The organism is Marinobacter sp. (assembly GCF_014859525.1).
Classification (GTDB): Bacteria; Pseudomonadota; Gammaproteobacteria; order Pseudomonadales; family Oleiphilaceae; genus Marinobacter.
The window spans coordinates 1-57,671 of record NZ_JACUUB010000004.1 but is presented as its reverse complement, the minus strand read 5'-3'; the positions used below and the strand labels follow the sequence as shown (position 1 = coordinate 57,671).

The following is a 57,671-nucleotide window of genomic DNA, read 5'->3' as shown; positions in this document are numbered from 1 at the left end:
GCTTCAGCAATCAAGCATTCCACATCGCCCAGGTTCAGACCGTCGTCCTGCTGCCAGCTTCGCACGACGGACACCTTCCGCTCACCTTCAACCGTGATCCCCAGCAGGCCATTATCCAGTTGCTGAAAATCGATAATCCGGACATAAGTACCGACATCGTAGAATGCGGCTTTACTGGCCGTTTCTGCGCCGTCGCGCAATAGCACGACAACAAACCCACGATCCTCCCTCATGCATCGGGACAACATATCGATGTACCGAGGCTCAAACAGCTGGAGGGGAATGCGCCCCCCGGGCAAAACAATGGAATTCAGAGGAAACAGGGGAACATTCATAATGGTTTCATTCACTGGAAGGCCAACTCCGGAACGGGATGTAGGTCATCGGATCGACAGGAGCTTTTGAACCTCATCCACCCGGCTCCGAGCCTCACTTAACAGATTCAGGCTTCGGGATGCGTTAAGATCCAACTCTCCCAGCCGACGCCAGGCAGGAACCTGATCGAAGGCGGGCAAGCCAGCATTCTGGCTGGATCCAATCATGGAATGCAACTGCGCCACGATCACAACATCAACCAATTGAGGTGCCGACTCCCGGCATTCATAGTGCCAGTCTTCGGCATGCCGGGCCGCCTGCACAAACGATGCCGGGAACTCCCAGTTCTCAAGCACGGCGCAACCCACGTCGGCGCGGAGTTCCGCCATGGCATGTTGCAGGTTTTTCTCATCCGCGAACAGGTTGACATGATGCTCTGCCTGCACCAACACCGGGACGATGCCGATATCGTGTAGCAAGCCTGCCAGCAGAGCCTCTTCCGGATCTATGCGAGTGGCATGGTCGGCCAATACCCAACACAGGGCGGCCACCTCTCTGGAATGCCGCCACAATTGCTCCATTTCCGCCTGCAAAGACGCCCGACGGGTTTTGAACACTTCGCGCATCGCAAAGACCGTCACCAGTTGTCGGGTGGTTTTCATACCCAACCTGACCACCGATTCACGCACGTTACGTACGTCGCTAAAACCGCGGTAGAGCGGGCTGTTGCAAGAGCGGACCAGCTTCGCAGCCATCGCAGGGTCGGCGGAAACCGCGTTAGCAACTTCCATGGCGGTGGAATCCTCGCGATCTACTACCCTCCGGACTTTCCAGGCGACGTCAGGCACACTCGGTAATTTGAGCTGATTCGACCGAAGCTCGGCGTAAAACTCCATGAGCAAGTGATGCTCTTCGCTCTCATCCGCACCGCCATCACCAGAGGCCATCTCGACCTGAGCCACAGGGGCTGCCCGGAGCATCTGGTTAAGAACCTCCTGCTCAATCACCAGAAACTCGCAAGCCTTTACGGCGGTCACCTCGTACATTCTGGGCTGTAGCCGAGCGATGGGGTTCACCGCTTTTTCGGTCTCTGCCTCGATGACGGTTTTGCGACCATCTACAGACTCCAGCTCGATTTTTCCGGCGATCAGGAAATAATCCAGGCCATCCCGTACCCCTCGTTCCATCACTCGTTGTCCGGGCCCGTGGGTTCTGCGTTCAGCCCGGCTGGCAAGCAAAACTAGCTGATCGTCGGTCAACCGGCCCAATGGCTGGAAGTCCTTCAGACGACGCAGCGGCAGGCTTTCCTGGCCTCCCATAAACAAACTCCCCTGGTAATCGATTGGAAAATATCTTGCTACTTGTTACGTATTGTAAACACCCACCCGCAAAACAGCCATGCGACCAGCGTTGAATCTGTTATTCTCTGCATTCCCTGCAACCAGATAATCACGGAGATAGCTGCTCACCATGCCCCAGTACCGTTCCCACACGTCAACTGCTGGCCGCAACATGGCCGGTGCCAGGGCGCTCTGGCGCGCCACTGGCATGAAAGATGACGACTTCGGCAAGCCGATCATCGCCGTCGCCAACTCCTTCACCCAGTTTGTACCTGGCCACGTTCACCTGAAAGACCTGGGCCAGCTGGTCTGCCGCGAAATCGAAGCCGCCGGTGGCGTTGCCAAAGAGTTCAACACCATTGCGGTGGATGACGGCATCGCCATGGGCCACGACGGTATGCTCTATTCGCTGCCCTCCCGAGAGATCATCGCCGACTCTGTGGAATACATGGTGAACGCCCACTGCGCCGACGCGCTGGTGTGCATTTCCAACTGCGACAAGATCACTCCGGGCATGCTGATGGCCGCCATGCGCCTGAACATTCCCACCATTTTCGTTTCCGGTGGCCCGATGGAGGCCGGTAAAACCAAGCTGTCTGAGCACAAACTTGACCTGGTGGATGCCATGGTCATCGCTGCAGACCCCAGCGCCAGCGACGAAAAGGTCGCAGAATACGAGCGCAGCGCCTGCCCGACATGCGGCTCCTGCTCCGGCATGTTTACCGCTAACTCGATGAACTGCCTGACAGAAGCCATCGGCCTTGCGCTGCCCGGCAATGGCTCCCTGCTGGCCACCCACGCAGACCGTGAACAACTGTTTCTGGAGGCCGGTCGCCAAATTGTGGCGAATGCCAAACGCTTTTACGAACACGATGACGCCAGCGTGCTGCCCCGCAGCATTGCCTCGCTGCCTGCCTTTGAAAATGCCATGGTCATGGACATCGCCATGGGTGGCTCCACCAATACCATTTTGCACCTGCTGGCGGCAGCTCAGGAAGGCGGGGTTGAGTTCACCCTGGCTGAGATTGACCAATTGTCGAGAAAGATCCCGCAGCTGTGCAAAGTCGCCCCCAACTCCCCCAAATACCACATGGAGGATGTTCATCGGGCTGGCGGCATTATGGGCATCTTGGGCGAGCTGGAGCGCGGTGGCCTGATCAACGCCGACCTGCCAACCGTGCACAGCAAAACCATGAAAGAGGCTCTCGAGCTGTGGGACATCATGCGCTCACCCACCCCCGAAGTGATCGAATTCTATAAAGCCGGCCCAGCCGGCATCCCCACCCAGACCGCTTTCAGCCAGTCCACACGCTGGCCCAGTCTGGACGGCGACCGCGAGGACGGCTGCATCCGTTCGGTTGAAAATGCCTATTCATCCGAAGGCGGCCTGGCCGTGCTGTTCGGCAACATCGCCCGGGATGGCTGCGTGGTGAAAACCGCCGGCGTGGATGAAAGCATTTACGTGTTTGAAGGCAAGGCCCGGGTGTTTGAAAGCCAGGACGCGGCCGTTGCCGGCATTCTGGGCGATGAGGTTAAACCCGGTGACGTCGTGATCATTCGCTACGAGGGCCCCCGGGGCGGCCCTGGCATGCAGGAAATGCTGTACCCGACCAGTTACCTTAAATCGAAGGGGCTGGGCAAGGACTGCGCGCTGCTGACCGACGGCCGCTTTTCCGGTGGCACTTCCGGCCTGTCCATTGGCCACGCTTCACCGGAGGCCGCTGCCGGCGGCGCCATCGGTCTGATCGAAGATGGTGACACCATCCTGATCAACATTCCGGAGCGCTCGATCAACCTGCAGATCAGCCATGACGAGCTCGAGCAGCGGCGCCAGGCCCGGGATGCCAAGGGCTGGAAACCTGAGCTGCCGCGCGACCGGAAAGTATCCGCTGCGCTGAAAGCGTACGCGCTGTTGGCCACCAGCGCCGACAAAGGCGCGGTCAGGGATCTTTCCAAACTGGACTGACCACCGCTGATGAAAACAAAAAGGCCGCCCAGCTTATGCAGGGCGGCCTTTTTGTTATGATCCGGTCTAATCTCGCTGTTCTGAATCTGGTGCAGTTTCCGTGGCGTCAGACTGGGCTTCCTCACTGAACTCCCGAATGAATATCCCCCAGAACGCCATAAACAGTGCGGCCACCAGCGGCCCCATCACAAAGCCGTTGATGCCGAACATGACAAGGCCACCAAAGGTGGATAACAGCACCAGATAATCCGGCATTTTGGTATCACGGCCCACCAAAATCGGGCGCAGCACATTATCTGCCAGGCCAATAATCACCATACCGTAAACCGACAGGATTACGGCAGGCACTACATCGCCAACGGCGGCAAGGTAAACGGCCAACGGCACCCAGACAATGGAGGCACCAACCGCCGGCAACAGAGAGAAAATGGCCATTACCACGCCCCACAGCAGCGCCCCCTTGACACCCAGTATCCAGAAAATCAGGCCACCCAGGGCACCCTGAATGATGGCAATCAGCAAGTTACCTTTTACGGTTGCACGGGTAACTTCAGCAAACTTGGCGAACAGCAGTCGCTCGCGCTCATCCCCCAGCGGCAACGCTTTGATAAGCAGCTCCACTAACTGCTGACCATCTCTGATCAAAAAGAACGCCAGGTAGACCATCAACGCCAAGCCGAGGAAAAACTGAAACGTATTCTGGCCTATGCCAAGCGCCTGCTTGGCAAGAAACTGGCTTCCGCCCAAAAAGGCGTTAACCGCGCGGTCACGAAATTCCGAAAAATTGACATCAAACTGCCCGAGAAATGCCTGAATCGCAGGAAATGACTGATTAATCTGATCGATGTACTCACCCGGGCGAATATCGCCGCTCTGGATCTTCTGGTACAGGCCAACGCCCTCTGTAATGAGAGCCGCGCCCAGACCCAACACAGGAATCACAACGATGATGACGCAAATAAGCAGCGTGATGATGGCATTGAGGTTTCGCCTGGGGCCAAGCGTTCGGGTTAGCCATTGCTGCACCGGATAGAAGATCAGTGCGATCGCGATTGCCCAGAATATTGGCCCAAAAAATGGTTTCATCAACAACGCAAAGGCAATGGAAACGCCCACCAGCATCGCCAGAAAAGTCCTTGTCTCAAGTTTTGCGTACATAATCATTAAATCCCGATGCGATCAGCGTCTATCGACGATGCAATTGTTGCGGAAAAACAGCCTAACACGACAGCGTGGCCACTGTAGCCAACTTCAGGATATAGTGGCAGGCTAACGATCAGCCAATTACAGGTTATGTTGTTGGATTCAGATACATTTACGGTTGAAACCGCCCTTGAGGCAGCAGCAGAACTTCAGAAGGTTCTGGCTGCTCGCACACACCGCCGCAAAGTGATGGGACAAGAGGTTCTCGTTCCGGGCCAGCTCGGCGAAGCCTTGCATTTGCCGCGCATTCTCAATCGCCTGCGCAGCAAACAACAACGGCATCGTGACAAAGGCCTCGAAGACTTCCAGGAACTGTGGCCCACCCTCTCCCGATTCACTCGCCAAAAAGTTCTGGAAAAGCTCGGCTGGTATGACCCCAAAAATCTGGACTGGGAAGACAAACGCTCAAACCGCCGCCCCGTGGTCGATCCTGATGCCTGATACGTATACCCCCTGAACTTAAAATTCAAAAAGCCACGGCAGAGACTTTGAAACGTCACATTTAGCCGCCATATTCGTGGTATCAGGAGGAATTTATGACAGACAACACCCACTACCACGCCATTCTTGCGCAGGGCAGCGCGCTACCCACACTGCTGTGTGGACACTGCCAGTCTACCCTTTCCCGTAACCGGATTTTCGGCAATCAGGGTGACAACTACCTGGATATTCAGTGCAATACCATCGGCCTGTGCTCTGCCGACGACTGCGGTGCCGTAAACTGCTGTGACGACGCCTTGGCCCGGGTTGAAAACCCTGAGCGCGTCTTTGGAATCGCATCCTGATTCAAACTGGCAACGCACTGTTACGCAACTCAAACACACAAATCTTCGATCTGATTTATTCTGACTTCTGAAGATTGTTGTTACGACAGTCACGCAACCAATCAGTCAGGACAGTCGATGGCATGCGTATTCTGAGAACCGACGAAGCCCGCTTCACAGGCCTTCCGGATTACCCCTTCAAAGCAAACTATCAGGACGTCGGGCCCGGCCTGCGGATGCACTTCGTCGATGAAGGCCCCCGCAACGCGGCCCCGGTTATCATGTTGCATGGCGAACCCTCCTGGTCTTACCTGTACCGTCATATGATCCCGACGGTGGCCAGTGCGGGCTACCGGGTGCTGGCGCCGGACCTGATTGGCTTTGGAAAGTCTGACAAACCGGCCGATGTGACCGATTACAGCTACGACAATCATATGACCTGGCTGACTCGCTGGATCGACGCTCTGGAGCTCCAGAATATCACACTGGTTTGCCAGAATTGGGGATCGTTGCTTGGGCTCAGGTTGGCCGCAGAGCATCATCGACGCTTCAGCAGAATCATCGTTGGCAACGGCATGCTACCCACCGGGGATCTGCCCGCGCCTGCGGTGTTCCGGGCCTGGAAAGCCTTCGCCTGCCACAGCCCCTGGTTCCCGGTGGCCCGGATCATTCAGCTGGGCACCGAACGCACCCTGAGCGCCAATGAAATGGCCGCCTACGAGGCGCCCTTCCCGAATGCCGAATTCAAAGCCGGTGCCCGAGCGTTCCCGGCGCTGGTGCCGGTTTCGCCGCACGACCCGGCAAGCGCCGCCAACCGCGAAGCCTGGCGAACGCTGGAAAAGTGGCGCAAACCGTTTATCACTTGTTTCAGCAATGGCGACCCAATCACCCGGGGTGGTGATCGCCACATGCAGCGTCGCATTCCCGGCGCTTTGGGCCAGCCCCACATCACCTTGCGAGGCGGCCACTTCCTCCAGGAAGACTCCCCCCGAGAGTTCGCCCGCGTGATTCTCGACGCCCTGAAAGCTGAAATAGCCGCCTGACAACCTCCATGGGTTAACCAAATACCGTCACGGTTTGACGGCTCAGGGCTACCAGTTCACCTCGTTGGGTCCAGATGCCCGCATGAGTATGGCCGTAGCCCGCGCCAGCCTGATCAATGGTGGCTCGGTATAGAAGCCACTCACCCGGTGCCATCGCAGGCCTTGGATGAACAACCTCAAGCGCCCAACTGAGTGAACTGGCAGGAGCCGGAGCCTTCAAATGCGGCAGTACTGCCGGGGGCCAGGCATCCACAAGCGCGACAATGTGGGCGTCGGTCAGAGCAACCGGGGCTTGCCTGAACTGCATCCACCCCCCCATTTCACGCCCGCCCTTGCCCGAGAACGGCATACCACCGAAGGCCCAGCGCATTTCAATATGTTGAGTAAATTCAGGTGTTACCCGTGGAATGTATTGCAGTTCCTGACACCGATCCACCGGTAAGGCTTCCGGGGCCGGTGTCGGCGCCACCTGTACCGCAGACTCCCGGTCACCGCCAAAGCTGGCCATACACACCAGCCGGGGCTCGCCGTTTTGCAGGATACGACCTTGCACCTGAGATACCGCCTTTCCCTCTCGCAACACATCCGCCTCGAACACAGCAGGCACATCCGCCTCTACAGGCCCCACAAACGACACTTGCAAAGCCCGCATGGGCCGACCATCTGCAACTCTGGACGCCATTACATCAAACGCCAATGCCGCAACCAAACCACCAAAGCTGGCCCGACCCTGCCCCCAACTCGGAGGAATAGTCACCTCACCGTTCTGGCGCACCGCTCCCAAAAGCTCATCAAACGTCATAACTCTTAAATCCTGTTGGTTAGCCTGCAAACGTTACAGATTGCCCCAGTTCCAGAACGCTGGCAACTGCCGAAAATGGCCCCGCCCGGCAACTACCTATCCTTAATATTGGCATTAGGCGTGTTAAAAACTCCCCAAACCGACTACAATGTCTCAAAATCATGCATTACGTTTTGTGATGCTATACCCTTCGAATACCGAGTACATTCATGTCAGAATTGTCTTTTGCCGAATTGGGGCTGGATCCAGCTGTACTGGAAGCCGTTGCCGCTGTTGGCTATGAAACTCCGTCGCCGATCCAGGCACAATCCATTCCAGCCCTGTTGGCCGGCAATCATTTACTGGGCGTTGCTCAAACCGGTACCGGTAAAACCGCTGCTTTTGCGCTGCCGTTGCTGAGCCGCATCGATGCCAATGTCGCAGAGCCCCAGATTCTGGTCCTGACTCCCACCCGGGAGCTGGCGATTCAGGTAGCTGAAGCGTTCACCACTTACGCCAGCAAGTTCAAGAACTTTCACGTGCTACCAATTTATGGCGGTCAGGATTTCTCTCCACAGATCCGCGGCCTCAAGCGCGGCGCCCAGGTTATTGTGGGCACGCCAGGACGACTGCTTGATCACCTGCGCAAAAGCACCTTGAAGCTCGACAATCTCCGCGCCCTGGTGCTGGATGAAGCCGACGAAATGCTGCGCATGGGTTTTATCGACGATGTTGAGGCGATTCTCGCCAAGACGCCACCCAACTGCCAGCGCGCCCTGTTCTCGGCCACCATGCCGGCACAGATCAGGAAGGTCGCCCAGACCTATCTGAAAAATGCCACGGAAGTGCGCATCGAAAGCGAAACCCGCACGGTTGAACGGATTTCCCAGTTTGTGCTGCCGGTTTATGCCGAACGCAAACTCGATGCCCTTACCCGGATTCTGGAAGTGGAGCCGTTCGACGGCGCAATCATTTTCGTGCGCACTAAGGCAGAAACCGCGTTGCTGGCGGAAAAGCTGTCGGCCCGCGGTCATTCGGTGGCTCCCCTGAGCGGCGACCTGAACCAACGTCAGCGTGAACAGACCGTTGAAGATCTGAAGCGCGGCAAGAAAGACATCATCATCGCGACCGACGTCGCTGCCCGCGGCCTCGACGTGTCACGGATCAGTCACGTTATCAACTACGATGTGCCCTACGATACCGAAGCCTATATTCACCGTGTTGGTCGTACCGGTCGTGCTGGCCGCGCTGGCAAGGCAATCCTGCTGGTCACGCCCCGCGAGCGCAGCTGGCTGCGCACGCTGGAGCGAGCCACCAATTCGCCGATGGAGCCTTACCAGTTGCCGTCACCGGCGGAGCTGCAGCAGATGCGGGTTGAGCAGTTCGAATCTCAGCTGTTGAGTTTCGCAGACGATCCCCGTGCCGCCAAGGCGATTGCCTTGCTGGATGACATCGCCGAGCGCAACGATATGGATATCACCATGGTAGCTGGCGCTCTGGCCTGCTGGATGGAGGCGTCACAGCCAGATTCTCTGCCGCTGAAGCAACCAGAGGCGTTGCCGGAAGTGTCTGCATCGGCCCCGCGTCGCGACCGTAAAGGTCCGCCCTCGGGCAAAGGCAATTTCCGCAAGGGTGGCCCCGGCAAAACCTTCCGCAAAGAAGGCGGCAAGCCCGGCTTCCGTAAGGATGGCCCCAAGGGTAAGCCTGCCGGCAAAGGTGGCCCAAAGCGCGCCCCGCGCTGATCGGCCCTGCAGCGTAACCGGTCAGCTAGACCGGTTACGCTGATAAACGACAAAGCTGTAATCGTACGGATTATTATCGGACGCGCAGAAGTCTTCGCGTCCGATTTCGTCCCACTCATCCCAGTTTACTTCCGGAAACCAGGCATCCCCATCCACCTCGGCGTGCACCTGGGTAATGTAGATCCGGTCGACCATTGGCAGTGCTTCAGCGTAGATCTGGCCACCACCAATAATCATCACCTCTTCACCACCTTCCAGTTCCGCCTGAGCTTTGGCTTTAACCAGTGCGGCATCCAAGGATTCAGCAGCAACGGTTCCGGCAGGCGCCTGCCAATTCGGATTGCGGGAAATCACCACGTTCATCCGCCCCGGCAAAGGCCGACCAATGGACTCCCAGGTTTTACGCCCCATAATAATGGGCTTACCCATGGTCGCCTGTTTGAAGTAACGCAGGTCTCCGGGCAGATACCACGGCAGTTTATTATCCCGGCCAATAACCCGGTTCCTGGCCATCGCCACGATCAGTGCTTTTCTCATGATTGCTTGTTGTCCTCAGGATTGGGAGTTAGCGAGCGGTGGGAGTCAGATGGCTATAGGGGCTTTGATGCCAGGATAAGGGTCATACCCCTCAAATTCGAAATCCTCCAGGTCGTACTCGAAGATAGTCGCAGGCTTACGCTTGATCAGCAGCCTGGGCAGCGCCCCGGGCTCGCGCTTCAACTGTTCGAACACGATGTCGTCGGTCAGGTGGTTCTGGTAAAGATGGCAATCACCAAAGGTATGCACAAACTCACCTACCTCCAGATCGCACTGCTGAGCGATCATGTGAGTCAGCAGCGCGTATGACGCAATGTTGAAGGGCACACCCAGGAACAGATCTGCACTGCGCTGATAAAGCTGGCAAGACAGTTTGCCGTCAATCACATAGAACTGGAACAGACAATGGCAAGGCGCCAGCGCCATACGGCCCTCTCGCACATTGTCCTGGGGACCGATGGACTCATCCGGCAACTCTGCCGGATTCCAGGCAGACACAATCAGACGCCGGGAGTTGGGCTTGGCGCGGATCTGCTCAATCACCTCGCTGATCTGGTCGACAACCCGTCCATCGTAGCACTGCCAGCTGCGCCACTGCTTGCCATAGATGGGCCCCAGGTCGCCGTTGTCCAGAGCCCACTCGTTCCAGATCGACACCTTGCGTTCCTTCAGCCAGTTGTTGTCAGTGGAACCGTTCAGAAACCAGAGAAGCTCGCAGATGATGCTGCGCAGATGAACCTTCTTGGTGGTCACCAGCGGAAATCCATCCTGCAGGTTAAAGCGAATCTGGCGGCCGAACACCGAGCGAGTGCCTACGCCGGTGCGATCACCTTTGTTGAACCCATTGTCAACAACGTCACGCATCAGATCGAGGTAGGCTTTCATGCTGCGTTTCTCCGATAAGCAATCGCCAGCAAAGCCGCGCCGGCAATGACCATGGGCAGAGATAACACCTGCCCCATGGTAAGCCAGTCAAAGGCCAGGTAACCCAGTTGTGGGTCAGGCTGTCGCATAAACTCGGTAACGAAGCGGAATGAGCCGTAACACACCAGGAACAGCCCGGAAACCGCCATGCGTGGCCGGGGCTTGGACGAGAACCACCAAAGAATGACAAACAGAACCACGCCTTCCAACGCAAATTGGTAAAGCTGGGATGGGTGCCGGGCAAGACCGTCCTGGGCTTGCGGAAAAACCATGCCCCAGGATACGTCGGTCGGCTTACCCCACAACTCACCATTAATAAAGTTGCCGATCCGGCCAGCCCCGAGACCCACCGGCACCAGGGGCGCGACGAAGTCCGCGACTTTCCAGAAACCGGCACTGCTTTTTCGTCCGAACCACCACATGCCAAGCATTACGCCCAGCAATCCACCATGGAACGACATGCCCCCTTCCCAGACCCGCAGTAACCAGAGCGGGTCTGCCAGAAAACTGTCAAAATTATAGAACAGCACGTAACCAAAACGGCCGCCCAGGATAACCCCCAGCGCCATGTAAAACAGCAGGTCACCTATCTGTTCTTCATTCAAGGGAGACCACGGTTTACGGCTACGTAACCGGCCCAACCACCAACCAGCGGCAAAGCCAAACAGGTAGGTTAAACCGTACCAATGTATCTGCAGGGGGCCGATGGCAATGGCCACCGGGTCAAACTGTGGGTGTTGCAACATGAATTCGCTCTCAACTCAGCAGGAAACGGAGGCCGATGATAATCAGCACAATAGCAAAAATACGTTTCAGCAGGCGACCGTCAAGCCGGTGCGCCAGCTTCGCGCCAATGCGGGCAAAAAAGACGCTGGTGGCCACAATGCCGACAAGAGCGGGTAGATAGATAAAACCGATACTCAGGTCTGGCAACTCAGGGTGCTGCCAGCCAGTCCAGGCATTGCCGGCGGCACCTGCCAGTGCAATGGGCAGACCCAAGGCGGCAGACGTCGCCACGGCTTGCTGCATGCGCACATTACACCACGTAAGATACGGGACCGACACCGTACCGCCGCCAATACCAAAAATAGCGGAGACCCAACCAATCAGTCCGCCAGCCACACCAAGCCCCGCCGCACCCGGCACATCTCGCCCCGGCTTTGGGTTGACGTCCAACAGCATCTTGATCGCCACCAGAATAACAAACACACCAATGATCGTTTGCAACGCCGGGCCGCTCAGCAGAGCGGCCGTCCAGGCACCAACCATAGCACCAAACACAATGCCGAAGGTCATTGGCCGGACCAGGCCCCAGCGCACGGCACCGTGCAGATGATGGGTGCGGATGGAACTGATGGAGGTAAACACAATGGTGGCCAAAGACGTACCAATCGCCAGGTGCGCGGCGATCTCGGGGCTGAACCCCTGAAATCCGAAGGCAAAGATCAGCACCGGTACAATCACCAGTCCGCCACCGATACCAAACAGACCCGCCATGGTGCCAGCCAACGCACCAAGCAAAAGGTACAGTATGATTACACCAATCAGGGTCATGGTTGTCATTCTATCCCGGCAAGAAGTCAGGCTGGTATGATACGCATAGTTGCTCATCGCTGCAGCCTCAGATCCACAAAGGACGCTCGCTCACCATGTGCCTTATTGCTTTTGCCATCGGCCAGAATCCTCGCTTCCCCCTCGTCGTCGCCGCCAATCGCGATGAGTTTTTCCGGCGCCCGACTGCCGCCATGGACTGGTGGCAGCCTGACGGTGACGGGCAGGTTCTTGCAGGGCGGGATATGGAATCCGGCGGCACCTGGTTAGCCATTGGACCGGATGGGCAGGTAACGGCCGTTACCAATGTCCGTGAAGGCAGTTCGGAGACCGGGCGCCACAGCCGTGGCGAGTTGCCACTGGCTGCGCTGAGCCAGAGCAGGCAGGCTTTGCAAGCCCGGCTAAGCGCCGATCCGGCCCGTTACTCTGGTTTCAATCTGGTGGCACTCTCAGCCGCCGGAGGCTGGTATTACAGCAATCGGGACGCCCACCCGGGGCGCTCCATTTACCGGGGCACTTACGGCCTTAGCAACCATCTACTGCAAACACCCTGGCCTAAACTGCTGCGCCTTCGCACAGCAATGAGCGACTGTGTGAGCGCTGCACGCCACGATGCCGAGCTACTGCACGCCCAACTACTAACGCTGCTGCAAGACAGCACACCCGCCCCCGACAATCGACTGCCGGACACAGGTGTAGGCATTGAAACTGAACGTTTTCTGTCAGCACCTTTTATCGTAGATGATCATTATGGCACCCGGGCAACCACCATCGTAACAGTCTCTGACCAGGGCCAGATTCGGGTGACCGAACAATCCTGGGGACCGAATGCCCAGGCGCTGGAAAAACGGCAGTTCGCCTGGCAGCGATAGCCTGGGGACTCTGATATAATCCGCCCACTTTATGAATCACCCGACCGGAGGTCGCCCATGGCCGGCGAGAACAACAGCAGCACCTCTATTGCTGACTTCGAAAAATCCCTGGACGAGCTGGAACAGCTGGTTCGCGACCTTGAGCAGGGCGAGCTTTCCCTTGAACAGTCCCTGGCGGCATTCGAGCGGGGCGTAAAACTGACCAGGGATTGCCAGAGTGCGCTGAAAACCGCAGAGCAACGCGTCGAGCAGCTAGTACAGAACAGCGACGGCTCGCTTGAAACCCGGCCCTTCTCAGCGGACGACGCCAACTGATGAGTGACCGCCTGCCCCTGGCTTTGGAATTTCTGGAGCAATGTCGCCAGCACATTGATTGTGAACTCGAACGGTCGATTAGAAACGGCGCAGCCTCCCCCAGGCTGGATGACGCCATGCGCTACAGCGTGCTCGGCGGTGGCAAACGTATTCGTCCGGCCCTGTGCCTTGCGGCTGCGCGAGCGTTGGGCTCAAACCAGACCAAGGCCGTCGCTCCAGCCTGCGCGCTGGAGTTGGTGCATGCCTATTCGCTAGTGCATGACGACTTGCCGGCGATGGACGACGACGACCTGCGCCGCGGTCGGCCGACGGTACATATAGCCTTCGACGAAGCTACCGCCATACTGGCCGGAGACGCCCTGCAAACGCTGGCGTTCGGGCTTCTTACCGAGGCACCGGAGTTGTCAGACCACCAGCGCATGATCATGATCAGCACACTGGTCAAAGCCAGTGGCCATCAGGGCATGGTCGGCGGCCAGGCCATCGATCTGGAATCCGTGGGTCAGCGTTTGACCATTGAGCAGCTCGAGAACATGCATCGGCACAAAACCGGCGCCTTGATCGAAGCCAGTGTTCGCCTTGGCGCCCTGACCGCCGATGCCGTGACAGAGCAACAGCTAACACAACTGGCCAGCTTTGCCAGTGCGCTTGGCCTGGCGTTTCAGGTTCAGGATGACCTGCTCGACATTGAGGGTGACACCGAGGTTATCGGCAAGCGCCAAGGCTCCGACGCCGCCCGAGAGAAGCCAACCTACCCCTCTTTGCTGGGTATAGCGGGCGCTCGCGCCCACCTGAATGAACTGCTGAAACAGGCGCACCATGCTCTGGATGACTTTGGCGAAGAGGCCGATACACTGAGGGCCATGGCCGATTATGTGGTCGCGAGAAGTCATTAGCTGCGGTCAACGGCGACAATCTGGCCCGCCAAGTGCCACCAATTTGTAACGTCTGGCCCGGGAAGTATGAAACTGACCCACCTGTTCCCCTATAATGCCAGTCACTGAACCCATATTCCGACAAAGACTCCAGCAGATGCAGGACACATATATTTTCAGGGAAATCCCGTCGCAACGGCCCAATACGCCACTGCTCGACCGGATCAACATACCGGCGCAACTGCGCGAGTTGCCGGCGGACGATCTGCCGCAACTGGCCAGGGAGCTGCGGTCATTTTTGCTCTGGTCCGTGGGTCAGACCGGCGGACACTTTGGTGCCGGACTGGGCGTTCTCGAATTAACCGTTGCTCTGCACTATGTGTTCAATACCCCCGTTGACCGCCTGATCTGGGATGTGGGCCACCAGGCCTATCCCCACAAGATTCTTACGGGCCGCCGTGAACAGATGGGCAGCATTCGCCGAAAAAATGGCCTGGCTGGCTTCCCAAAACGGGCGGAGAGCGAATACGACACCTTTGGTGTTGGCCACTCCAGCACCTCAATCAGTGCCGCGCTGGGCATGGCCATTGCCGCTCGCATGCAAAACACCGGGCGTAAAAGCATTGCCGTGATCGGCGATGGCGCGATGACCGCCGGCATGGCTTTTGAAGCGCTTAACCATGCGGGCCACTTGCATGCCGACATGCTGGTCATTCTGAACGACAACGACATGTCGATTTCACGCAATGTGGGCGGGTTATCCAACTACTTCGCCAAACTGCTGGCCAGTCGCACTTACAATCACGTGCGCGACAGCAGCAAAAAAGTGCTGAAGGGCACGCCTAACCTGATGGCTCTTGCCAAGAAAACCGAAGAGCACTTTAAAGGCATGTTGGTACCGGGCACCCTGTTTGAAGAGCTGGGATTTAATTACATAGGTCCCATCGATGGCCACGACCTGCCTCTGCTGATCGAAACCCTCGAGAACATCCGTGAACTCGAGGGCCCCCAGTTCCTTCACGTGGTGACCACCAAAGGCAAAGGCTTTGCCCCGGCTGAGGCCGACCCTATCGGTTACCACGCCATCAATAAGATAGAACCGGTTCCGCCCAGTAAACCAGAACCGGTTAAGCCAAGGCCGGCCAGCCCCAAGTATGCCAACGTCTTTGGCCAATGGCTGTGCGATGCTGCGGAACAGGATGAACGGGTGGTTGGCATTACGCCGGCCATGTGTGAGGGCTCAGATCTGCTCGCGTTTTCAGAACGCTTCCCGGATCGCTATTTTGATGTTGCCATTGCCGAGCAGCATGCCGTCACGCTGGCGGCCGGCATGGCTTGTGACGGTGCCAAACCGGTGGTGGCGATCTACTCCACCTTCCTGCAGCGGGGCTATGACCAACTGATTCACGATGTCGCCATTCAGGATCTGGATGTGCTGTTCGCGATTGACCGCGCCGGCCTGGTCGGCGAGGACGGACCGACTCACGCGGGAGCTTTTGACATCAGCTACCTGCGCTGCATCCCCAAGATGGTTGTAATGACCCCATCGGATGAAAATGAAACCCGCCAGTTGCTGCACACCGGCCTGCAATTTAAGGGTCCGGCAGCGGTTCGCTACCCGCGAGGCACCGGTCCTGGCTCGGACATCCAGCCCTCACTCACCGCGCTACCCATAGGCAAAGGCCGCGTCGTGCGAGAAGGCACCCGGGTTGCGATCCTCAATTTTGGCACGCTGCTGGGCTCTGCACTGACCGCTGCCGAAGCACTGAACGCAACGGTCGCAGATATGCGCTTCGTCAAACCACTGGACGAGAGCCTGGTACTGGCACTGGCAGAGCAACACGACTTGCTGGTGACACTGGAGGAAAACGTGGTGGCCGGCGGTGCAGGCAGCGCCGTGACAGAATGCCTGAATGCCAGGGAGGTTACCCAGCCGGTGTTACAACTCGGCCTTCCCGACCGGTTTGTCGATCATGGCAAACATGAAGAACTTCTTGAAGAGTGCGGCCTGGACCCTCAAAGCATCCTGAACGCCATTGCTTGCCGACTGGAACGTATCCGCAACGGCACATTGAGTGCAGTGAAGTGACTGGATCACGGCTGGCCCGTCTGGGCAGCCGTGATCTCAGCAAAAAAGCTCAGGCCGGATCATCATCCTGGTGGGTTTCCAGCCAGTGCCCCAACTTACTCTGCTTGGTATTGAGGTAATGCTCATTGTGAGGGTTGCGACCAACATGCAACGGCACTCGCTCTGCAATGCGGATTCCGTAAGACTCCAGGGCGTTAACCTTTCTTGGATTATTGGTCATCAGTTTGAGGCTGGTAATACCAAGATGCTCCAGCATGTCTTTGCACATGCTGTAATCCCGCAAGTCGGCACCAAAGCCTAACTGCTCATTCGCCTCAACGGTATCGGCACCCTGATCCTGAAGATTATAGGCCCGGATTTTATTAAGCAGGCCGATACCGCGACCTTCCTGGCGCAAATACATCAACAGTCCCCGGCCTTCTCGGGCAATACTGCGAAGCGCCTCCTCCAGCTGATAACCGCAATCACAACGCATGCTGTAAAGTGCATCGCCAGTCAGGCACTCAGAATGGGTACGCGCCAACAGCGGCTCATCGCTACTGATGTCGCCCAGCGTCAGCGCCACGTGCTCCTTACCGGTGCCTGGCTCTTCAAAGCCGTGCATGTCAAACACACCGAAAGGGGTAGGCAAACGGCAGGTCTCAATGTAACGAACAGCCACTGTATTTCCTCGTGGTTCAGACAAATTGGGCGGGCATTCTATCATGTGGCTGCTTGCCTGGCGTAGCATTGACACGTTTCCCCTCCGGATACATTGATATCATCAAGGGTACGGGCTGCGCCATCAGGCAGATCATTGCTCGGGGGCCACCCAGTGTCCTGAACGGCCGCCTTTCTTCTCCAAAAGCCGCACACCATTCACCACCATGGCCTTATCCACCGCCTTGCACATATCGTACAGGGTCAGCGCCGCCACGCTTGCAGCAGTGAGCGCTTCCATCTCAACACCGGTCTGACCAGACAGCTTGCACCGGGTCAGGATATGAACCGAGGCACCATCATCCCCCGGCGTCAGCTCCACTTTCACGGACGTCAAGTTCAATGCGTGACATAGCGGGATCAGATCGTGAGTTTTCTTGGCCGCCATGATGCCGGCAATCCGGGCCGTCGCCAGTACGTCCCCTTTGGGGTGCTCACCGTCGATGATCATGCGCAGGGTTTCCGGTGCCATGCGGATGGTGGCCTCGGCCCGGGCCTCCCGCTCGGTAACCGCCTTGCTGGTGACATCCACCATTCGGGCTTCGCCTTTATCATCCAGATGGGTCAATTTGCTCACGACGCTCTCCCGCTCGGTGTTTGGTTTGAAAACTGTACTATTTCACAGGCCTGACGGCGGCGGCATCCGTATTCTCCGGCAGCCACCGCCGACCCGGACCGGATTACCACCAGTAACGGATGCCGGCAACGCCCTGGCCGCCATGCTCGCGGCAGAGCTGCTCATGGGCCGGCGCCAGGCCACCAAGACCGTAGACAGGAACCGACGCGCCGGCAACCAGGGCTTCAAATTGCCCCCAGCCCAGACCCGGCTGCCCGGGATGACTCTGCGTTGGCAGCACTGGCCCGAGGGTCGCATAGTCCGCCCCCAGGCGCCCGGCATGACCCAGCTGCCCAGAGTCATGGCAAGACACACCAAGCCATCGATTCGCTGGCACAGGGCGCTCTGAGAGCCGCTCAGCTTCGCGCCAGGGCAAATGCAAACCGGCCGCGTCCGGAAATTCCTCTAGCCAGCCCGGCCGGCCATGCAGAATCACACCAACGCCGGCCTCCGAGCACATCGCCAACGCTTGTCCCGCCAGCTGCCGATACGCCGCTGTCGCCAGCTCAGGTGCCCTGAGCACCAGCAGCGGACTGTCGGCTCTGGACAGGGCCGCCTTCAGCTGACTGAGGCCCGCAGCACTGGCGGTGATCGCGCCCGAGATCGCGAGCCGGCCAGGCAGGTTCAACGCCCGGATAATGGGCCGGTTGGCAGCCGGAAAGTCATCATCCTGCAGCTCAGCGGGTGCCAGCCAGTCCACCGGCTGACCTTCGCGACCTTCTGCCTCGCCCTCAGCCTCAGAGGTCTTCCAGACATCCAGAAACACCTGTTTGTCGCCATAATCGTGGCGAATGCCAATCACCGGCTCCAGGCTGGCAAGCGGGATGCGCAAACCGGTTTCCTCGAGAATCTCCCGTACCAGTGCTTGTTGCACCGTTTCGCCCGGCTCCACCTTACCACCCGGAAATTCCAGCAGCCCACCCTGATGGGCATGATCGGGGCGCCGGGCAATGAGCACCCGGCCATCGCGGATAATCACCGCCACCGCAACGTGCACAAGCCGCTTGCCAGTACTCGATGCAGCCGGCACCTCAGGAACGGTAGTCGGCATTGATGGTAACGTAATCGTGTGAAAAATCGCAGGTCCAGACGGTTTCATTGATGGCGCCGCGCTTCAGATCAATGGCAATGGTGATGTCTTCCTGATCCATGACCGCTTGCCCCCGCTCCTCAGAGTAATCCTCGGCTCGACCGCCGTCACGAACCAGGCAGACATCACCCAGATAGATCTCCAAAGCCATCAGGTCCAGATCCTGCACGCCAGCACGGCCAACCGCCGCCAGAATCCGACCCCAATTCGGATCAGACGCGAACAACGCTGTCTTGACCAGCGGGGAATGCGCCACTGTATAAGCAACATCGAGCGCTTCGGTCTGACTGGCCGCACCACGAACGTCGATCGTGACAAACTTGGTGGCACCTTCACCATCCCGGACAATGGCATGAGCCAGATCCAGGTACACCTGCCGCAGAGCCTCTCTCAGTTTCGGCAGCTGCGGGCTGTCGGCGGTAATCTCCGGGCCCTCATACTGACCACTGGCGATCAACATGCAGGCATCGTTGGTTGAGGTGTCGCCGTCGATGGTAATCCGGTTGAAGGATTTCTCACCCAGCTCCGAGGCCAGCGCCTGCAGCACATCGGGCGCAATGCGTGCATCGGTGGCGATAAAGCCGAGCATGGTCGCCATGTTCGGGCGAATCATGCCCGCGCCTTTGCTGATACCGGAGATGGTGACCGCGTGCCCACCCAGGTCAATACGGACAGACGCGCCCTTGGGGCGAGTATCGGTGGTCATGATGCCGCTGGCCGCCTCGGCCCAGCGATCCTCACGGGTATTCGCCAGGGCATCTGGCAAGGCGTTGATGATCTTGTCGACCGGAAGTGGCTCACCAATAACACCGGTGGAGAATGGCAGCACCTCAGCGGTGCTGACCCCGGATTTTTCCGCAAGAGCGCGGCAACAGTGCAAAGCATCGGACATGCCCCGCTCACCGGTACCGGCATTGGCGTTCCCGGTGTTGATCAACAGATAACGCGGGGCAGTCTGATCAAGATGACGACGACTGACGACCACCGGAGCTGCACAGAACTGATTTCGGGTAAAAATCCCGGCCACGCGGGCATCTTCTGCCAACTCAAAGATCACAATATCCTTACGGCCAGGCGTCTTGATGCCTGCACTTGAAATACCGAGTTTGACGCCCGCCACCGGGTAAAACTCAGGTAACGTTCCGGGACCTACCGCCATACCTGCCTCCTGAAATGATCCGAATCTAAAACGACAAAACCCGCAAACAGCCAATGATCTGGCAGATTGCGGGTTCCGGTCTTTGCATTTGAGGTAAGGGTTAGCTGACCTTACCGCAACACTGCTTGTACTTCTTGCCAGACCCGCAAGGACAGGGCTCGTTTCGGCCAACCTTGCGCTCCTGGCGAACAAAGGTGTCCGGAGTAGCCTGCTGTCGCGCTTCCGGCGCATCGCCCTGGGTCGCGCTGGTCTCGTCATGGCGCAACTTGGCGCGAGCCAGATCCCGCTCCAGCTCTTCCTTCCGGCGACGCTCGATTTCTTCCATTTCTTCGCGACTTTGCACCCGGACATGGCAAAGCACCCGTATAACGTCACGCTTCATGGTCTCAAGCATGCCTTCAAACAGGTTAAATGCCTCGCGCTTGTACTCCTGCTTCGGGTTCTTCTGGGCATAACCGCGCAGGTGAATACCCCGGCGCAAATGATCCATATTCGACAAATGCTCTTTCCAGAGGGTGTCCAGCACCTGCAGGAAAACCTGCTTCTCGAAATTGCGCATGGGTTCGGCGCCGGCAATTTCCTCTTTCGCTTTGTACTCAGCGACAATGGCGCCCAGAATTTTCTCGCGCAGATTCTCTTCATGCAGCTTGCTGTCTTCGTCCAGCCAGGCCTGAACCGGCAGGTCGATGGACATTTCAGACTGCAACTGACTTTCCAGCCCCGGCACATCCCACTGCTCAGGCATGCTCTGAGGCGGAATGTATTCGCTGACCATGGCGTCTACCACATCCTCACGGATGGTATTGATCATCTCGGAGATGTCGTTAGACGCCATTACCTCATTGCGCTGATCGTAGATGACCGTTCGCTGATCGTTGGCGACGTCATCGTATTCCAGCAGCGTTTTACGCATATCAAAGTTACGGCCTTCAACCTTACGCTGGGACTTTTCGATCGCGTTGGTGACCATCCGGTGCTCGATGGCTTCACCTTTTTTCATGCCCATCGCCTGCATCAGGTTCTTCACCCGCTCAGGTGCGAAGATCCGCATCAGGTTATCTTCCAGCGACAAGAAGAAGCGCGAGGAGCCCGGATCACCTTGCCGACCGGCACGACCCCGCAACTGGTTATCAATCCGGCGGGATTCGTGGCGCTCGGTACCAATGATGTGCAGGCCGCCGGCTTCCAGTACCTGGTTATGCAACTCGCTCAGCTCCGCCTTCAATCGGGCAACCTCCTCCTCCGAGGGATTGTCCATAACGGCCACCTCAAACTCCCAGTTACCACCCAGCACGATGTCGGTACCCCGACCCGCCATGTTGGTCGCGATAGTCACCGCACCCGGGCGACCCGCCTGAGCGATGATCATGGCTTCAGATTCGTGCTGTTTGGCGTTCAGGATCTTGTGATCAATCCGTGCCTTCTTGAGCAGCATCGACAGCAACTCAGACGCTTCGATCGATGCGGTACCCACCAGCACCGGACGACCATCCGCGGTCACGTCTTTGATCTCATCAATAATGGCGTGGAACTTCTCTTCCTGAGTGAGATACACCAGATCGTTGTAATCAATCCGCTGAATCGGCTTGTTGGGCGGGATAACCACCACGTCCAGACCGTAAATCTGACGGAACTCGAAGGCTTCGGTATCGGCAGTACCGGTCATGCCGGCCAACTTGTCGTACAAGCGGAAATAGTTCTGGAACGTTGTCGAGGCCAGGGTTTGGCTTTCGGCCTGGATCTTCAGACCTTCTTTCGCCTCGATAGCCTGATGCAAGCCCTCGCTCCAGCGACGGCCCGGCATGGTGCGGCCCGTATGCTCATCAACAATAACGACCTGCCCCCCCTGCACAATGTAATCCACATCTTTCTGGAACAGGTGATGCGCGCGCAGTGCCGAGTGCACATGATGCAGCAGGCTCAGGTTCGCCGCTGAATAGAGGCTTTCGCCCTCTTTCAGCAAGTCCTGACTGAGCAGCAGCTCTTCCACTTTCTCGTGGCCGGCTTCGGTCAGCTCAACCTGGCGTGATTTCTCATCAATCGTAAAATCGCCCGTAGTATCGACGGCATCGTCTTCACTGACTTCACCCTTTTCCAGGCTCGGGATCAGCGTGTTTATAGCCTGATACATCTTGGAGGAATCTTCCGCCGCACCGGAAATAATCAGCGGGGTACGGGCTTCGTCAATCAGGATCGAGTCTACTTCGTCAACAATAGCGTAGTTAAGCCCCCGCTGGACCTTATCATCAATACTGAAGGCCATGTTGTCGCGGAGGTAGTCAAAGCCGAATTCGTTGTTGGTACCGTAGGTAATATCAGCCTGGTAGGCTGCTCGCTTTTCTTCTGGCGGCTGGCCGGCTACAACCACCCCAACCTGCATGCCAAGAAAGCGGTACAGCTTGCCCATCCACTCAGCATCACGGCTGGCCAGGTAATCGTTGACGGTAACAACGTGTACACCCTTACCAGGCAAAGCGTTGAGATAAACGGCGGCCGTTGCCACCAGCGTCTTGCCCTCGCCGGTTTTCATTTCGGCAATGTGCCCTTCGTGCAGGGTCATACCACCCACCAGCTGGACATCGTAGTGACGCATGCCCATGACCCGGCGGCTGGCCTCTCTCACCGTGGCAAATGCTTCAGGAAGAAGCTTGTCCAGCGCTTCGCCATCTTCAAGGCGGCGGCGGAACTCGGCGGTCTTACCCTGCAACTCGGAATCCGACAACCCGCCAAACTGCTCTTCAAGCTCATTGATGCGCAGGGCGACCTTGCGCATTCTTTTGACTTCTCGGGCGTTTTTACTGCCGAACATCTTCGTTGCAAGCTTTGTGAACATAGACCACTGCTTCTTCAGTTAAACGGAGGAAGCCGGCATTCTAACCTTATTTGGTGACAGGACAAAAGGTGGGGTTCACGGGAATGGAATCAGCGGCTTGCGCGCGTGATGTATTTCTCGGGGTTTTCAGTCTTTCCATTGCGGATAACTTCAAAATGCACGTGCGGTCCGGTCGAGCGTCCAGTGCTGCCCATCAGCGCAACAACCTGACCCTTCTGCACCACATCGCCGGTTTCTACTTTCACCGTCTTCGCGTGTGCGTAACGGGTGACCAGCCCGCCGCCATGATCAACCTCAACCAGATTGCCATATCCAAATCGATCTCCGGCAAACGTCACAACGCCGGCACCGACGGTAATGATATCGCTGCCTTCCTTACCCGCCAGGTCGACGCCACCATGCCAGCGACGCTTACCGGTGAATGGATCGGTGCGGTAACCGTAACGCGACGACAACCAGCCCCAGGTGATTGGCCGGCCCTGCAAATAAAGCTCATCTTCCAGCCTGTTGCGGGAGGACACCTGATCTAACAGGCGCAGCTGTTTTTCCCGATCATCAATCAACAACTCTAATTGATCGAGCATCTCGGTTAACTCAGAGGGACTGTATGAATCGCCTCCCACGGAATCTTCCGGACCACCAACGGCGGCGGGCTGATCGAAATTGAACTCACCACTGGTCACCAGTCCGGACTCAACAAAGCGCTGACCCAACGCATCCAGCCGAAGTAACCGCCCCTGAATAGCCCCCAGTCGAATGGTCAGTGCGTCGATCTGCTCCTGCACACCTTCGCGGATGTCAGACACTTCGCTGCGCTGCTGATTCAGCTTTTGCTGCCAGTCAGCCACCCACTCGGATTCGGTCGGCTGCCGGGTTTCCGCGGTGCTGACCGCAAACTGATAGCCCGCCCACCCGGCAGCAACCAGAATCGCCGCCACCAAAAATGCCAGTCCGGCAATCACTCCGGCATTGAGCGGAAGCGCTCGCGAACGGCCGTGGCGCTTGCCAATGAAGATTACATTCATATTGTCGTTCGATGTCATTGTAGAGCCGCAACCATGTCCTTGTAGTGCTGCGACCCGGAAATAATAATCCGAGCGGTTCTGCTATCCTTAGCAACAACTACGTACTGATAAATCGTAGCGCTCGGTAGACACACTCGTCGATGTCAATGTAAAACGAGTGCATGACCAACGCTACGCACAAAACGTGCAGAAGTGTAACCAATCGTAAACAGCCACGTCGAGAAAAAACCGGCTATGCGCGAAAAAAATGACCAAAAAATGATCTTTGGCAAAGTGCCTTCCGGGCCCGGCTCAACACTTAAAGCTCTGCTCACCAAAGCGGAGCTGCACCAGCAAGCCGAGCAACTTGTGCTGGCCGCCATTCCGCAAGAGTTGACCGATGGCACTCGCTTTGTCAGTTGTGCCGATGGCGAACTGGTGCTGGCAACCGACAATGCTGGCAGAGCCACGCGCCTGCGCTTCAGGCAACATGAAATTATGGAAGCACTGCGTCAGGAGGAGCTTTTCAGGTTCGTCTGGAAGGTAAAAGTGAAGGTGTCGCCACTCAGATTCCGGCCCAGGCCGGTGGTCAAAACCAGCCCTCTCAGCAAAGAAAATGCCCGACTCCTCAAAGAGGAAGCCGGGCACACGAAGGATAAAGCATTACGCGAGGTTCTCGAAAAACTCGCAGGCCACGTCCGGGATTAAGGCGTCCCGCCTTAAGCCTGAGCCGCCATCGCAGGCTTCATATAAGAGATAGGTGCAGTCGCCTCATCATCGAAGGTAACCACTTCCCATGCGTCTTCTTCCGCTCTGAGCTTTCGCAGCAACTTGTTATTCAGATCGTGACCAGATTTGATGCCACGGAACTCACCAATCAGGCTGTTGCCCAACAGGTAAAGGTCACCGATCGCATCCAATACCTTGTGTTTGACAAACTCATCTTCGTAACGGAGACCGTCTTCGTTAAGAATTTTGTAGTCGTCGACCACAATGGCGTTATCAACACTACCGCCGAGCGCGAGGTTCATCGCGCGCAGCTTCTCGATATCACGCATGAACCCGAAGGTACGGGCGCGAGACACTTCTTTTACGAACGATGTGCTTGAGAAGTCGACCGTCGCCGTTTGGGCGCGACCTTTGAACACCGGGTGATCAAAATCGATGCCAAAGCTGACCTTGAAGCCTTCAAACGGCAGGAAGGTCGCCTTTTTGTCGCCTTCTTCAATCGTGACTTCTCGTTTGATGCGGATAAAGCGCTTGGCTGAATCCTGCTCCCAGATGCCCGCAGACTGAAGCAAGAAGACAAATGGGCCCGCAGAACCATCCATAATCGGCACTTCGGCCGCGCTCAGCTCAACAAAGCAGTTGTCTATGCCGAGACCAGCCATGGCGGAGAGCAAGTGCTCAACCGTCGCCACACGGACACCGTCTTTTACCAGCGTCGTGGACAGCATGGTCTCACCTACATTTTCAGCGCAGGCACGGATTTCGACCATCGGGTCAAGATCGGTGCGGCGGAAGATGATACCCGTATCGACCGGAGCCGGCTTGAGGGTCAGATATACCTTTTCCCCCGAATGCAGGCCAATACCGGTCGCACGGATGGTATTTTTGAGTGTCCGTTGTCTGATCATCGGTTCATTATTCCGTCACAAAAGTTCGATATTCTAAGCAAAAAGCTGCCCGGAGAATATCAGAATTCAAAACTGAGCACCATTTAACCAATGTGACTTTACTTAACATTTGCAATAGTCACCGGCTATGCCAATCAGCTCACGTTTGACAGGGGCTTACGGTTCCACCCTCTTGCATGAAACCTGCCCCGCGTCACATTAGCGACAGATTATCAATCAGCCTGCCTGCGAAGGAATGCGGGAATATCGAGATAGTCCACGCCTTGTTCTTCGCTTTCTTTGCTCTGATCCAAAGCCACATTACCGTGGGATACCGCGCGACGACGCAGCACGGCCGGCCGATCCAGCTGGTTGTAGTCGGTTTTACCATCCAGGGTACGGGTATTGTCCACCACCTTGGCCGGTTTCTCGCGATCGCCACCCAAGCCGGTAGCAACCACGGTTACCTTCAGCTCATCGGTCATTTCCGGATCAATAACCGTACCCACCACAACAGTGGCAGAGTCTGAGGCAAACTCCCGAACGATATCACCGACTTCGGAGAACTCACCCAGATTAAGATCCATACCTGCGGTAATGTTGACCAGAATACCCTTGGCACCCTGCAGATTGATGTCCTCGAGCAGCGGGCTACGCACCGCGGCTTCAGCGGCCTCGCGGGCACGGTTTTCACCGGTTGCGCGGCCAGTGCCCATCATGGCGTTGCCCATTTCAGACATGACAGTTTTAACGTCCGCAAAATCGACGTTAATCATGCCGTTGCGGGTAATCAGGTCGGCAATGCCCTGAACTGCACCCAGAAGAACGTCGTTGGCTGAGGCAAAGGCGTCCAGAAGACTGGTTTTCTTGCCCATAACCGCCAGCAGTTTTTCGTTGGGAATGGTGATCAGGGAGTCAACGCTCTCTTCCAGCTCACGCAGGCCAGACTCCGCCACACTCATTCGCTTGCCGCCTTCAAACTGGAACGGCTTGGTAACAACGGCCACGGTAAGAATACCCAGCTCCCGGGCCACTTCGGCAACCACAGGAGCCGCACCAGTACCCGTACCGCCACCCATACCGGCGGTGATGAACACCATATCTGAGCCGCTCAACGCCTCGGCGATACGATCACGGTCTTCAAGGGCAGACTGACGACCTACTTCCGGGTTGGCCCCCGCGCCCAGCCCTTTGGTGATGTTGCCACCAAGCTGGATAATCTGACGTGCATCCAGGTCTTTCAAAGCCTGGGCATCGGTATTGGCGCAGATAAACTCCACACCTTCAATGTCGCTGTTAAGCATGTGCCGAACGGCGTTACCGCCGCCACCACCAACACCGACAACCTTGATTACTGCGTTTTGCTGAACGCTATCAACGAGTTCAAACATTTCCCCTACTCCTTCGTGCTGTTTCCGGTCTTTCCAGACCGGTTTCATTCGATCGTTGTGTATTTTTCGAGATACCTTCGTGTACTACCTGCTAATCCACCGTCAGAAATGACCGGTGAACCAGGCTTTCATGCGCTCAACCAGCGAGGGGGCATCCTCACCTTTAAGCACCGGCGCCCGGCCAAGATCCATTTGCCGAAAGCCATGAATCAACAAGCCCACGCCGGTGGCGTAAATCGGGTTGTTGACTACTTCCGTCATGCCGGAGACCGCCTGCGGACAGGCCAGCCTTACCGGCATGTGGAAGATTTCCTCAGCCAGCTCAACCACCCCTTCCATGGTGGACGAACCGCCTGTAATCACGATGCCAGCCGGAATCATGTCTTCAAATCCGGACCGGCGAAGCTCTGATTGCACCAGGGTGAACAGCTCTTCATAGCGAGGCTCGACTACTTCCGCCAGCGCCTGTCGGGACAGGTCTCTGGGCGCACGATCGCCAACACTTGGCACCTTGATGGTTTCATCAGCGCCAGCAAGCTGAGTCAGCGCGCAGGCGTATTTGATCTTGATTTCCTCGGCATTCTGCGTTGGTGTCCGCAGCGCCATGGCAATATCGTTAGTGACCTGGTCGCCAGCAATGGGGATCACTGCGGTATGCCGGATGGCACCACCCGTAAACACGGCGATATCGGTGGTTCCACCGCCGATGTCCACCACACAGACACCCAGTTCTTTTTCGTCTTCCGTCAGGATCGCGTGGCTGGAAGCCAACTGCTCCAGAATGATGTCATCCACCTCAAGACCACAACGTTTGACGCATTTTTCAATGTTCTGGGCCGCGTTCACCGCACAGGTCACCAGGTGCACCTTGGCTTCCAGGCGCACACCGGACATGCCCATGGGCTCCTTGATGCCCTCCTGGTTATCGATCACGAATTCCTGCGGCAGAATGTGCAGAATCTTCTGATCCGCCGGAATCGCTACCGCCTGGGCTGCGTCAATCACCCGGTCAATGTCGGCCTGGGTTACTTCGCGATCCCGTATAGCCACAATACCGTGGGAATTCAGACTCTTGATGTGGCTACCGGCAATGCCCGCGTAGACCGAATGAATCCGACAACCGGCCATCAGCTCGGCCTCTTCCACCGCTCGCTGGATGGCTTGAACCGTGGTTTCAATGTTCACCACCACCCCGCGCTTGAGGCCACGAGACGGGTGTGAACCAATCCCGACCACTTCGATGGTTCCATCCATCTTGCGCTTGCCGACAATCGCAACCACTTTGGAAGTTCCGATATCCAGTCCGACAATCATGTTTTCCGTTTCAACCGATGACATGTGTTTCACCAAACCCCAGGTTCGTAATAATCGTTATCAGGATTTCGGAGCGGCAATTCCCGCATCCGCCTTCCACTGCACCGCCACGCCATTGGAATAGCGGACATCAACCCGACTGACTTCATCTACTCTGGCAGCCAACCGGTTTTCATAAACTGTGATAAAACGCTCAAAGCGCTGCTCGATTTTGTCCCTGCCCAGGACCACTTCAATGCCGTTCGACAGAGTCAGGGTCCAGGCACCCCGCTGCTCCACCGACAAACCGGCAAACCCGAGTCCATAGTCGGCCAGCTGGTCACTCATGGATCGAGCCATGGCGATTACATCCCGAACCCGCGCGTCTGGTCCCTCCAGTCGCGGCAATCGTCCCGCCACTTCAGGATTCGGCGGTGAGAACAGCTCTCCGGAGCGACTCACGAGGCGACCGTCGGTCCAGTACGCCAGCGGTTTCTTCTCACGAATGTCGATTTCCAGCCGCCCCGGCCAGACCCGTTTAACCGCCGCCGAAGCGACCCATGGCCGCTGTTCCAGTTCGGCTTTGATTTCCGCCAGGTCGGTTGCGAAGTAGCTTTTGCCAATCCAGGCACCAGCGGATCGTTCAATACCAACCCGGCTGTCACCGACAAACTCACCACGCACATCCACAGCGACAATCTGCTGATCCATTGCCGTCAGCAGGCGGTCGGTTGCCCAGGGCACCATGGCGGCCAACAACACAATGGTTGCCCCCAATCCAACTTGCAGCCAGGGCACTGCCGCCAAAACGGCTTTTAATACACCAAACCGATCCGACCCCGAGTCGACAGAGGTTGCGCCCCGTCGACGAGGTTGCTCAGGCGGGACCGCCCGGCTTCGGATCAGCAACGTTTCAAGCATTCCCCGCCTCCGGCAGAGTGTCTTTGAGAATCCGCACCACCAGCTCTTCAAAGCTGATGCCCGCTGCCCGTGCCGACATCGGCACCAGACTGTGATCAGTCATGCCCGGTACCGTGTTGACCTCCAGCAGCCAGAACTCACCTGCCGCATCCTGCATGATGTCTACCCGGCCCCAGGTCCGGCAGCCCACCACTCGGAATGCATCCAATGCCAGATGCTGCAAACGGATTTCGTCGTCCGGTTCCAGTCCGCACGGAATCCGGTAGCGGGTGTCGTCGGCCAGGTACTTGGCGTCGTAATCATAAAACGCGTGATCGGTACTCAAGCCAATGGCCGGCAGCGCCTTGCCTTGCAGCAGGCTGACGGTAAATTCCGGGCCCTCAATCCACTGCTCGACCAACACCAGATCATCCATGGCGGCGGCTTCGAGATAGGCTTCTGCCAATTCGGCAGCACTGACTACCTTGCGGATACCAATACTGGAGCCTTCATGAGCTGGTTTGACGCTCAGCGGTGCACCCAGATGGGCGAAAATGTCTTCCGCTTCAGCGACCGACGTCATGGCCCGGAACGCCGGCGTTGGCAGGCCACAACCTTCAAACACGTATTTGGTGCGCAGCTTGTCCATCGCCAGTGCTGACGCCAGCACTTCACTGCCGGTATACGGAATGCCGGCCTGGCCCAGGATCGCCTGCAAGGTGCCGTCTTCGCCACCACGGCCATGCAGTGCGATAAACACACGATCATAATCCGGCTCGTCGACGGTACGCAGCAGGCAGCCCTGCACGTCAACACCAAATGCATCAACACCGGCCGACTGCAGCGCAGACAGCACCGCCTGGCCACTCTTCAAAGACACTGCCCGCTCGGCAGAATCTCCGCCCATAAACACCGCGACACGACCCAGAGCCTTCACCAGTTCCGGCGCCGCCTGATACGGCAGTGTATTGCTATGGCTCAAGTCACCCACTTTTTGCCACCCCCGCTGCGGCCAGTCGCGATGCAACGCCGCCAATGTCTCCCGCTCCCTGGGTAATCAGCAGATCACCGTTCTGGAGCACATTCGCGAGCAGGTCCTCGATTTCATGGTTATCTTCAACAAACACCGGCTCGACCTTGCCGCGCTGCCGGATACTGCGGCACAGAGCGCGACCGTCGGCACCCGGAATCGCCGGCTCGCCTGCAGAGTAGACTTCCATCAACAGCAAGCCGTCTGGCTCTGCCAGTACCCGAACAAAGTCTTCGTAAAGATCCCGCGTACGGGTGTAACGATGCGGCTGATACAGCATAACGATTCGGCGTCCTGGCCAGGCGTCCCGGGCGGCACGGATCACCGCTTCCACTTCGGTGGGGTGATGGCCGTAATCATCCACCAGCGTGACGGATCCCTCAGCAATCGAGTATTCGCCATAGACCTGGAAACGCCGACCGACACCGGCAAACCCTGCCAGACCTCTACAAATGGCCTGATCATCCACGCCTTCGTCAGTGGCCACGGCGATGGAGGCCAGAGCATTCAGAACGTTATGGCGTCCTGGCATCTTCAACTCAACGTCCAGATCAGACCGCCCGCCGGGCCTGCGCACCACGAACCGTGTTTTAAGACCGTCAGAAACGATCTGCTCGGCGCGATAATCGGCTTCTGGATTATCAATACCGTAGGTGATGATGGCCCGGGAGATTCTTGGCAGAATCTCCTGAACGTAATCGTCGTCGATGCACATTACCGCAATGCCGTAAAACGGCAGATTGTGAAGAAAATCGACAAACGTCTGCTTCAGCTTTTCAACGTCACCGCCATAGGTATCCATGTGATCGGCTTCAATATTGGTGACCACAGAAATTACCGGCGTCAGGTGCAGGAACGACGCATCGCTTTCATCCGCCTCCGCCACCAGGTAGCGCGACCCACCGAGCTGGGCATTGGTACCCGCACTGTTGAGTTTGCCGCCGATCACGAAGGTCGGATCCAGCCCAGCCTCACCCAGAATCGAGGCAATCAGACTGGTGGTGGTGGTTTTACCGTGGGTACCTGCGATCGCAATGCCATGGCGGTAACGCATGATTTCCGCCAGCATTTCTGCACGGGGCACGATGGGTACCCGGCGCTTGCGAGCCGCGACTACTTCCGGGTTATCACTGGCGACGGCAGATGACACCACCACGACGTCGGCACCTTCAGTGTTTTCTTCGCGATGACCGATCTGTACTTCCACGCCCATGGCACGCAAGCGATCGGTGACAGCGCTTTCTTTCAGATCTGAGCCAGACACGTCATAGCCCTGGTTCTTGAGAACCTCGGCAATGCCACTCATGCCAGCGCCACCGATACCAACAAAGTGAATTTGGCGAATGCGGCGCATTTCCGGCACCTGATAAACCAGTGGCGGATTGGTTGTATCAGCCATTGGCGGCCTCCAGACAGTAATTCACGACTCTCTCCGTTGCATCAGGGCGGGCCAGCGAGCGCGCAGCCTTTGCCATGTTCAGAATTCGTTCCCGGTTAGCGGCCAGATCCTGCAAGGTTTCCGCCAGCACCTCCGGGCTCATTTTCGACTGCGGTATTAAAATGGCCGCGCCGGCTTTGACCATATGCTGACCGTTCTGCGTTTGATGATCATCCACCGCGTGGGGGAATGGCACCAACACCGCGCCCACACCCGCCGCGCAAAGCTCGGATACGGTCAAAGCTCCGGCACGGCATACCACCAGATCCGCCCAGCTGTAGGCTTCCGCCATGTCTTTGATGAAAGGCTCGATACGGGCCTCCACGTCAGCGGCTTTATAAGCAGTGCGGGCAGCCTCCAGATTCTTTTCACCACACTGGTGCCGCACGTCCGGACGTTGCGCACTCGGCAGCAAAGCCAACGCCTGCGGTAGCTGCTGATTGAATACCTGAGCACCAAGGCTGCCACCAATCACCAGGATACGAACCGGGCCATTGCGATCTTTCAGGCGCTGCTCTGGGTCGGCTATGCCGGCGACATCCCTGCGCACCGGATTACCTGTGCATCGGGTAATGACTTTGTCTCCAAAACTACCGGGGAACGCCTCCAGTACAGTTTCAGCAAACCGGGTCAGCCAACGATTGGTCATGCCGGCAATAGCGTTCTGCTCATGAATCACCAGTGGCGTCTTCCGTAACCAGGCGGCAACACCGCCGGGGCCGGTAACAAACCCGCCCATTCCCACCACACAGTCCGGCTTAATCTGACGCAGCAGGGTAAAAGCCTCTCCCAGTGCCCGCATCAGGCGGAACGGAGCAGACAGCAACGCCAGCTTGCCTTTACCACGTAAGCCCGAGATATGAATCAGTGACAACGGAATATCCGTATCGCCAATCAAGCGTTCTTCCATACCACCTTTAGCACCCAGCCAGAACACTTCGTGGCCTTTCTCCTGCAGCGCCCGGGCTGTTGCCAGCGCCGGGAACACATGGCCACCGGTACCACCGGCCATCATCAAGAAACGACGGGGCTCAGTCATAAACCGCACCTCCCCGTGGCGTGTTCTTGGTTTTCTCCGAACTCATCCGCACTTTGTCCAACCGTTCCAGCTCCACTCTTGCCAGTACGCCAAGGCCAATGCAGGTAATCAAAAGGCTGGAGCCGCCATAGCTGACCAGCGGTAAGGTCAGACCCTTGGTAGGCAACAGACCTGTGCTCACCGCCATGTTGATGCCCGCCTGCAGGCCCATCAGCAGGGTGATGCCGTAACTGAAACAGGCCCCAAAGGGCATCTCTGCTTTCTCTGCACGCCGCGCAATCATGAAACCGCTGACCACCATGGCGGTAAACAAGCCCAACACAATCAATGAACCCAGTAAGCCGAACTCTTCGGCAATGATGGCGAAAATAAAGTCGGTGTGTGCCTCTGGCAGAAAGAACAGCTTCTGAATGGAATTGCCCAGGCCGACGCCACCCCATTCGCCCCGCCCGAAGGCGATCAACGACTGAGTTAGCTGATAGCCGGTGTCAAACTGGTCTTTCCACGGATCCAGATAGCTCACCACTCGCTTTAATCGGTAGGGCTGGGTTGCGACCAGTATCGTACCCAGCACGACCAGAACGCCGACCAACGGGGCGAAACGCGTCAGCCTGACGCCACTCAGAAAAATCATGCCCGCCGCTGCCGTCACCAACACCACAGTGGCACCAAAATCCGGCTGAATAACCAACAACATGGACGCCACACCAAGCACAATCAGCGGTTTGAAAAAGCCCAGCCAGGTGTTGAGCAGTTCATCGCGGCGGCGCACTACGTAGCCTGCCAGATAGGCAATCAGGCACAGCTTGGCCACTTCGGATACCTGGACGTTAAACAGGCCAAGGGGGATCCAGCGGGTTGAACCATTCACCGTGCGTCCCAGTGGCGTCAGTACCAAAATAAGTACCAACATGCCGATTGCCAGCAACAACCAACCACTGCGCTCCCACCAGGACACCGGCACGTTAACGGCGATCAACGCCACCACGCAGCCGAGTGCCGCAAAAATGACCTGCCGAATAACGTAGTGATAGCTGTTGCCCATGGTGACTGCAGCCATGTCCATAGATGCAGACGAAATCATCACCACGCCCATAACCAGAAGCGCGACCGATGTCACCACCAACACAGCCAGCGGCTGAACATCACCAATCCAGGTTTGCTGACGATAGGCGCCTGCGTGGGTGTGCATCACAGTGCCTCCACCAGGTGACGGAATTGATCGCCGCGATCGCTGTAATCCCGGAACATGTCGAAGCTTGCACAGGCGGGTGACAACACAACCCGGTCACCCGCCAGGGCTTGGACCCTAGCCTCGGACACCGCGTCCGCCAGAGACTCGGCTCTAACAATCGTAACGTCGTTGGTCAGCGTTTGGGCGATGGTATCCGCGTCACGACCAATCAGCACCACTGCGCGACAATGGCACTGTACGGGTTCCGCCAATGGGGCAAAGTCAGCACCTTTACCATCACCACCGGCAATCAGAATGACCTTTCCCTGCTCTGGCGCCAGGCTTTCGATAGCCGCGACGGTGGCACCCACGTTGGTGCCTTTGGAATCATTGATGTAGTCCACGCCGTCCAGGTTGCGCACAAATTCGCAACGATGAGGCAGGCCCCGGAATGCCCGAGCCGCCTCCAGCATGGCCGTCATGGGCAAACCGGCCGCCTGCCCCAGAGCCAAAGCTGCCATAACATTGCTGATATTGTGCCGGCCGAGCAGCTGCAACTCGCTGGCCAACAGGAGGTTATCGAAGCCGAACGTGATCCAGGTGCCCTGATCATCGTCCCGCGTGCTGAAGGTTTCCGGGTTAACCCGGTTAAAACCGAAGCAGACAAACCGAAGGTTATCCCGGGCCATCGGCGTGCTCAGCGCGTCATCCAGATTGACCACGGCATTCCTGCTGCCTCGGTAGATCCGCTGCTTGGCCTGGAAGTAGGCCATTTTGTCCGGGTAGCGATCCATGTGATCGTCACTGACGTTCAAAACGGTTGCGACCTCGGCTTTCAGCTCATCCGTGGTCTCCAACTGAAAGCTCGACAACTCCAGCACGTAGAGTTCGGCTCCTTTTCCAAGAAGAGCCAGCGCTGGCGTGCCGATATTGCCACCCACCTGCACATTGCGGCCGGCGGCTTTCGCCATCTCGCCGACCAGCGTGGTCACGGTGGTTTTGCCGTTCGAGCCGGTGATCGCGATGATGGGAGCGTCTGCAGCTTCGGCAAACAGATCAATGTCACCACGAATGCTTGCGCCATTGGCAGCAGCCCAGGCAATGGCTGGCTCCGCAACGCTGATTCCGGGGCTCACGACCAGTTCGTTAAAACCGGCCAATACGCTGTGATCGAACTCACCAAGGTAAACCGGCACGTCTGGCCAACCGTCCTGCAACTCCTGCAAACCGGGTGGATCTTGCCGACTGTCTGCCACCGCGATATCCCGGCCTTGTTCGGACAGATAGCGCACGCAGGAGAGCCCGGTTTTACCGAGCCCTACCACCAATGTGCGACGATCCGAAACAATGACACTCATAGTCGTTTCAATTTCCTATCGGATTTTCAGACTGGCCAGACCAATCAGGACCAGAACCACAGTAACTACCCAGAACCGCACAATAACTCGCGGCTCCGGCCAGCCTTTCAATTCAAAATGGTGATGAAGCGGTGCCATCCGGAAGATGCGACGACCGGTCAATCGGTACGACGCCACCTGCAAAATCACCGATATGGTTTCCATCACAAACACACCGCCCATAATGAACAGCACGATTTCCTGGCGCACGATGACGGCCACGACCCCCAGTGCCGCCCCAAGCGCCAGCGCACCCACATCACCCATGAAAACCTGGGCCGGATAGGTGTTGAACCAGAGAAACCCAAGCCCGGCGCCAACCAGTGCGCAACAGAAAATGATCAGCTCACCGGCACCCGGCAAATGTGGGATCAACAGATAGTTCGCAAACTGCGCATGGCCAGACACATAGGCAAAAATAGCCAGGGCGCCCGCCACCATTACCGTCGGCATAATGGCCAGGCCGTCCAGACCGTCGGTCAGGTTGACCGCATTACTGCTGCCGACAATCACGAAGTAGGTCAGCAGAATGAACATGACCGGGCCGAGTGTCAGCGACACATCCTTCAGGAATGGCAGGTAAAGCGAGGTTTCCTGGGGCAAGGTGGCGGTGGTGTAAAGCACCACCGCAGCGGCGGCGCCGATCACCGACTGCCAAAAATACTTCCAGCGCCCGGGCAAACCGCGCGGGTTGCGTTCTACCACCTTTCGATAATCATCCACCCAGCCAATCGCACCAAACAACAGGGTGACCGATAACACGACCCATACATATCGGTTGCTCAGGTCCGCCCACAGCAAAGTTGATACTGCTATCGCCACCAGAATCAACGCACCGCCCATCGTGGGCGTGCCGGCTTTACTGAGGTGAGTTTGCGGACCGTCATCCCGCACCGCTTGACCGATCTGGTATTGACTCAGTTTTCGAATCATTACCGGGCCAATCAGCAGTGAAATCAGCAATGCGGTAAGCACACCCATGATCGCGCGCAGTGTCAGGTACTGAAACACGGTCAGGGCGGAAAAGTACTGCGATAGAATCTCTGTCAGCCAGAGCAGCATGTGTTATTCACCTTTTTCTGAATCCCCTCTACCACACGATCCATGGCAGAACTGCGAGAACCTTTCACCAGCACGGTTATGGCCCCCTGGTTGCCACCAACGATGGCATCCACAGCCTGGTCATGGCTCTGGAATACTTCTGTCGTGCTACCGAAACCGGCCGCGTAACCTTCGCCGCCAGCACCTACCACCATTAAACGATCAATGCCTTGCTCCCGAGCATGATCGCCGACTTCACGATGCAGGGCTTCAGTATCCTGGCCCAGCTCAGCCATAGCGCCGAAGACGGCAATACGGGGCCCCGGGTAACCCGCCAACACATCGATCGCCGCTTTCATCGACAACGGGTTGGCGTTGTAACTGTCATCAATCAGCGTTAGCTCATCGGACGGCCTCAAAACCTGCAACCGGCCTTTTACCGCCTGCACTCTGCGCAAACCTTCAACGACCTGTTGCCCAGTGGCCCCCAGGGCTTTAGCCGCCGCCAAAGCCAGCAAACCGTTAGTGACGTTGTGCTCACCCGCCAGCGGAATCTGGACAAGGCATTGCCAGCCGTCCGGGCCGCAAACATCGACCTCAAAGCCTTCATCGAGGGCTTCGACGCCAGTCGCCAGGTAGTCCGCTTCCGGGTGTCCCAAACGAGACACACTGATCACCTTCCGTTGACCAGCCCGCTTTTGCCACTGACCAAACGCCGGATCATCCCGGTTAAGTACCACCACGCCGTCAGCCGGTACACCATCAATAATTTCACCTTTGGCAACCACAATGTTCTGATAGCTGCCAAAACCTTCAAGGTGAGCCTGACCGGCGTTGGTCAGCACCGCCACCTTCGGACGAACCACAGCAACGGTGTGTGCAATTTCGCCCAAACCACTGGCTCCCAACTCAACGGCACCGTATCGGTGCTCGGGTGCCAGCCGGAACAGCGTCAGCGGCACTCCGATGTGATTATTGAGGTTGCCCTCTGTCGCCAACGTCGGGCCCATAACCGTCAGGATTGCCGAGATCATTTCCCGTACCGTGGTCTTGCCGCTGCTGCCGGTGATCGCTACCAATTGCGCGTGGCTTTCGTTGCGATTTCCGGCAGCAAGTTGAGCCAGGGCGTTAACCGTATCGGCAACCACCAGCTGCGGGATGGCAACCGCACTGCTCGCGACATCGACCACCGCTGCCACTGCGCCCTTAGAGGTCGCCTGAGCCAGAAACTCGTGACCGTCAAATTGTTCGCCACGCAGAGCCACATATAACTGGCCCGGCAGCAGCGCTCTGGTATCCGTTGACACACCCTCAAACTGAATTGCGCCAATATCCACTGCAGTACCGGCAAGCTCGGCCTGCAGCCAGTCGCGGGCTTCTGCCAGCGAAAAATCGCGCATCATGCCACACCCCCATTGAGCTTCAACAGGTGGCGCACCTGCTCAGCATCGCTGAACGGGAGTTTCTGAGTGCCGATTTCCTGCCAGGCTTCATGGCCCTTACCCGCCACCAGCACAAGATCATTCGGGCCGGCCATTGCAACAGCTGCGGCAATGGCTTCGGCGCGATCATGGATAACCTGATGGCTCGACGCACCTTCAAAACCGTTCAAAATGTCGCGCACAATCCGCTCCGGATCCTCAGATCTCGGATTATCGTCAGTGACGATCACCACATCCGCCCGCTGTTGAGCTTCTCGAGCCATCTCGGGGCGCTTTCCAGGGTCACGATCCCCCCCGCAGCCAAAGACGCAAATTAACTGTCCCTCAACATGGGGTTTCAGAGCGGCCAACGCGTTCGCCAGTGCGTCCGGCGTGTGGGCATAATCCACTACCACTTGTTTTCCTTCGGTTCCGGTGAAGCGCTCCAACCGGCCAGGTGGTGGCACCAGGCTCGCCGTCGCAGCGACAGCCCGATCCACCGGCACACCCAGAGTTAACACCGTCGCCAATGCCGCCAGCACATTACTGGCATTGAAACTGCCCAGCAGTGGCACCTGCAGATCAAACTCACCCCATTGTCCGTCTACCCGGGCACGAAACCCTGAGGCAACCGGTGCAAAATCTTTCAGCCAAAGCTCGGTCTGAGCCTCATGCAGGCTGTATCGAACCCGGTCGCACTGACCCTCGAGCTGTTCATACAGCTGGCGCCCAAACGGATCATCAACATTAATCACGGAAAAATGCAGCTCTTCCCGCTGAAACAGCCGAGCTTTAGCTTCACCATAGGCGTCCATGGTGCCGTGGTAATCAAGATGATCCCGAGTCAAATTGGTGAACACCGCACCCGTCATAGTCAGCTTGTCAATCCGGCCCTGATCCAGCGCGTGAGAAGACACCTCCATGACAGCCGCCCGACCACCGTCGTTGCGAATCCGGTTAATCACCCGATTAACCTGCACCACGTCCGGCGTGGTATGCGTAGCTGGCTGGAGTTTGCCTGGCATACCGTAGCCGAGAGTTCCCAGCACGCCACAGGGGGTGCCGGTCTCACGTAACAATTGCGCGATGTATTCAGTAACCGAGGTTTTGCCGTTAGTGCCAGTCACCCCGATCAGTCGCAAATGGCGCGAAGGATGCTCAAAAAATCGATCTGCAATTCGCCCAAGCTGCGCCCTGAGACCTACCACAGGCACAATCAACGCACCGTGGCGCTCATGACACTCCCGGGGTTCAGCCGCCTCAAGGAGAATTGCCGTTGCCCCGGAGGCAATGGCCTGATCCACATAGCGTTCTGACCCGGTGTTCTTGCCGGATAACGCGACAAACGCATCCCCGGAACCGACTGATCGACTGTCTGTTTGCAAACCATGGATCGTGACATCGAATACCGACGGCACGTCAGCAATGCCTTGTAATAGATTGCTGATGGATGTGATGCACATGGCGTTAACCTCTCTCTCCGGAAGCGACTTTGGGCGGTTTCGCCCCGCTGACTTCCAGTTCAGGCTTCACATTCAGCAGTCGCAGTGCGTCACCCATCACCCGGGCGAATACCGGCGCGGCTACTTCACCGCCGTAATATTCACCAGACTGCGGCGCATCTACGGCCACAACCGTTACAATTCTCGGGTCATCAATCGGAGCCATGCCCGCGAATATCGCTTTGTACTGACTCTTTTCATAACCGTGGGCACCAACCAGATGCACCGTTCCGGTCTTGCCACCCGCCGCGTAAAGACCAGGCTGACCACGCCCCCCGGTTCCCCGAGCGACAGCCTCTTTCAACATGTCACGAACCGCCCTGGTCACATCTTCACTCAGCACTCTCTGGCCCTGGGGCGGCACCGTTTGCTTCATCAGACTGACCGGGTAACGGATGCCACCATTGGCAATCACCATATAGGCCTGCGCCAACTGCAACGCATTCACACTCATACCGTAGCCATAAGATAACGTGGCCTCCTCAACCGGGCGCCACCTTGACGGGGCCGGTAAAACACCAACGGCTTCCCCCGGGAAGCCGATGCCGGTTGCCTGCCCCAAGCCCAACCGGGCGAACAGGCTCCTCAGTACGTCACCGCCAAGCTCTGTGGCGATATGGGTTACACCGACGTTACTGGATCTTGAAATTATTTCAGTCAGGTCAATCGCACCATAGTTGCGCGCATCCCGAATGGTGAAGCGGCCGAAGCGCCTAAAACCAGGGGACGTATCAATAATGCTGTTCGACTGGTACTTCCCGCTTTCCAAGGCTGCAGCCACCGTGATCGGTTTGATGGTCGAACCCGGCTCGAACAAATCGGTAATCGCCTTGTTGCGCATAGTGTCCGCTGACAGCTGCGTTCTGTCATTGGGGTTGTATGAACCCTGATTAACCATTGCCAACACTTCACCGGTGTCAACATCCAGCATCACCAGTGTTCCACCGCGAGCGCTGTGGGCGGTGACCACGGCCTTGAGTTCCCGGTACGCCAGGTACTGCAACCTCAGGTCAAGACTCAACTCAAGATCCTGTCCCGCTCTGGCATCCCGGATCAGCATCAGATCCTTGATAACGCGCCCGCGATTGTCCTTCAGTACGCGCTTGGCACCCGGCTTGCCCGTTAACCACTGGTTATAAGCCAGCTCAATACCTTCCTGACCCAACTCATCAATATTGGTAAAGCCAACGACGTGAGCGGTCACTTCCCCCGCAGGATAGTAACGGCGGTACTCCTGACGGGCGTAGATGCCACCGATCCCAAGACCGAGGGCTTCCCTGGCAAGGCTTGGCTGCACCTTCCGGCGCAGATAGATAAATTCGCGACCTGCGAACGTCCGTAAACGCTCCCTGAGCGCACCCTCGGTCATACCCAGCATACGAGCCAGGCCCGCAAGCCTTGGGTCATCAGGGTCAGTTTCTGAGGGATTGGCCCACAACGTCTGTACCGGCGTACTGACCGCCAGCGGTTCGCCGTGGCGGTCAGTGACCACGCCCCGGTGAGCATCGATGGATTCAACCCGAATCGTCCGAACGTCGCCCTGCTGGCGCAAAAATTCTGTATCCACCACGTGCAGATCGACCAGACGCCAGCCAATACCCAGCATGACCAGCAGAAAGACACCCAGCACAGAACCGAAGCGCCAGGCCTTTAACCCCGCGGACAAGCGCTGTTGCCAGTTTTCTTCCTGCTTTCCCTGACCGGACAAATCGATCACCCTGATGTGTTTTTTATGATCTTCATCTCGCCGTAACCGGCTTCATCATCGGCACCAGAACAATATCCTCGCGCCCCGGCACCACCATATTGAATCGTTCCGCCGCAAGGTGTTCCACACGCCCATGAGCGCTCAGCGCACTCTGTTCCAGCAACAACTGACTCCACTCACGCTGATACCCGTCACGCGCCTGCTGCAGTCCGGAAAGGGTGTTAAACAGCTCCCGATTCTCGTGGGCACTGACAACCACTCCGATCGCCGATAACATCAGCACCGCGACCAAGCCCAGCGTGACCAACACTCGGGCCTCACAGGTGGTATCGAAGACCTGTCGTGACAGGCGCATCGCCGTTGCGACGCCGTCCCGAACCCGCTGTTTGCTGATTCGGGTGGTTTTCGTTGGTTGCTCGATGGCTACCGCGCCCATAACGTCGCGCTCCCCTGCGAATTCGATTAATTGATTCGTCGTTCGAGCACCCGCATCACTGCACTGCGAGCACGAACGTTCTCGATAATTTCCTGTTCATTGGCCTTGCTGGCCTTACCGACCAGCACGTAATCCGACCTTTCCTGATCCGCCGTTACCGGCACACCTTTCGGAATCTGTGGCCCTCGGGCCAGATCCCGCATAAAACGCTTCACCAGACGATCTTCAAGTGAGTGGAAGCTGATCACCACAAGGCGGCCACCCGGTGCCAACCGATCCACCGCAGACTTAAGACCAATCTCCAAATCCTCCAGCTCCCGATTAATGAAAATCCGGATTGCCTGGAAGGTCCGGGTGGCCGGGTGCTTATGCTTCTCTTTTTTTGGCACCGCCTCGGCAACCAACTCAGCCAACTGGCGAGTCGTCTCAATCGCTTCCTCTTGACGCTTTGCAACAATCAGCCGGGCGATACGACGAGAAAATCGCTCTTCGCCATAACGCCATATCACATCGGCAATATCGTGCTCATCAGCCTCGGCCAGCCACTGCGCTGCACTCGGTGCCTGCTGCGGGTTCATTCTCATATCCAGCGGACCGTTACGCATAAACGAGAAACCACGAGCGGCATCATCCAGCTGCGGCGATGACACCCCCAAATCCATCAGCACACCGTTAACAACCGGCCAATGCTGACTGTCCAAAGCCTGCGAAAGCTCGGCGAATGATCCGTGGTACCAGGCAAAGCGCTCATCCCCAAGGGCAAGATGCTCGGCTGCCAGAATCGCTTCTGGATCTTTATCAATCCCCAGCAACCTCCCCTGATCACTCAACTGACTGAGGATTAGCCGGCTGTGACCACCGCGACCAAACGTTGCGTCCACATAGCAGCCGGACGGAACATTAATGAGATAGTCCACCGCGGCATCAAGCAACACCGACCGGTGCCTGAACCCCCGGGCTGCCTCCTCTTCTTCTTTCCTCATAGCGACAAAGCCTCCATTTCCGGCGGCATATCGTCATCACCAGAGGACTCGTCCAGCCAGGCGAACCAGCGCTCCTCGCTCCAGAGTTCGAGCTTTTTACCCTGGCCGATCAGCATCAGCTTTTTCTCCAGATGGGCGTAATTGCGCAGCGTAGGGGGCACCAGAACCCGGCCGGCAGAGTCCAGCTCCATTGGAGCAGCGTTACCGAGTATTAGTCGCTGCAGCCGTCTGGCCGCTTTGTTCATGTTCGGCAGCGCCTCAATCTTTGGCCGCAGCGTCTCCCATTCCGGCTCCGGGTAAAGCAGAAGGCAGCGCTCTTCATCGGCGTTGGCAGTCAGAACAATACGGCCACCGCAAAGCTGCGCGAGCTCTTCACGCACCTTCGTCGGAATCGCCAGGCGACCCTTCGCGTCCATATTGATGGCATGACTGCCGAGAAAATTACTCATTTATGCCGTATCCAAGGCGACTATTTCCACAAAAAACCACTAGAAACCACTTTTTCCCACTTCCGCACACTATAGAAACACGCAATAGACAATGCAAGCGCCGCAATAGGCGCTACACGAGTAAAAGTTCCTTTAATGACAAGAGGTTACAAACGACAAACTTAAAAAGAGGTTAAAAAGATGTAAAGAAAGAGAGGAAAAACAAGTACCTGCAGAAAACTCTGAAAGAGCAGTCTAAGGTTTAAGATTTTTTGGATATAAAGGCTGTTTTGTGAGAAGGATGCACATTACGCGCTGAGGGGAAAAGGCGAGCTCGCCGATAAGCCGGGTTCTGTCTTGGACAGTCATTCATCTAGGGCCTGCGTCACCACAGGCCTCAAGCAACCTACCCGAATCCAGCGCGGGCCACGCCGTAGGATTCCTATTTGGTCTTGCTCCAGGTGGGGTTTACCATCGCCGTGGACTGTTGCCAGCCACGCGGTGCGCTCTTACCGCACCATTTCACCCTTACCGGCACCCGAAGGCGCTTAGGCGGTTTACTTTCTGTTGCACTTTCCGTCGGCTCGCGCCGCCCAGGCGTTACCTGGCACCTTGCCCTGCGGAGCCCGGACTTTCCTCCCCCGGTAAAACCGGCGGCGACTGTCTGGCGAGCTCGGGGCCGACAATACCTTTGCGAAAGCCGCCATGCAAGGCTTTAATCACCTTTCAGCTCAAGCGCTCGCTGATACAATTCATTTTTACCAAGACCGCTAACCTCCGCCGCAATGCGCGCCGCTTTCTTCACGGGCAATTCTTTAATCAGAAGCCCCAGCAACTTATCCGTATCCAAAGACGCACCAGCACCCTCAGGTTCGTGGGCCGCGCCACGGACCATCACCACAAACTCACCACGGGTACCGTTAGGATCGCCCTGTAAGTCGCCAAGCACCGACTCAGCACCGCCACTATAAAACGTCTCAAAGGTTTTGGTGAGCTCGCGCCCAAGTACGCACTCGCGATCCGCACCGAACACCGCCACCAGATCCTCCATCAGATCGATAATCCGATGGGGCGACTCATAAAACACCAGAGTTGCCGCCTCTCTCTCAAGATCCGTCAGCGCCACTCTACGACCCGAACGCTTGGCCGGCAAAAAACCGGCAAACAGAAAACGGTCCGTTGGTAGACCCGCCACAGACAAAGCCGCTACCAAGGCGCAAGCTCCGGGGATCGGGGAAACCTGAAACCCGGCAGCCCGGACCTCTCTCACCACAATATAACCCGGGTCTGAGATCAGTGGCGTGCCGGCGTCTGAAACCAGCGCTACCTGGCGCCCTTCTGCCAGCAACGCCAATATCTTCTCGACCCGGCCCCGCTCATTGTGATCATGCAGCGCCATCATCTGCTTACTAAGCCCCAGGTGCTGCAGCAGCCTGCCGGTATGCCTGGTATCCTCGGCTGCGATCAAATCAACTTTGGTCAGAATCTGCAGCGCCCTCTCGGACAGGTCATCCAGATTACCGATGGGCGTTGCCACCACATAAAGAACCCCTTCTTCTCCCTGCCTGACACGACCCGAAACTGACATGCACCTACTCCCGTCAATAAAAAACAGGAGCAAGATCAGATCACTCCCGAAACAACCCAACCGCGCCCATGACGAGCATGTCATGTGAAATAGACCCGGAGCTGGTAAACTTGCCACCGAAAGAGCGGCACCACAAGCCTAATGATCCGGAGACAGCCGAGCCTGCCATGACAAAATACCGCAGCCATCGAATTATTTTTACCCTGATCGCCCTGTTTACATTTCTTGCAGCAGGTTGCGCCACCGTGAATCTGGACAGTCATGTCGCAGACACCCCGGAAAAGGCCCTTGAACTTGCGCGAAGTGAACGCGACCCCGCGACTGCCCAGCGCTACCTGCTCCGCATCGCGAGCGATTTCCAGGATCGGGACAATCATCCGGCCGCCAGACAAATTCTACGCAGCGACCAACTGAGCAACGCTCAGGGCAACCTTGCCGACCAGAGACGGTTGCTTGCCATGGCCGGCGCTGTCGAACTCCAGGACAGTCGGTGGGCCAGGGAGCTAACCGCCCAGATGTCGCCAGACCAGTTTCTGAGCTTTCCGGGCGACATGATCGGGCGGGCCGCGGAGTTACAGGCTCGCACCTTTGCCCTGACTGGGGACCAATTGTCTGCGGCACTGTCACTGATGCTTTTGAGCCAGACGGATAGCCAGAGCGACCCAAGACAAATTCACACACAAATCTGGCACTACCTCAAAAGCATTTCGAACCAGCGACTCGCAGAAGCATCTGCCAGCGCCATCGGCTATGAAGAACAGGGCTGGCTTGAACTGGCCACTACCCTTAGGGCTCGTGATGCAGGGCTCGACGAACAAGGCCGCCTGATACGAAACTGGCAGAACAACTGGCCAGGCCACCCGGCGGCCCAGATTCTGCCAATCGATCTCAGTCTTTTGGCAGAGCTGGCCACCAGTCGACCGGAACGGATTGTGCTGGCACTGCCTCTGCAAGGTTCGCTTGCCAGTGCAGGCAAAGCCATTCGCGATGGCTTTCTCGCCGCCTATTACAGCGATGAAAGCGTCGATCGCGACCAGACCGACATTCGAATACTGGACACCTCCGCCAAACCCTTCGCAGAACTTTATGCCGATCTGGCAGATCAGGCCATTGATCTGATCGTCGGCCCACTCGAGAAAGACGCGCTCGCTGGTCTCAGCATCATGAACACCCTGGCCGTGCCCGTGCTTGGGCTCAACTACCTGCCCGCTGACAACAGAATCCCGGACGGGCTATACCAGTACGGCCTCTCGGCCGAAGACGAAGCCCGGCAGATTGCCGACCAACTGGCCTCCCAAGGACTGAACCAGATTCTGGCACTTATACCACGCGGCGAATGGGGAGACCGGGTAGAGCACGCCTTACTGCAACGCATGGAGCAAAACAGCGGCACGGTTCTGGATATTGAGCGGTTCTTTCCAGAGGACAATTTTCGATCCGTCACTGCCGATCTGCTGGGCGTAACCACCTCCAGGCAACGCGCTATTCAGGTAGAGCGCACCATTGGTATGAATGTCGAATTTGAACCCCGGCGCCGCCAGGATGCAGAAGCAATTGTATTAATTGCCGAACCAACCGTTGCACGGCAATTTAACCCGCTCTTTGCCTTTTATTTTTCGGGCGATCTTCCGGTCTACTCATCGTCCATCGTCTACGAAGGCACACCCGACCCCGGCCGGGACCGCGACCTGAACCGGGTCACTTTTACCGATATTCCCTGGGTGCTGGCTCCAGACAACCCCCTGCGAACCCAAGCGGAACAGAATCTCACCGGCACCCGAGGCCAGCTGGGGAGACTGTTTGCAATGGGCGCAGATGCCTGGCAGCTCAGCAAACGCCTTCCGTTGTTACGACAGGTGGAAGGGGCCACGATCGAAGGCCAGACCGGCGTTCTCTCCATGACGCCAGACGGTATCATTCACCGGCAACAACTCTGGGCACAGTTCCAAAGTGGTCGACCAGCGCTGAGACCGGAACTGACCGAACAGGACACAACGGAAGAGGACGCGCCACGCCAACAGCAACCCGCACTCAACCTCTAAAGGGTCTGCGCCATGGAAGGCAGCCGCGAGATCGGCACGTATTATGAAGCAGTTGCTGCCCGCTATCTGGCTAGCCGAGGCGTTAGCATTCTGGAGCAGAATGTCTACAACCGAGGCGGCGAGATCGATCTGATCGGGCGTGACGGTGACGCCCTGGTGTTTTTCGAAGTGCGCTATCGAGGCCCCGGTAGCCTGGTTGATCCGGCCAGCTCTATCACCCCCAGCAAACAGCGACGATTAGTGCGTGCCGCTTCCTTTTACCTGCACAAACACAACCTCTGGGACCTACCTTCGAGGATCGACGTTGTCGCGATCATGCCGGGTACCGTTCGCAAATACCGGGTACAATGGATCAGAAACGCAATTCAGGCAGATTAATCGAGACCATGACCGATACCGCACAGAAAATTAATCAGTGGTTCGCCAATCACATGGAGCAAACCGCGCAAGCGGCTACGACCGCCGGGCCAGCCATTGAAGACGTAGCAGACGCGTTTGTCGCCACCCTGCTCCAGGACGGAAAAATCATTGCATGCGCCAATGGCAGTGCCAATATCCTTGCCCAGTATTTTTGCACAGCACTGCTGAATCGATTCGAGCAAGACCGACCAGCGCTCCCCGCCATCAACCTTGGCGCTGATGCGACCACCTACTCGGCCATCTGTCGAGACAACCGCTTTAACGACACCTTCTCACGCCAGGTCAGGGCCATTGGCAAGCCTGGTGATTTGCTCTTCGTGGTCGTTGATGACGGCCACAAAGCCAACCTGATACAAGCGATTCAAGCGGCACACGACCGGGAAATGCAGGTTGTGGTATTAAGTGCCCGAGAAAAGTCAGACATTACCTCACTGATGCACCCGGAAGACCGTGAAATCGCCCTGAACGATCTCGCCCCCTATGAAGCGACACCACTGATGCTTTTGATCATCAACGCATTGTGCGACCTGGTTGATCACAAACTGTTTGGTGGATAAATAAAAAAGCCGGCATTCGCCGGCTTTTTTATTTCACTACTTTCAAGGTTGGCCGCCCACTGGGGCGCTCATCCGAACGCCGCCCAGCAGAGTGATCTGCGTCTACCCCGCCTTCCGGATCGGGTGATCCAGGTTCACTGCCGAACACCATACCCTCGCCGTTCTCTTTGGCGTAAATCGCCATAACAGCCTGTAACGGGATAAACACCTGCATTGGCACTCCACCGAAACGGGCGCTGAACTCCAGCGCCCCGTTCCCGATGACCAGGCTCCGAACGGCACCCGGACTGATGTTCAAGACAATCTGCCCGTTGGCTACATGCTCTGTGGGCACCTGCACCCCTTGAACACCCGCATCCACCACAATATAGGGCGTGCAGTCATTATCCAGAATCCACTCATTCAGCGACCGTACAAGGTAAGGCCGGCTGGACGTCATGGTGATATTCATATCAGGCACTGCAACAACTCCTGCCCCGGCACGCGGGCTTTGCCAATCAGCTGCGAATATCTTCTTCCAAATCCGAAAGGCTCGCCTTGAACCCTTCGCGAGCAAAGATACTGTCCATATACTTCAGCAGAGGCTTCGCCTGCTTGTCGTTCATGTCGATACCCAGCGCCGGCAAACGCCAAAGGATCGGAGCAATACAGCAGTCGACGATGGTGAACTCTTCTGACAGGAAAAAAGGCATTTCAGCAAACAGGGGACCGGCCGCAAACAGACTTTCTTTGAGCTCTTTACGGGCAGCTTCCGAGGCCTTACCTGTCGGTTGCGCCAGAATCTGATCCACCAGCCTGCACCAATCTTTCTGAATACGGTGAATCATCAGCCGACTGTTAGCTCTGGCCACTGGATAAACCGGCAACAGCGGCGGGTGCGGGAAACGCTCATCCAGGTATTCCATCATGATGTTCGGCTCGTACAGCACGAGATCCCGATCCACCAATGTTGGCAGGGCGTTGTACGGATTCAGATCAGCCAATTCTCCCGGCGGGTTATCCGGATCCACATCGACAATATCAACGGTAACACCCTTCTCTGCCAGCACAATGCGCACACGGTGGCTGTAATGACTGGCCGGATCCGAGAAAAACGTCATTGATGACCGCTTGGTCACAACGCCCATATAACTACCTCACGATTCTGAAAATCGAAACAATGCACAAACGCAAAATTCCAGCGAGCCTTACCGACCCGCTGGAATTCAGGATTGAAGATTATACCCTAAATCTTAGTGTACGTCTTTCCAGTACTCGCGGTTAAGCAGGTACGCAAAGATGAAGAAGATCGCCACAAAGATCAGCACGAATATACCCAGGCGTTCGCGCTCAACCTTTACCGGGTCACCCATGTAGGACATGAAGTTAGTCAGATCCCACATGGCGCGATCGAACTCAGCAGCAGACATGCTGCCCTCAATCGCATACTCCGGGCACACATCCGAGTTGTTGATATTCCCACTCAACGGCTCGACCGAAGCACCCACACCAATTCGAGGCTCAACGGCACACAGACCCTGCATTTCTACCATTACGTGAGGCATACCGACGTTGCCGAACACCACGTTATTCACGCCCAACGGACGCGAGTCGTCCTGATAGAAACCGCGCAGATACGAAAACACCCAGGATTCACTGCGCACACGCGTTACCAGAGTCAAGTCAGGTGGCGGAGCACCAAACCAGCCAGCCGCCATGTCCTTGCTCATGGAAATCTGCATTAACTCACCGATTCTTGCACCGGTAAAAATCAGATTTTCCTCGAACAGATCCGCAGGAATCTCCAGATCATCGGACACCCGCTTGTATCGAGCGTACTCCATGGAGTGACACCCCATGCAGTAGTTGGTGAACAGTGCAGCACCTCTCTGCAACGATTCCGTATTGGTGTGATCCGGCTTCATGGAATCCAGAGCACCGCCGGGAGCAGCTGCCAGCCCGAAGGCCGGCAGGATCGCGATGAAAAGACCAAAAATCAGCTTTCTCATTATCCTGTCACCCTCTCTGGTACTGGCTTGGTTTTTTCCATGCGCGTGTAGAACGGCATGAGAATAAAGTACAGGAAGTACAACACCGTCAGAATCTGAGCAGCAATGGTACGACCTTCAGTGGCGGGCACAATACCAAGATACCCCAGCACTACAAAGCTCACCACGAAGATTGCCAGTGCGATCTTGCTCAGCCAGCCTTTGTAACGGATGGAGCGAACCGGGCTCTTGTCGAGCCAGGGCAGCACGAACAGAATCGCAATCGCTGCGCCCATTACAACCACACCCCAGAACTTGGCATCCAGACCAAACAGGTCCACCGTCACCGCACGCAGCATCGCGTAGAAGGGCGTAAAATACCAGACCGGAGCAATGTGAGCAGGCGTTTTCAGGTTGTTAGCCGGTTCAAAGTTTGGCTTCTCGAGGAACAGACCGCCCATCTCCGGGAAGTAGAACACCACGATGAAGAAGATGAAGAAGAAGACACCCACGCCCATCAGGTCGTGCACGCTGTAATAAGGGTGGAACGGAATACCGTCTTTCGGAATACCGTTTTCATCTTTATTCTTCTTGATATCAATACCATCAGGGTTGTTTGAGCCCACTTCGTGCAGCGCAAGAATATGGAGCACAACCAGACCCAGCAGAACGATCGGCAGCGCGACAACGTGCAGTGCAAAGAATCGGTTCAGGGTAATACCTGAGATCAGGTAGTCACCACGAATCCACAAGGAAAGATCCTCGCCAATGATCGGAATTGCACCGAACAGGTTAACGATAACCTGGGCACCCCAGTAAGACATCTGACCCCATGGCAACAGGTAGCCCATGAACGCTTCAGCCATCAGCACCAGGTAAATGAGCATGCCGAAAATCCAGATCAGCTCACGGGGCTTCTGGTATGAGCCATACATCAGGCCACGGAACATGTGGAGGTACACCACCACAAAGAACGCCGACGCGCCGGTGGAGTGCAGGTAACGCAACAACCAACCCCATTCCACATCGCGCATGATGTATTCAACGGAAGCAAATGCACCTTCCGCCGACGGGTTATAGCTCATAGTCAGCCAGATACCGGTCACCAACTGGTTAACCAGAACCAGCATCGCCAGCGAACCAAAGAAATACCAAACGTTAAAGTTCTTGGGGGCGTAATATTTCGCCAGGTGTTTGTTCCAGGCCTCGACGACCGGCAAACGCTCATCTACCCAATTAATCAGCTTGTTCATTACGCCGCCTCCGGATCAAGACCAATTGTCATGGTCGCATCATCATCAAACCGGTACGGCGGAACTTCAAGGTTCAGCGGAGCAGGCTGATTAGAATAGACACGACCGGACAGATCGAATCGGGAACCATGGCACGGACAGAATAGACCACCCAGCCACTCACCACCAAGATCTGCAGGAGCCACCTCAGGACGATAGCTCGGCACGCAGCCCAGGTGGGTACAAATACCCACCAGCACTATGAACTCAGGCTTGATAGAGCGCTGAGCACCAGTGATATACCCTGGCTGCTGCGGATCTTCAGACTCAGGATCTTTCATGCGCGGAGACAGCGTCTCGATGTTCTCGAGCATCTCCTCAGTTCGCCGGATGATCCATACCGGCTTACCCCGCCACTCGACGGTAATTTGTTGACCAGGTTCGATTTTGTCGACACTTACGGTTACCGGAGCACCGGCCGCTTCCGCTTTCGCACTGGGATTCCAGGACGCCACGAAAGGAACCGCTGCACCGACGACGCCGACACCACCTACCACGGACGTAGCACCGACCAGAAATCGGCGTCGACCTTGGTTCACGTCGCCATTACTCATTATGGTTTTCTCCCATCAGGCGAGGCACAGACGCGGAAAACCGGCACTGCGCTTCGAAAAGGACTTCACAACCCAAAATTATAAGCGCTGAAATGGTAATGAAATTACCCCCGGCTTACAAGCCGGAAAGGCTCATGTCAGCGCTCAACCCTGCATCAAATCAATATTCGGAGAGACCCCAGATACAAAAAAACCCGACCATAGGGCCGGGCTTTCCCGTCGACATAAAATGTCGATTAACGCTTGGAGTACTGAGGACGCTTACGCGCCTTGCGCAAACCAACCTTCTTACGCTCAACCTTACGAGCGTCACGGGTAACATAACCCGCTTTACGCAGCGCAGGGCGAAGAGTTTCGTCGTAATCCATCAACGCACGGGTCAAACCGTGGCGAATCGCTCCGGCCTGGCCGCTGATACCACCACCCTTTACGGTGACCATGATATCGAAGCGATCCGCGGACTCAGCAACAACCAGTGGCTGACGAACGATCATTCGAAGTGTCTCACGACCGAAGAAATCCTCGATTGTGCGACCGTTAATAGAGATATTGCCGCTTCCCGGCTTGATGAAAACTCGAGCCGTAGATGACTTGCGGCGACCCGTACCGTAATTTTGTGCTACAGACATATCCGCCTTCCGTTAGATGTCGAGTTCTTTGGGCTGCTGGGCTGCATGAGCATGCTCAGCGCCGGCGTAGACTTTAAGCTTCTTGAACATGGCGCGACCAAGCGGACCCTTCGGAAGCATACCTTTTACGGCCTTCTGAATGATTTGCTCGGGAGCCTTGTCTACCAGCTTCTCGAAACTGATGGATTTGATTCCACCTGGAAAGCCGGTGTGGCTGTAATACATTTTATCCGATGCCTTTTTGCCGGTAACCTTCACCTGGCTGGCATTAATTACGACGATATAGTCGCCAGTGTCCACGTGAGGGGTATACTCAGGCTTATGCTTGCCCCGCAGACGAAGGGCGATTTCGGTTGACAGACGACCCAGCGTCTTGCCGGCTGCGTCTACAACGTACCAGTCACGTTTTACGGCTTCTGGTTTCGCACTCAGAGTCTTCATTTATTCCGCCTTGAACGCTATAAAAGAAACGTTAAAAACCACCACCGGTACATGCAAGGCATCCGGAGGAGGTTCACACCTGTTTATTACTGCAATGACACCATTCGGGGCTGAGATAGCGCCATCGCCTTGAAAAGCCAGGTCGCGAAGTATACTCGAACCGCTTCGGAAAACCAACCCTACCGAAAAGTGTTTCGTTAATCCCCTATTCCCGCAATACTCACACCCCAGACCAACCGTATAATTTGCAGGCATTCTCAAACAGCGTTGGTGCTATCTGCTCCGCAGACTGCCCCCTGAGCCCGGCCAGCGCACGCATAATCTGTGGCAGGTAGACTGGAGAGTTTTTACCCTTTGGCACACCGGCAGGGGCCATGTCCGGGGCGTCTGTTTCAAGAACCAGAGCCTCAATTGGCAGCCTTGCCATGGTGTCACGGGTCTTGTGGGCGCGAGCGTAGGTTATTACCCCTCCGACCCCAATATAACAACCTAGATCGACGAGTTTTCGGGCCTGCTGATAGCTACCGGAAAAACCATGCACCAACGCGCGACCAGACCAATTTGCCGACCGGAGCACTCCATATATCTGATCGTGCGTTTTCACCGAGTGAATAATCAAAGGCAGGTTGACTCGAGAGGCAATTCCAACCTGGGCCCGAAACCATTCCTGTTGCCGGTCTATATCGCCCCAGAGCGCATCGAGACCACACTCACCGAGGCCAACACAACCCGGGGGGAGCGAGGCCAGCGTCGACTCCAGTAAGGACAAATCCTGTTCGTGATGCTCATCGACATACCAGGGATGAATCCCAAGGCAGTACCACACACCCTGCTCTGGCGCCGACAATGCCCGAACTCTCGGCCAGTCGTGGCGACGCACGCCCGGTATTACCAACGCTGAGACACCTTCTTGCCGGGCACGAACCAGCTCCTGATCGCGAATATTGTCAAAATAGGGAAAGTCAAAATGGCAGTGAGCGTCGATCAGCTGCATGCACCTCTCCCGAAATCGTCGATTCAGTGCTCTCGAGTCTTGTGGAACTTGATATCCGGATAGCGCTCTTGGGCCAGATTCAGATTCACCATGGTCGGGGCGATATAAGCCAGCCGATCTCCACCATCGAGAGCGACGTTTTCCTGGTTTTTGCGCTGGAACTCGTCGAGCTTCCGCTCATCGTCACACGTCACCCAACGCGCGGTCGCCACGTTGATCGGCTCGTATATCGCCTCAACCTTGTATTCACTCTTCAACCGACTCACCACAACATCAAACTGCAGCACACCCACGGCGCCCACGATCAAGTCGTTATTCCGTACCGGCCGGAACACCTGCACCGCGCCCTCCTCAGAGAGCTGAATTAGCCCCTTCTGTAATTGCTTGGCCTTGAGCGGATCCTTCAGACGAATGCGGCGGAACAGTTCTGGTGCGAAGTTCGGAATACCGGTGAACTTCATATTCTCGCCGGCGGTGAAGGTGTCACCCAACTGAATGGTGCCGTGGTTATGCAGACCAATAATGTCGCCCGCAAAGGCTTCTTCGGCATGCTCACGATCGCCCGCCATAAACGTCAGTGCATCAGAAAATCTGACGTCTTTGGCAATTCGCACATGGCGAGCTTTCATGCCCTGACTGTATTTACCAGAGACGATGCGCATAAAGGCCACGCGATCCCGGTGCTGGGGGTCCATATTCGCCTGAATTTTAAACACAAAGCCCGAAAAATCTTCGTCAGCAGGCTCAACCATTCTGGTGTCGGTCTCGCGGGGTAGCGGTGCGGGTGCCCATTCAACCAATCCGTCCAGCATATGGTCAACACCGAAGTTACCCAACGCCGTCCCAAAGAATACCGGTGTCAGTTGACCGGCCAGAAAAGCGTCCTGATCAAATTCGTGGGACGCACCCTTCACCAGCTCAATCTCGTCCCGCAGGTCGGAAGCGTAGCCACCCAGAGCCTGCTCCAAATCAGGATTATCCAACCCTTTGATAACACGTCTCTCCTGAATCGTGTGACCCTGCCCTGACTGATACAGAACCACTTCGTCCCGGTAAAGGTGATAGATGCCCTTGAAGCTTTTACCCATGCCAATCGGCCAGGTAATGGGTGCGCAGGCAATCTTCAGAACGTCTTCAACTTCATCCATCAGCTCAATCGGATCTCGCGTATCCCGATCCAGCTTATTCATAAACGTCAGAATCGGCGTGTCACGCAGGCGCGTTACTTCCATCAGCTTGATGGTGCGTTCCTCAACACCCTTGGCGCTATCGATCACCATCAAGCAGGAGTCAACAGCCGTCAGCGTGCGATAGGTATCCTCCGAGAAATCTTCATGGCCCGGCGTATCCAGCAAGTTGACCAACTTGCCGCCGTAAGGGAACTGCATCACCGAAGTAGTTACTGATATGCCCCGTTCCTTTTCCATTTCCATCCAGTCAGACTTTGCGTGCTGACCAGACTTTTTACCTTTGACCGTGCCTGCTTTCTGGATCGCCTGACCAAACAGCAGTACTTTTTCGGTAATGGTCGTTTTACCCGCGTCCGGGTGCGAGATGATCGCAAAGGTGCGGCGCTTTGCCACTTCCTGAGATAGGTTAGACATAGACAACGAAAACCTGAATGGATTGGATGAAAGCACCGCATTATACGGGTTAGGCAATGCTCACGTGAACCGATACGCCATCACACGGGCATCTTCACGCCCGGCTGCGGCTGGATAATATCCGGGCCGGCGGCCAATTTCTTCGAAGCCCTCGCTCACATAGAGCGCAGTTGCGGCTTCATTAGTATCTCTGACCTCAAGAAGCATTTGCACCATGCCTTCCTTGACCGATGTCGACAGCACATGGCGCAAAAGTTTCCGTCCTGCTCCCTGACCCCGAAGACAAGGATGCACACAGATGTTCAGAAGGTGGGCCTCATCGACCATATAATTGACGACCGCGTAACCCCGAAGCACTTCCCCCTGAACCATCGACCAGAGCCGATAGTTTTCTTTAAAACAATCCCGAAACACCCCCTCGGTCCACGGGTGGGAGTAGCCAAGCAACTCAAGCTCCAGCACCTTCGGGAGATCGCCCGTCGTCATTGGACGAAACTCCAGATCCTGAAGCCGAACCTGATCAAAAATCGAAGAACTCATCGAGCCCCGGCGGCCAACGGCTTGATGAGCTGCCACAACTGCCGCTTGAGGTCGGGGTTTGCAGCCAGTGCCGCCAACGACTGATCGAAGACGATGTCTGGTGTCTTTTCAAGAACGTCGCCGAGGATATTGGCAATAACCGACGAGTCAGTAGGCAGGCCGAGCGTGATCACGGATTTACCTGAGTCGTTCGCCAAGTACTCCCGGAGCAAAACCGCAAGATTGGTTTCGCTGTTCAAAGACACTTTCAAATTATTAAACAGGGGCCAGCGAAGCACGCCCAATTGATGGGTAGCCGTTTCACCCAGACTACGAACAATGTTAAGCGCCAGCGTTTCTTGCAACGACAGGCTGGCCTCCTCGGAGAGATTCGCCAACAAGAGAACCCGGTCACCCGTCCAACACTGCAAACACAGCTTGGGCGCCTGAGTGACCGACACGCTCCTTGAGCCCGCACGCTCAGCATCGTCAGTAGCTTCTTTCTGATCATCGGCGGAAGATAACGGTGCACTGTCTTCCGGTCCCTCGACAACGAGTGAACTTTGAGATCCGGCAGACATTGATGGCCGCTCAGGCTCGGCGCCCATCAGTGTTTTCAGGCGCGCCAGCTTGTCCTTATTGCCGGTATCCGATCGCGAGATGGGCACGGGGGCCGGTTTTACAGGAGAGGGCGACTCTGCGGTTGCAAGATCTCGATGGACCGTCCCAAAGTCTAAGTCAGAACTCGGGGCGGCCCCCGGCAAAGGCTCTCGGGCATACCATGTGCGGATTCCCGCCATGCCCAGATAGAACTGACGCGCCGCCTCTGATCGAACCACTTCCTGCGTCACTTAGAGCACTCCGTCATATGATAGAATTTCAGACATCCCCGCCCTGAGGATGATGACGAGTGCCGCCACGAGCAATAAGGTTGAGCGCCTCAATATAGGCTTTCGCAGAGGCAATAATAATATCGGTGTCTGCACCGACACCATTCACAATGCGGCCACCCCGCTCCAGGCGGACTGTTACCTCGCCCTGGGCATCGGTCCCACTCGTAATGTTATTTACCGAATACAGTTGCAGATTACAGCCGGAATCAACCAATGACTCAATCGCTTTAAAGGTGGCGTCTACCGGGCCACTACCTTCTGCTTCTACCGCGTGCTCTTTGCCATCAAGCAACATGGTGAGGCGTGCATTAGGTACGACACCGGTCTCAGAGCACACCTGCATGCAGACCAGACCGTAGCGGCCGTCTTCCTCTTTTTGCCGGGTATCACTGGCGATGGCCTGGAGGTCTTCATCGAAGATCTCATGCTTCAGATCGGCCAACGCCTTGAACCGCGTAAATGCCTCATTAAGCTCGGTTTCAGTCTCAAACTGTATGCCAAGTTCTAGCAACCGAGTACGAAAGGCGTTGCGACCAGAATGCTTGCCCAAAACCAGGCTGTTGGTGTGCCAGCCGACATCCTCAGCTCGCATAATTTCATAGGTTTCGCGGTGCTTCAGAACCCCGTCCTGGTGAATCCCGGACTCATGGGCAAATGCATTAGCACCAACGATGGCCTTATTTGGCTGTACCGGAAAGCCGGTGATCGTGGACACCAGCCGGGAAGCCGGAACGATGTGTTGACTATCAATACGGGTGTCAATATTGAAGAGGTCCTTGCGGGTGCGAACGGCCATCACGATCTCTTCGAGTGAGGCGTTGCCGGCACGCTCACCCAACCCATTGATCGTACATTCCACCTGCCGAGCGCCGTTACTGACGGCGGCCAACGAATTGGCGACCGCAAGGCCCAAATCGTTGTGGCAGTGTACCGAAAATATAGCCTTATCTGCGTTAGGGATCCGGTTCAGCAACTGCCGGATGGTCTCGCCAAACTGCTCAGGAATTGCGTACCCAACAGTATCCGGAATATTAATCGTGCGAGCACCTGCATCAATGGCAGCCTCGATGATACGACACAGAAAATCCAGCTCTGAACGACCAGCATCCTCACAGGAAAACTCAACGTCATCAACATGACTGCGCGCACGCTTAACCGCTCGAACAGCCTGCTCTACCACTTGGTCCGGCTCCATCTGAAGCTTATGCTTCATATGGATAGGGGAAGTCGCGATGAACGTATGTATCCGGCCACTTTCTGCCGGACGAATAGCTTCGGCGGCCCGATCAATGTCTTTGTCCAGGGCTCTTGCCAGGCTACACACGGTCGAACCCTTGACTGTTTCAGCGATACCCTTGACCGCCTCAAAGTCGCCCTGGCTGGCAATGGCAAAACCCGCTTCGATCACATCGACTCGAAGTTTCTCGAGCACCTTGGCAATCCGGAGCTTTTCATTCTTGTTCATGGTGGCGCCGGGGCTTTGCTCGCCGTCCCGGAGCGTGGTGTCAAAAATGACCAGATGATCAGTAGCGGCCATTGCAAGGCTCCCATCAGAACTTGTTTTGAATAATGGCGGAAGTATATCACTTCTTCCGAACTGGAAATAAAAAACCCCCGGCAGCGACGCTGTCGGGGGTTAGGGTATTAAGAGCCTGA

The 57,671-nt window shown here is 56.7% G+C and carries 56 protein-coding genes and 1 other RNA gene (1 of these 57 running past the window's edge); 13 read left to right on the top strand and 44 right to left on the bottom strand.

The window, feature by feature from the left end:
- Both IBX51_RS02325 and IBX51_RS02320 read right to left on the bottom strand, forming a co-directional pair.
- Positions 1-335, bottom strand: partial view of an LON peptidase substrate-binding domain-containing protein gene (locus IBX51_RS02325; protein ID WP_367166333.1) — the 5' portion only. Its footprint begins 244 nt before the window's first position; 335 of the gene's 579 nt are visible here — the first part of the coding sequence; it begins with the start codon at positions 333-335; its stop codon lies beyond the left edge, outside the window.
- A gap of 45 nt (positions 336-380) precedes the next feature.
- Positions 381-1,634, bottom strand: coding sequence for an HDOD domain-containing protein (locus IBX51_RS02320; RefSeq protein WP_291828316.1), 1,254 nt, complete (start codon positions 1,632-1,634; stop codon positions 381-383).
- Between the two features lie 151 nt (positions 1,635-1,785).
- On the opposite strand from IBX51_RS02320, the gene ilvD reads away from it, so the two are divergent.
- Complete coding sequence (gene ilvD, locus IBX51_RS02315; protein WP_291828314.1) at positions 1,786-3,621, top strand: dihydroxy-acid dehydratase; 1,836 nt, start codon at positions 1,786-1,788, stop codon at positions 3,619-3,621.
- Positions 3,622-3,687: 66 nt separating this feature from the next.
- Here the strand turns inward: ilvD and IBX51_RS02310 are convergent, their stop codons facing one another.
- Positions 3,688-4,779: an AI-2E family transporter gene (locus IBX51_RS02310; protein WP_291828312.1), complete on the bottom strand. Its 1,092-nt coding sequence runs from the start codon at positions 4,777-4,779 to the stop codon at positions 3,688-3,690.
- Between the two features lie 135 nt (positions 4,780-4,914).
- On the opposite strand from IBX51_RS02310, the gene IBX51_RS02305 reads away from it, so the two are divergent.
- From IBX51_RS02305 to IBX51_RS02295, 3 genes are all read left to right on the top strand, one after another.
- Positions 4,915-5,265, top strand: a complete 351-nt coding sequence (locus IBX51_RS02305) for a hypothetical protein (protein WP_291828310.1) — start codon at positions 4,915-4,917, stop codon at positions 5,263-5,265.
- A gap of 95 nt (positions 5,266-5,360) precedes the next feature.
- Complete coding sequence (locus tag IBX51_RS02300) at positions 5,361-5,609, top strand: hypothetical protein (RefSeq protein WP_291828307.1); 249 nt, start codon at positions 5,361-5,363, stop codon at positions 5,607-5,609.
- Positions 5,610-5,731: 122 nt separating this feature from the next.
- Positions 5,732-6,631 (top strand): haloalkane dehalogenase, encoded by a 900-nt coding sequence (locus IBX51_RS02295; protein WP_291828306.1) that lies wholly within the window; start codon positions 5,732-5,734, stop codon positions 6,629-6,631.
- Between the two features lie 13 nt (positions 6,632-6,644).
- On the opposite strand, the gene IBX51_RS02290 is transcribed toward IBX51_RS02295, so the two are convergent.
- Entirely contained in the window at positions 6,645-7,433 is a 789-nt protein-coding gene (locus IBX51_RS02290) for a thioesterase family protein (protein ID WP_291828304.1), read from the bottom strand.
- Between the two features lie 209 nt (positions 7,434-7,642).
- Between IBX51_RS02290 and IBX51_RS02285 the strand changes: the two genes are divergently transcribed.
- Positions 7,643-9,154, top strand: coding sequence for a DEAD/DEAH box helicase (locus tag IBX51_RS02285; protein WP_291828303.1), 1,512 nt, complete (start codon positions 7,643-7,645; stop codon positions 9,152-9,154).
- 21 nt (positions 9,155-9,175) lie between these two features.
- On the opposite strand, the gene IBX51_RS02280 is transcribed toward IBX51_RS02285, so the two are convergent.
- From IBX51_RS02280 to IBX51_RS02265, 4 genes are read right to left on the bottom strand one after another with little or no spacing between them, the layout of a single operon-like run.
- Positions 9,176-9,691 carry a dihydrofolate reductase gene (locus IBX51_RS02280; RefSeq protein WP_291828301.1) on the bottom strand — a complete coding sequence of 172 codons (516 nt, stop codon included), beginning with the start codon at positions 9,689-9,691 and terminating at the stop codon, positions 9,176-9,178.
- 45 nt (positions 9,692-9,736) lie between these two features.
- Complete coding sequence (locus IBX51_RS02275; RefSeq protein ID WP_291828299.1) at positions 9,737-10,576, bottom strand: thymidylate synthase; 840 nt, start codon at positions 10,574-10,576, stop codon at positions 9,737-9,739.
- Positions 10,573-11,361 carry a prolipoprotein diacylglyceryl transferase gene (lgt, locus tag IBX51_RS02270; RefSeq protein WP_291828284.1) on the bottom strand — a complete coding sequence of 263 codons (789 nt, stop codon included), beginning with the start codon at positions 11,359-11,361 and terminating at the stop codon, positions 10,573-10,575. The genes IBX51_RS02275 and lgt overlap by 4 nt, the downstream gene beginning before the upstream one ends.
- 10 nt (positions 11,362-11,371) lie before the next feature.
- Positions 11,372-12,169, bottom strand: coding sequence for a sulfite exporter TauE/SafE family protein (locus IBX51_RS02265; protein WP_291828400.1), 798 nt, complete (start codon positions 12,167-12,169; stop codon positions 11,372-11,374).
- Between the two features lie 95 nt (positions 12,170-12,264).
- Here IBX51_RS02265 and IBX51_RS02260 point away from each other — a divergent pair, with 95 nt between their 5' ends.
- The 4 genes from IBX51_RS02260 to dxs all read left to right on the top strand — a co-directional run bounded on the left by IBX51_RS02260 (position 12,265) and on the right by dxs (position 16,317).
- Positions 12,265-13,038 (top strand): NRDE family protein, encoded by a 774-nt coding sequence (locus IBX51_RS02260; RefSeq protein WP_291828282.1) that lies wholly within the window; start codon positions 12,265-12,267, stop codon positions 13,036-13,038.
- Between the two features lie 57 nt (positions 13,039-13,095).
- Entirely contained in the window at positions 13,096-13,353 is a 258-nt protein-coding gene (locus tag IBX51_RS02255; protein ID WP_291828280.1) for an exodeoxyribonuclease VII small subunit, read from the top strand.
- Entirely contained in the window at positions 13,353-14,249 is an 897-nt protein-coding gene (gene ispA / locus IBX51_RS02250; RefSeq protein ID WP_291828278.1) for a (2E,6E)-farnesyl diphosphate synthase, read from the top strand. The genes IBX51_RS02255 and ispA overlap by 1 nt, the downstream gene beginning before the upstream one ends.
- A 136-nt stretch (positions 14,250-14,385) precedes the next feature.
- Positions 14,386-16,317 (top strand): 1-deoxy-D-xylulose-5-phosphate synthase, encoded by a 1,932-nt coding sequence (gene dxs / locus IBX51_RS02245; protein ID WP_291828276.1) that lies wholly within the window; start codon positions 14,386-14,388, stop codon positions 16,315-16,317.
- Between the two features lie 49 nt (positions 16,318-16,366).
- On the opposite strand, the gene ribA is transcribed toward dxs, so the two are convergent.
- The 6 genes from ribA to IBX51_RS02215 all read right to left on the bottom strand — a co-directional run bounded on the left by ribA (position 16,367) and on the right by IBX51_RS02215 (position 23,757).
- Positions 16,367-16,978 (bottom strand): GTP cyclohydrolase II, encoded by a 612-nt coding sequence (gene ribA, locus IBX51_RS02240; protein ID WP_291828274.1) that lies wholly within the window; start codon positions 16,976-16,978, stop codon positions 16,367-16,369.
- 132 nt (positions 16,979-17,110) lie between these two features.
- Positions 17,111-17,593: a cyclic pyranopterin monophosphate synthase MoaC gene (moaC, locus tag IBX51_RS02235; RefSeq protein WP_291828272.1), complete on the bottom strand. Its 483-nt coding sequence runs from the start codon at positions 17,591-17,593 to the stop codon at positions 17,111-17,113.
- A 103-nt stretch (positions 17,594-17,696) separates the two neighbouring features.
- Positions 17,697-18,683 (bottom strand): Nudix family hydrolase, encoded by a 987-nt coding sequence (locus IBX51_RS02230; protein ID WP_291828270.1) that lies wholly within the window; start codon positions 18,681-18,683, stop codon positions 17,697-17,699.
- On the bottom strand, positions 18,664-19,881 hold the full coding sequence (argJ, locus tag IBX51_RS02225) for a bifunctional glutamate N-acetyltransferase/amino-acid acetyltransferase ArgJ (protein ID WP_291828268.1): 1,218 nt from the start codon (positions 19,879-19,881) through the stop codon (positions 18,664-18,666). The genes IBX51_RS02230 and argJ overlap by 20 nt, the downstream gene beginning before the upstream one ends.
- A gap of 100 nt (positions 19,882-19,981) precedes the next feature.
- A complete protein-coding gene (gene secA / locus IBX51_RS02220; protein WP_291828266.1) occupies positions 19,982-22,714 on the bottom strand; it encodes a preprotein translocase subunit SecA in 2,733 nt (910 codons plus the stop codon).
- A gap of 89 nt (positions 22,715-22,803) precedes the next feature.
- Positions 22,804-23,757, bottom strand: a complete 954-nt coding sequence (locus tag IBX51_RS02215) for a M23 family metallopeptidase (RefSeq protein ID WP_291828264.1) — start codon at positions 23,755-23,757, stop codon at positions 22,804-22,806.
- Between the two features lie 216 nt (positions 23,758-23,973).
- Between IBX51_RS02215 and IBX51_RS02210 the strand changes: the two genes are divergently transcribed.
- The gene (locus IBX51_RS02210) at positions 23,974-24,426 is read left to right on the top strand and encodes a DUF721 domain-containing protein (RefSeq protein WP_291828262.1); all 453 of its coding nucleotides are present in this window, start codon (positions 23,974-23,976) and stop codon (positions 24,424-24,426) included.
- An 11-nt stretch (positions 24,427-24,437) separates the two neighbouring features.
- Here IBX51_RS02210 and lpxC read toward each other — a convergent pair whose 3' ends face one another.
- The 18 genes from lpxC to rsmI all read right to left on the bottom strand — a co-directional run bounded on the left by lpxC (position 24,438) and on the right by rsmI (position 44,103).
- On the bottom strand, positions 24,438-25,355 hold the full coding sequence (lpxC, locus tag IBX51_RS02205; protein WP_291828260.1) for a UDP-3-O-acyl-N-acetylglucosamine deacetylase: 918 nt from the start codon (positions 25,353-25,355) through the stop codon (positions 24,438-24,440).
- Between the two features lie 212 nt (positions 25,356-25,567).
- On the bottom strand, positions 25,568-26,725 hold the full coding sequence (gene ftsZ / locus IBX51_RS02200; RefSeq protein ID WP_291828257.1) for a cell division protein FtsZ: 1,158 nt from the start codon (positions 26,723-26,725) through the stop codon (positions 25,568-25,570).
- 102 nt (positions 26,726-26,827) lie between these two features.
- Entirely contained in the window at positions 26,828-28,063 is a 1,236-nt protein-coding gene (ftsA, locus tag IBX51_RS02195) for a cell division protein FtsA (protein WP_291828255.1), read from the bottom strand.
- Between the two features lie 36 nt (positions 28,064-28,099).
- The gene (locus IBX51_RS02190; RefSeq protein WP_291828253.1) at positions 28,100-28,939 is read right to left on the bottom strand and encodes a cell division protein FtsQ/DivIB; all 840 of its coding nucleotides are present in this window, start codon (positions 28,937-28,939) and stop codon (positions 28,100-28,102) included.
- Complete coding sequence (locus IBX51_RS02185) at positions 28,932-29,909, bottom strand: D-alanine--D-alanine ligase (protein WP_291828251.1); 978 nt, start codon at positions 29,907-29,909, stop codon at positions 28,932-28,934. The genes IBX51_RS02190 and IBX51_RS02185 overlap by 8 nt, the downstream gene beginning before the upstream one ends.
- The gene (gene murC, locus IBX51_RS02180) at positions 29,902-31,347 is read right to left on the bottom strand and encodes a UDP-N-acetylmuramate--L-alanine ligase (RefSeq protein WP_291828249.1); all 1,446 of its coding nucleotides are present in this window, start codon (positions 31,345-31,347) and stop codon (positions 29,902-29,904) included. The genes IBX51_RS02185 and murC overlap by 8 nt, the downstream gene beginning before the upstream one ends.
- Positions 31,340-32,425 carry an undecaprenyldiphospho-muramoylpentapeptide beta-N-acetylglucosaminyltransferase gene (murG, locus tag IBX51_RS02175; RefSeq protein WP_291828247.1) on the bottom strand — a complete coding sequence of 362 codons (1,086 nt, stop codon included), beginning with the start codon at positions 32,423-32,425 and terminating at the stop codon, positions 31,340-31,342. Before murG ends, murC begins: the two co-directional genes overlap by 8 nt.
- Positions 32,418-33,617, bottom strand: coding sequence for a putative lipid II flippase FtsW (gene ftsW / locus IBX51_RS02170; protein ID WP_291828245.1), 1,200 nt, complete (start codon positions 33,615-33,617; stop codon positions 32,418-32,420). The genes murG and ftsW overlap by 8 nt, the downstream gene beginning before the upstream one ends.
- Positions 33,617-34,957, bottom strand: a complete 1,341-nt coding sequence (gene murD / locus IBX51_RS02165; RefSeq protein WP_291828243.1) for a UDP-N-acetylmuramoyl-L-alanine--D-glutamate ligase — start codon at positions 34,955-34,957, stop codon at positions 33,617-33,619. The genes ftsW and murD overlap by 1 nt, the downstream gene beginning before the upstream one ends.
- Positions 34,958-34,972: 15 nt before the next feature.
- Positions 34,973-36,058 carry a phospho-N-acetylmuramoyl-pentapeptide-transferase gene (mraY, locus tag IBX51_RS02160; protein WP_291828241.1) on the bottom strand — a complete coding sequence of 362 codons (1,086 nt, stop codon included), beginning with the start codon at positions 36,056-36,058 and terminating at the stop codon, positions 34,973-34,975.
- A complete protein-coding gene (gene murF / locus IBX51_RS02155) occupies positions 36,043-37,440 on the bottom strand; it encodes a UDP-N-acetylmuramoyl-tripeptide--D-alanyl-D-alanine ligase (RefSeq protein ID WP_291828239.1) in 1,398 nt (465 codons plus the stop codon). The genes mraY and murF overlap by 16 nt, the downstream gene beginning before the upstream one ends.
- Positions 37,437-38,921 (bottom strand): UDP-N-acetylmuramoyl-L-alanyl-D-glutamate--2,6-diaminopimelate ligase, encoded by a 1,485-nt coding sequence (locus tag IBX51_RS02150; RefSeq protein WP_291828238.1) that lies wholly within the window; start codon positions 38,919-38,921, stop codon positions 37,437-37,439. The genes murF and IBX51_RS02150 overlap by 4 nt, the downstream gene beginning before the upstream one ends.
- 4 nt (positions 38,922-38,925) lie before the next feature.
- A complete protein-coding gene (locus tag IBX51_RS02145; protein ID WP_291828236.1) occupies positions 38,926-40,668 on the bottom strand; it encodes a penicillin-binding protein 2 in 1,743 nt (580 codons plus the stop codon).
- Positions 40,669-40,699: 31 nt separating this feature from the next.
- Entirely contained in the window at positions 40,700-41,104 is a 405-nt protein-coding gene (gene ftsL / locus IBX51_RS02140) for a cell division protein FtsL (RefSeq protein WP_291828234.1), read from the bottom strand.
- Positions 41,105-41,130: 26 nt separating this feature from the next.
- Positions 41,131-42,087: a 16S rRNA (cytosine(1402)-N(4))-methyltransferase RsmH gene (rsmH, locus tag IBX51_RS02135; protein ID WP_291828232.1), complete on the bottom strand. Its 957-nt coding sequence runs from the start codon at positions 42,085-42,087 to the stop codon at positions 41,131-41,133.
- Positions 42,084-42,536: a division/cell wall cluster transcriptional repressor MraZ gene (gene mraZ, locus IBX51_RS02130; protein WP_291828230.1), complete on the bottom strand. Its 453-nt coding sequence runs from the start codon at positions 42,534-42,536 to the stop codon at positions 42,084-42,086. Before mraZ ends, rsmH begins: the two co-directional genes overlap by 4 nt.
- 304 nt (positions 42,537-42,840) lie before the next feature.
- An RNA gene (gene rnpB / locus IBX51_RS02125) (RNase P RNA component class A) lies at positions 42,841-43,191 on the bottom strand.
- A 39-nt stretch (positions 43,192-43,230) separates the two neighbouring features.
- A complete protein-coding gene (gene rsmI, locus IBX51_RS02120; protein ID WP_291828227.1) occupies positions 43,231-44,103 on the bottom strand; it encodes a 16S rRNA (cytidine(1402)-2'-O)-methyltransferase in 873 nt (290 codons plus the stop codon).
- A 167-nt stretch (positions 44,104-44,270) separates the two neighbouring features.
- Between rsmI and IBX51_RS02115 the strand changes: the two genes are divergently transcribed.
- Genes IBX51_RS02115 through IBX51_RS02105 form a run of 3 tightly spaced genes read left to right on the top strand, consistent with a single transcriptional unit; the run spans position 44,271 to position 47,122 of the window.
- Positions 44,271-46,145 (top strand): penicillin-binding protein activator, encoded by a 1,875-nt coding sequence (locus tag IBX51_RS02115; RefSeq protein WP_291828226.1) that lies wholly within the window; start codon positions 44,271-44,273, stop codon positions 46,143-46,145.
- 12 nt (positions 46,146-46,157) lie between these two features.
- Entirely contained in the window at positions 46,158-46,523 is a 366-nt protein-coding gene (locus tag IBX51_RS02110; protein ID WP_291828225.1) for a YraN family protein, read from the top strand.
- An 8-nt stretch (positions 46,524-46,531) separates the two neighbouring features.
- Positions 46,532-47,122, top strand: a complete 591-nt coding sequence (locus tag IBX51_RS02105) for an SIS domain-containing protein (RefSeq protein WP_291828223.1) — start codon at positions 46,532-46,534, stop codon at positions 47,120-47,122.
- A gap of 28 nt (positions 47,123-47,150) precedes the next feature.
- Here the strand turns inward: IBX51_RS02105 and IBX51_RS02100 are convergent, their stop codons facing one another.
- From IBX51_RS02100 to IBX51_RS02045, 12 genes are all read right to left on the bottom strand, one after another.
- The gene (locus tag IBX51_RS02100) at positions 47,151-47,582 is read right to left on the bottom strand and encodes a ClpXP protease specificity-enhancing factor (RefSeq protein WP_291828222.1); all 432 of its coding nucleotides are present in this window, start codon (positions 47,580-47,582) and stop codon (positions 47,151-47,153) included.
- Between the two features lie 37 nt (positions 47,583-47,619).
- Entirely contained in the window at positions 47,620-48,249 is a 630-nt protein-coding gene (locus tag IBX51_RS02095) for a glutathione S-transferase N-terminal domain-containing protein (RefSeq protein ID WP_291828220.1), read from the bottom strand.
- A gap of 105 nt (positions 48,250-48,354) precedes the next feature.
- A complete protein-coding gene (locus IBX51_RS02090) occupies positions 48,355-49,110 on the bottom strand; it encodes a cytochrome c1 (RefSeq protein WP_291828219.1) in 756 nt (251 codons plus the stop codon).
- Entirely contained in the window at positions 49,110-50,342 is a 1,233-nt protein-coding gene (locus tag IBX51_RS02085) for a cytochrome bc complex cytochrome b subunit (protein WP_291828218.1), read from the bottom strand. The genes IBX51_RS02090 and IBX51_RS02085 overlap by 1 nt, the downstream gene beginning before the upstream one ends.
- Positions 50,342-50,935: a ubiquinol-cytochrome c reductase iron-sulfur subunit gene (petA, locus tag IBX51_RS02080; protein ID WP_291828217.1), complete on the bottom strand. Its 594-nt coding sequence runs from the start codon at positions 50,933-50,935 to the stop codon at positions 50,342-50,344. Before petA ends, IBX51_RS02085 begins: the two co-directional genes overlap by 1 nt.
- 236 nt (positions 50,936-51,171) lie before the next feature.
- Positions 51,172-51,564, bottom strand: coding sequence for a 30S ribosomal protein S9 (gene rpsI, locus IBX51_RS02075; protein WP_291828214.1), 393 nt, complete (start codon positions 51,562-51,564; stop codon positions 51,172-51,174).
- Positions 51,565-51,576: 12 nt separating this feature from the next.
- Positions 51,577-52,005 (bottom strand): 50S ribosomal protein L13, encoded by a 429-nt coding sequence (gene rplM / locus IBX51_RS02070; RefSeq protein WP_291828213.1) that lies wholly within the window; start codon positions 52,003-52,005, stop codon positions 51,577-51,579.
- Between the two features lie 220 nt (positions 52,006-52,225).
- Positions 52,226-52,999: a TatD family hydrolase gene (locus IBX51_RS02065; protein WP_291828212.1), complete on the bottom strand. Its 774-nt coding sequence runs from the start codon at positions 52,997-52,999 to the stop codon at positions 52,226-52,228.
- A gap of 23 nt (positions 53,000-53,022) precedes the next feature.
- Positions 53,023-54,603, bottom strand: coding sequence for a peptide chain release factor 3 (gene prfC / locus IBX51_RS02060; protein WP_291828210.1), 1,581 nt, complete (start codon positions 54,601-54,603; stop codon positions 53,023-53,025).
- Positions 54,604-54,663: 60 nt separating this feature from the next.
- Positions 54,664-55,143, bottom strand: coding sequence for a ribosomal protein S18-alanine N-acetyltransferase (rimI, locus tag IBX51_RS02055; RefSeq protein ID WP_291828207.1), 480 nt, complete (start codon positions 55,141-55,143; stop codon positions 54,664-54,666).
- Positions 55,140-55,973: a hypothetical protein gene (locus IBX51_RS02050; protein ID WP_291828206.1), complete on the bottom strand. Its 834-nt coding sequence runs from the start codon at positions 55,971-55,973 to the stop codon at positions 55,140-55,142. Before IBX51_RS02050 ends, rimI begins: the two co-directional genes overlap by 4 nt.
- A 28-nt stretch (positions 55,974-56,001) precedes the next feature.
- Positions 56,002-57,552 carry a 2-isopropylmalate synthase gene (locus IBX51_RS02045; RefSeq protein WP_291828204.1) on the bottom strand — a complete coding sequence of 517 codons (1,551 nt, stop codon included), beginning with the start codon at positions 57,550-57,552 and terminating at the stop codon, positions 56,002-56,004.
- Positions 57,553-57,671 lie beyond the last annotated feature (119 nt).

Excerpts from the sequence above, each read along its gene's own strand:
- rimI (WP_291828207.1), bottom strand. The coding sequence starts at position 55,143 with ATGAGTTCTTCGATTTTTGATCAGGTTCGGCTTCAGGATCTGGAGTTT.
- prfC (WP_291828210.1), bottom strand. The coding sequence starts at position 54,603 with ATGTCTAACCTATCTCAGGAAGTGGCAAAGCGCCGCACCTTTGCGATC.
- IBX51_RS02275 (WP_291828299.1), bottom strand. The coding sequence starts at position 10,576 with ATGAAAGCCTACCTCGATCTGATGCGTGACGTTGTTGACAATGGGTTC.
- IBX51_RS02255 (WP_291828280.1), top strand. The coding sequence starts at position 13,096 with ATGGCCGGCGAGAACAACAGCAGCACCTCTATTGCTGACTTCGAAAAA.
- murF (WP_291828239.1), bottom strand. The coding sequence starts at position 37,440 with ATGATGCGCGATTTTTCGCTGGCAGAAGCCCGCGACTGGCTGCAGGCC.
- IBX51_RS02265 (WP_291828400.1), bottom strand. The coding sequence starts at position 12,169 with ATGACCCTGATTGGTGTAATCATACTGTACCTTTTGCTTGGTGCGTTG.
- ftsZ (WP_291828257.1), bottom strand. The coding sequence starts at position 26,725 with ATGTTTGAACTCGTTGATAGCGTTCAGCAAAACGCAGTAATCAAGGTT.
- IBX51_RS02150 (WP_291828238.1), bottom strand. The coding sequence starts at position 38,921 with ATGTGCATCACATCCATCAGCAATCTATTACAAGGCATTGCTGACGTG.
- IBX51_RS02320 (WP_291828316.1), bottom strand. The coding sequence starts at position 1,634 with ATGGGAGGCCAGGAAAGCCTGCCGCTGCGTCGTCTGAAGGACTTCCAG.
- lgt (WP_291828284.1), bottom strand. The coding sequence starts at position 11,361 with ATGTTGCAACACCCACAGTTTGACCCGGTGGCCATTGCCATCGGCCCC.
- ilvD (WP_291828314.1), top strand. The coding sequence starts at position 1,786 with ATGCCCCAGTACCGTTCCCACACGTCAACTGCTGGCCGCAACATGGCC.
- IBX51_RS02095 (WP_291828220.1), bottom strand. The coding sequence starts at position 48,249 with ATGGGCGTTGTGACCAAGCGGTCATCAATGACGTTTTTCTCGGATCCG.
- IBX51_RS02090 (WP_291828219.1), bottom strand. The coding sequence starts at position 49,110 with ATGAGAAAGCTGATTTTTGGTCTTTTCATCGCGATCCTGCCGGCCTTC.
- IBX51_RS02210 (WP_291828262.1), top strand. The coding sequence starts at position 23,974 with ATGCGCGAAAAAAATGACCAAAAAATGATCTTTGGCAAAGTGCCTTCC.
- IBX51_RS02110 (WP_291828225.1), top strand. The coding sequence starts at position 46,158 with ATGGAAGGCAGCCGCGAGATCGGCACGTATTATGAAGCAGTTGCTGCC.
- IBX51_RS02285 (WP_291828303.1), top strand. The coding sequence starts at position 7,643 with ATGTCAGAATTGTCTTTTGCCGAATTGGGGCTGGATCCAGCTGTACTG.
- argJ (WP_291828268.1), bottom strand. The coding sequence starts at position 19,881 with ATGGCGGTAGGTCCCGGAACGTTACCTGAGTTTTACCCGGTGGCGGGC.
- IBX51_RS02290 (WP_291828304.1), bottom strand. The coding sequence starts at position 7,433 with ATGACGTTTGATGAGCTTTTGGGAGCGGTGCGCCAGAACGGTGAGGTG.
- rpsI (WP_291828214.1), bottom strand. The coding sequence starts at position 51,564 with ATGTCTGTAGCACAAAATTACGGTACGGGTCGCCGCAAGTCATCTACG.
- IBX51_RS02190 (WP_291828253.1), bottom strand. The coding sequence starts at position 28,939 with ATGCTTGAAACGTTGCTGATCCGAAGCCGGGCGGTCCCGCCTGAGCAA.
- murC (WP_291828249.1), bottom strand. The coding sequence starts at position 31,347 with ATGGCTGATACAACCAATCCGCCACTGGTTTATCAGGTGCCGGAAATG.
- IBX51_RS02295 (WP_291828306.1), top strand. The coding sequence starts at position 5,732 with ATGCGTATTCTGAGAACCGACGAAGCCCGCTTCACAGGCCTTCCGGAT.
- IBX51_RS02085 (WP_291828218.1), bottom strand. The coding sequence starts at position 50,342 with ATGAACAAGCTGATTAATTGGGTAGATGAGCGTTTGCCGGTCGTCGAG.
- ispA (WP_291828278.1), top strand. The coding sequence starts at position 13,353 with ATGAGTGACCGCCTGCCCCTGGCTTTGGAATTTCTGGAGCAATGTCGC.
- IBX51_RS02045 (WP_291828204.1), bottom strand. The coding sequence starts at position 57,552 with ATGGCCGCTACTGATCATCTGGTCATTTTTGACACCACGCTCCGGGAC.
- mraY (WP_291828241.1), bottom strand. The coding sequence starts at position 36,058 with ATGCTGCTCTGGCTGACAGAGATTCTATCGCAGTACTTTTCCGCCCTG.
- secA (WP_291828266.1), bottom strand. The coding sequence starts at position 22,714 with ATGTTCACAAAGCTTGCAACGAAGATGTTCGGCAGTAAAAACGCCCGA.
- rsmI (WP_291828227.1), bottom strand. The coding sequence starts at position 44,103 with ATGTCAGTTTCGGGTCGTGTCAGGCAGGGAGAAGAAGGGGTTCTTTAT.
- murG (WP_291828247.1), bottom strand. The coding sequence starts at position 32,425 with ATGACTGAGCCCCGTCGTTTCTTGATGATGGCCGGTGGTACCGGTGGC.
- IBX51_RS02260 (WP_291828282.1), top strand. The coding sequence starts at position 12,265 with ATGTGCCTTATTGCTTTTGCCATCGGCCAGAATCCTCGCTTCCCCCTC.
- ftsW (WP_291828245.1), bottom strand. The coding sequence starts at position 33,617 with ATGCACACCCACGCAGGCGCCTATCGTCAGCAAACCTGGATTGGTGAT.
- dxs (WP_291828276.1), top strand. The coding sequence starts at position 14,386 with ATGCAGGACACATATATTTTCAGGGAAATCCCGTCGCAACGGCCCAAT.
- IBX51_RS02280 (WP_291828301.1), bottom strand. The coding sequence starts at position 9,691 with ATGAGAAAAGCACTGATCGTGGCGATGGCCAGGAACCGGGTTATTGGC.
- mraZ (WP_291828230.1), bottom strand. The coding sequence starts at position 42,536 with ATGAGTAATTTTCTCGGCAGTCATGCCATCAATATGGACGCGAAGGGT.
- IBX51_RS02215 (WP_291828264.1), bottom strand. The coding sequence starts at position 23,757 with ATGACATCGAACGACAATATGAATGTAATCTTCATTGGCAAGCGCCAC.
- ftsA (WP_291828255.1), bottom strand. The coding sequence starts at position 28,063 with ATGTCATCGGTTGAAACGGAAAACATGATTGTCGGACTGGATATCGGA.
- ftsL (WP_291828234.1), bottom strand. The coding sequence starts at position 41,104 with ATGGGCGCGGTAGCCATCGAGCAACCAACGAAAACCACCCGAATCAGC.
- petA (WP_291828217.1), bottom strand. The coding sequence starts at position 50,935 with ATGAGTAATGGCGACGTGAACCAAGGTCGACGCCGATTTCTGGTCGGT.
- IBX51_RS02305 (WP_291828310.1), top strand. The coding sequence starts at position 4,915 with ATGTTGTTGGATTCAGATACATTTACGGTTGAAACCGCCCTTGAGGCA.
- murD (WP_291828243.1), bottom strand. The coding sequence starts at position 34,957 with ATGAGTGTCATTGTTTCGGATCGTCGCACATTGGTGGTAGGGCTCGGT.
- IBX51_RS02310 (WP_291828312.1), bottom strand. The coding sequence starts at position 4,779 with ATGTACGCAAAACTTGAGACAAGGACTTTTCTGGCGATGCTGGTGGGC.
- IBX51_RS02065 (WP_291828212.1), bottom strand. The coding sequence starts at position 52,999 with ATGCAGCTGATCGACGCTCACTGCCATTTTGACTTTCCCTATTTTGAC.
- rsmH (WP_291828232.1), bottom strand. The coding sequence starts at position 42,087 with ATGAGGAAAGAAGAAGAGGAGGCAGCCCGGGGGTTCAGGCACCGGTCG.
- rplM (WP_291828213.1), bottom strand. The coding sequence starts at position 52,005 with ATGAAGACTCTGAGTGCGAAACCAGAAGCCGTAAAACGTGACTGGTAC.
- IBX51_RS02230 (WP_291828270.1), bottom strand. The coding sequence starts at position 18,683 with ATGCCGACTACCGTTCCTGAGGTGCCGGCTGCATCGAGTACTGGCAAG.
- IBX51_RS02115 (WP_291828226.1), top strand. The coding sequence starts at position 44,271 with ATGACAAAATACCGCAGCCATCGAATTATTTTTACCCTGATCGCCCTG.
- lpxC (WP_291828260.1), bottom strand. The coding sequence starts at position 25,355 with ATGATCAGACAACGGACACTCAAAAATACCATCCGTGCGACCGGTATT.
- IBX51_RS02300 (WP_291828307.1), top strand. The coding sequence starts at position 5,361 with ATGACAGACAACACCCACTACCACGCCATTCTTGCGCAGGGCAGCGCG.
- IBX51_RS02105 (WP_291828223.1), top strand. The coding sequence starts at position 46,532 with ATGACCGATACCGCACAGAAAATTAATCAGTGGTTCGCCAATCACATG.